This is a genomic window from Streptomyces sp. NPDC029526 (assembly GCF_040637405.1).
Classification (GTDB): Bacteria; Actinomycetota; Actinomycetes; order Streptomycetales; family Streptomycetaceae; genus Streptomyces.
Genome location: NZ_JBEZWE010000009.1, coordinates 173,015 through 229,635 on the forward strand (window position 1 = coordinate 173,015; position 56,621 = coordinate 229,635).

Sequence of the window (56,621 nt, forward strand, 5' to 3'; positions counted from 1 at the left end):
GCTGCGCGTCCTGATGGAGACCTTCTCCGACGCCGTCCACCTGCGCAACGACCTGTTCTCCTACCAGCGCGAGGTCGAGGACGAGGGCGAGAACAGCAACGGCGTGCTCGTCGTCGAGACCTTCTTCGACTGCACCACCCAGGAGGCCGCCGACATCGTCAACGACGTCCTCACCTCCCGGCTCCACCAGTTCGAGCACACCGCGTTCACCGAAGTGCCCGCGATCGCCCTGGAGAAGGGGCTCGCACCGCACGAGGTAGCGGCCGTCGCGGCGTACGCCAAGGGGCTCCAGGACTGGCAGTCCGGCGGCCACGAGTGGCACCTGCGGTCCAGCCGGTACATGAACGAGGGCGCGCGGACCACCGCCCCGTGGAGCGTCCCCGGCGTCCCCGGCGTGCCGGCCGGGCCGGGCGGCCCCGGCACCTCCGCCGCCGACGTGCGCGCGCTGCTCACCGCCGCGGGCGCCCGGCGGCTGCGCGCCCACACCCACGTGCCCTACCAGAAGGTCGGCCCGTCGGTGATCCCCGACATCCGCATGCCGTTCCCGCTGGCGCTCAGCCCCCACCTCGACGCCTCCCGCACCCACCTCACCGACTGGTGCCGGCGCATGGGCATCCTCGCCGAGGGCGTCTGGGACGAGGACAAGCTGGACGCCTACGACCTCGCGCTCTGCTCCGCAGGCATCGACCCGGACGCCACCCCCGAGGCGCTCGACCTCAGCGCCCAGTGGCTCGCCTTCGGCACCTACGGCGACGACTACTACCCGCTGGTCTACGGCCACCGCCGCGACCTGGTCACCGCCCGGGTGACGACCGCCCGCCTGTCGGACTGCATGCCGCTCGACGGCGAACCGGTGCCGCCCCCCGCCAACGCGATGGAGCGCTCGCTGGCCGACCTGTGGGCGCGCACCACGGCCGCCATGACCCCCGAGCAGCGGGTCCCGCTGAAGAACGCCGTGAACGTCATGACCGAGAGCTGGCTGTGGGAGCTGGCCAACCAGATCCACCACCGCGTGCCCGACCCGGTGGACTACCTGGAGATGCGCCGCCAGACCTTCGGTTCGGACCTCACCCTGAGCCTGTGCCGGACCGGCCACGGCCCGGCCGTCCCGCCCGAGGTCTACCGCAGCGGCCCGGTGCGCTCCCTGGAGAACGCGGCGGTCGACTTCGCCTGCCTGCTCAACGACGTCTTCTCCTACCAGAAGGAGATCGAGTACGAGGGCGAGATCCACAACGCGATCCTCGTCGTGCAGAACTTCTTCGGCTGCGACTACCCGTCCGGCCTGCGGGTGGTCCACGACCTGATGAGCCGCCGCCTGACGCAGTTCGAGCACGTGGCGGAGCACGAACTGCCCGTGGTGTACGACGACTTCGAGCTGTCCGGACAGGCCCGGGACATCATGCGGGACTACGTGGAGGACCTGCGCAACTGGATGGCGGGCATCCTGCACTGGCACCGCAGCGTCGACCGCTACAAGGACGAGTGGCTCTCCGGCCGGGCCCACGGCTTCCTGCCGGACCGCCCGCCCGTCCTGTCCCTCCCGACGGCTCCGTCGGGCCCGTCCGCCGTGCCGGGCCGGTCCCGCACGGCGGTGCCGTCCCTCCCCTCCACGGGCATGTCCTGGGGGGCCGGGGCACCCGGCCGGGCCGCTTCCCCCGTCTGACCGCCCGTCAGTCTCACTCGTTCGTGGCTCGTCGGCCGGCCGCCCGCCGGGTAGCTGTCCCGACGGAGGCGATCGATGGAACAGACAGCGTTGCGGCCCCGGCCGATGCCCGGCCGGGAACCCGGCGGCGAACGGACGGGCGGGACCGGCGGCCGGCCGGAGCCGGACCACGGACGGCGGACGACGGAAGAGGAACGGAGGGACGGCCCCGGCCCCGCGGGGACCCGGCCGCACGCCGCCCGCCGTCGCGGCCGGCGGCTGGTGTCCGCCCTGGTCACCGTGTTCGTCGGCACGGTGCTGGTCCTCGCCGGGGTCGCGCTGGGGGCGACGGGCGCCGCCCTCATCGGGGCGGACGGCCTCGCGGAGCTGCGGCGGCAGGCGGGCCTGCCGGGCGCCGCGCCGACCCCGGCCTCCCGCCCCGCCCCGGACAGCGTTCCGGAGGACGCCCTGGAGACGGTTCCGGAGGGCACCCGGGCGTCCGGGGCGCGCTCCGCCCCGCCGGCCACCGCCCCGGTCGTCGCCGGGCTCGGCCTGGAGGTGGCGGACGACCGCAGGCCGGGCGCCCTGGTCGTCGGCGTGCACGTCCCGGGGCCCGGGTACGCCGCCGGCCTCGTCCGGGGCGACGTCCTGCTCGCCCTCGGCACCACCCGCATCGACACCGCCGCGGACCTGGCCCGCGCCGTCGCCCGGGCCCGCCCCGGACGGGAGGTGACCCTGACCGTGCGCCACCGCGACGGCGCCTACCAGCAGCTGACGGCCGTGCCGGGCATCGTCACATGACGCGCGCCCGGCCCGGCCACCCGTCCGCCGGACCCCGCGAACCGGCTCGCGCCGCCGCCCCCGGACGGGCAGGATGCTGCCGTAGCCCTCACGCCCACCCCGGGAGGCCCGGATGAACGGCACCGCCCCCGCGCCCTTCACCGCCGACGACCACCGGGCCCGCATGGAGCGTGCGGTGCGCCAGGCCGCCGACGCGGGGCTGGCCGGCCTGCTGGTGGCCCCCGGCCCGGACCTGACGTGGCTCACCGGCTACACCCCGCCCGCCGACACCGAACGGCTCACCCTGCTGGTCCTGACACCGGACCGGGACCCCGTCCTCGTCGTCCCCGCCCTCGAGGCCCCCGACGCCGAGCGGGCCCCCGGCGCCCCGGCCCTGACCCTGCGCGACTGGACCGACGGCACGGACCCCTACACCGCCACCGCGCCCCTCCTGGACCCCACGGGCCGCTACGGCGTCAGCGACAACACCTGGGCGCTGCACCTGCTGGCGCTCCAGCGGGCGCTGCCCGACACCACCCACGCCTCCCTCACCGAGGCCCTGCCGATGCTCCGCGCCGTGAAGGACCCGGCCGAACTGGAGCTGCTGGCCGCCGCCGGAACCGCCGCGGACGCCGCGTTCGAGGAGATCCGCACCGTGCCCTTCGCCGGGCGCCGGGAACGGGACGTGGCCGCCGACCTCGCCGCCCTCCTGCTGCGCTTCGGACACCAGCGGGTCGACTTCACCATCGTCGCCTCCGGCCCGAACGGCGCCCACCCGCACCACGAGGCCGGCGACCGCGTCATCGGGCACGGCGACATGGTCGTCCTCGACTTCGGCGGGCTGAAGGACGGCTACGGATCCGACACCTCCCGCACCGTCCACGTCGGCGAGCCCACCGCCGAGGAGCGCCGGGTGCACGACCTGGTGCGCGAGGCCCAGGAGGCCGGGTTCCGCGCGGTGCGCCCCGGCGCCGCCTGCCAGGACGTCGACCGGGCCGCCCGCGCCGTCATCGCCGACGCCGGACACGGGGAGCACTTCGTCCACCGCACCGGGCACGGCATCGGCGTCACCACCCACGAGCCGCCCTACCTGACCGAGGGCGAGGAGCAGCCGCTCGTGCCCGGCATGTGCTTCTCCGTCGAACCCGGCGTCTACCTGGCCGGCCGGTTCGGCGTCCGCATCGAGGACATCGTCACCGTCACCGCGGACGGCGGACGGCGGCTGAACGACACCGCCCGGGAGCTGGTGACCGTGGACTGAGGCCGCCGACGCCCCCGCCCCGCCCTCTCCGAACGACAACGGCGCGACCATGACCCAGGCACCGACACCCACCGCGGACAGCGTCCGCGAACTGCTGCGCACCCTGCTGAAGGACGACGGCGGCGGACGCGACCGCCCCGCCGCACCCGACCGGGTCCGGCCCGTCGCCGAGGGCGACCGGTCCGGCACCTGGTGGGTGGGCGACCGCCACGTGCTGCGGCTCGCCCCCGACCGCGACGCGAGCCTCCGGCAGCGCCGCGAACTCAGGGTGCGCGACCTGGTTCGCCCGCACGTCCCGGTCGCCGTCCCGGTCAGCGTGGCGCGCGGCGAGTGGGCGCCCGGCCTGAGCTGCACCCTCGACACCCGCGTGCCCGGCGGATCCGCCGAGGACCACCGGGTGTCCGCCGTGGGGGAGACGGACCTCGCCGGACTGCTGACCGGGCTGCGCGACGTGCCCGCCCGGCAGGCGGAGACGTTCGGGGTGCCGCGCGTCGCCCCCCGCTCCCTGGAGTCACTGCGCGAGGCCGCGCGCGCCGCCGCTGAACGGCTCGCCCCGGCCGACGAGTTCGACCCGGTCCGGCTGGGTCAGCTCACCCAGCCCGCCGCGGTCCAGCTCGCCGCCCAGTCCGGCCCGGCCGTGCTCACCCACCATGCCCTCACCGGCGACCACCTCGTGGTCAGCGCCGAGGGCCGGGTGCGCGGCGTCCTCGGCTGGGGCGGTACGGCGGTCGGCGACCCGGCCGAGGACATCGCGGGCCTCGCCGTCGCCGTGGGCGCCCCGGCCGCCGTCCGGGCCGCCACCCTCGCCGGGTACGGCGCCCGCCCCTGCCTGCGCGGCTTGTGGCTGGCCCGCTGCGACGCCGTCCTGCACCTCGCCGGGGCGCTCGACGGCCGCCCGGCCGCCCCGCTGCCGCTGCTGCGCGTCCGGCTGCGCCGCGCCTGGGAGGCGATCCTCCTGGAGCGCGTCACCGACCTCCGGGGCCCGGACGAGCCCGTCTGACCCGGCCCCGGGCCCCGCACCCCGGGCCGGCCGTGACCTTCCCGGGGGCGCGCCCGCGCCGGCCACCCGGGGCCACCCGGCCCTCCGGGGGCGCTCGGCCGCGCGGGGCCACATGGCCGGCAGGCCGTCCGGGGTCGCCCAGTCACCCGGGGCCGCCGGTCACCCGGGGCCGCCGGTCGCCCGGGGTCGCCCGGCTGCCCGGCTACACGGGGGCGCCCGGCTTCCCACGGGGGGCCGCCCGGGCCGCCCGGCCGCCCGGACCGCTCAGCCGCCCGGCCTGCCCGGACCGCTCAGCCGGCCGCACCCCCGGCGGCGCCCTCAGCCCTGGAGCAGCACGACCGCTCAATCCTGGAGCAGCACGACCGCCGACTCGGCGGGCACGTGCAGCACACCGTCCGGACCCGGGGCGTCGACCGGCTCCCACGCGGCCAGCACCCGCGCGTGCGGGGCGCCCAGGGCGATCGCGGCGGGCTCGTCGGCGAGGTTCACGGCGACCAGCACGTCACCGCGCCGGAACGCCAGCCAGCGGCGTTCCTCGTCGAAGGCCACCTTGGTGTCGGCCAGGTCGGGGTCGGTGAGGTCCGGCTGCTCCCCGCGCACGGCGATCAGCCGCCGGTACCAGTCCAGCACCCGCGCGTGCGGCTCGCGTTCCGGTTCGGACCAGTCCAGGCACGAGCGGTCGCGGGTCGCCGGGTCCTGCGGGTCGGGCACCTCCCGCGCCGTCCAGCCGTGCGCCGCGAACTCCCGCCGCCGGCCCTCGCTCACCGCCTTGGCGAGCGCGGCGTCGGTGTGGTCGGTGAAGAACTGCCAGGGCGTGCCCGCCGCCCACTCCTCGCCCATGAACAGCATGGGCGTGAAGGGCGCCGTCAGCGTGAGCGCCGCCGCGACGGCCAGCCGCCCCGGGGACACCAGCGCGGCCAGCCGGTCGCCCTGGGCGCGGTTGCCGACCTGGTCGTGGGTCTGGCTGTAGCCGAGCAGCCGGTGCCCGGCGATCCGGGTGCGGTCCAGGGGCCGGCCGTGGTGGCGGCCCCGGAAGCTGGAGTAGCTGCCGTCGTGGAAGAAGCCCCCGGTGAGGGTCTTGGCGAGGGCGGCGAACGGGGCGCGCGCGAAGTCGGCGTAGTAGCCCTGCGACTCACCGGTCAGCGCGGTGTGCAGCGCGTGGTGGAAGTCGTCGTTCCACTGCGCGTGCACCCCGAGGCCGCCGTCCGCGCGGGGCGTGATCACCCGTGGGTCGTTCAGGTCCGACTCGGCGACCAGGAACAGCGGACGGCCCGTATCCGCGGCGAGCGTGTCCACGGCCTGGGACAGCTCCTCCAGGAAGTGGTACGCACGGGTGTCCACCAGGGCGTGCACCGCGTCCAGGCGCAGCCCGTCGATCCGGTAGTCCCGCAGCCACGCCAGCGCGCTGTCGGTCAGGTACGTGCGCACCTCGTCCGAGCCGGGGGCGTCCAGGTTGACCGCCGAGCCCCAGGGGGTGTGGTGGGTGTCCGTGAAGTACGGCCCGAACTCGGGCAGGTAGTTGCCCGACGGCCCGAGGTGGTTGTGCACCACGTCCAGGACCACGCCCAGGCCCAGCGCGTGCGCCCGGTCGACGAAGCGTTTCAGCCCTTCCGGGCCGCCGTACGGCTCGTGCACGGCCCACAGCGATACGCCCTCGTACCCCCAGCCGTGCCGTCCCGGGAAGGGGCACACCGGCATCAGTTCCACGTGCGTGACCCCCAGCTCCGCGAGGTGGCCGAGCCGGTCCGCGGCGGCGTCGAACGTCCCCTCGCGGGTGTACGTGCCCACGTGCAGCTCGTACAGCACGGCTCCCGGCAGCGGGCGCCCGCCCCACGGCGTCCGCCAGTCGTACCGGTCGTGGTCGACGACCGCGCTGAGCCCGTCCGGGCCGTCCGGCTGGCGGCGCGAGCGCGGATCGGGCCGCACCGGGCCGCCGTCCAGCGAGAAGCCGTACCGCGAGCCGTCCCGCGCGTCGGCCTCCCCCTGCCACCACCCCTCCCGCCGCGCGTCACGCTCCAGTGCGTGGGTGACGCCGTCGCACTCGAGCGTCACACGGCCGGCCTGTGGTGCCCACACCTCGAACTGCACGGACGGTTCCCCTTCGTCTGCTCACCGTGACGTAGCCCGTCCATCGTGCGGTATCCGCGATCAATCCGCCGGTGGATTCGCCCTTTTGCGGCCGGTGTCGCCGGGCGGCGGGCCCCGGCCCGGCGGCCGTTCCCCGCTTTCTGGACAGGCGGGGCCGGGCTGACCGACAATTCGGTGCGTGACGTCGTCCTTCGAGTTCAACACGCACCCCGCGCGGCTGTCCGACGCGGAACGCGACAAGGCGCTGAAGGTGCTCCGGGACGGCGCCGCCACCGGCCGGCTGTCCCACGACACCTTCGTGAGGCGCATGGAACTCGCCCTCGCCGCCCGCCGTCCCGAGGAACTCGCCGTGCTCACCGCCGACCTGCGGACCGAGGGCCGGGTGTCCCGGATGGTGTTCGGCACCGTGGAGGCGGTCTCCGGGTTCGGGGTGCGGCTGCGCCGGGCCTGGCAGGCGGAGCGGCTGCCCAAGCTGCTGCTGCCGCACCCGAGGACGGGCCACCCGCTGCGCATCGGCCGCGACCCCGCCAACGGGCTGCGGCTCAACCACGAGACGGTCTCCCGCGTGCACGCCGAACTGCGCCACCAGGGCGGCCTGTGGGTGCTGCGGGACCTGGGGTCGACCAACGGCACCACGGTCAACGGGCGGCGGGTCGTCGGCGCGGCCGTCGTCCGCGAGGGCGACCAGGTCGGCTTCGGGCGGATGACGTACCGGCTCTCGGCGGACTGACCGCGCCGTCCGCCCTCCCGGGCCGGCCGGCGCCGCGCCGGACCGGAGCCTCCCGTTCGGGTGACCAGGGTGCGGTACGGGTCCCGTCGTGCCGATGCATCGGGCATGACGCACACCTCAGCCCACGCGCGACGCGCCACCGGAACGGCACAGGACATCGGGGCGACCGGGGCGGGCCGCGGCCCGCGGCCCGCGAGGGGCGCGCGAGCGCTGCGGGGCGCCCTGCTCGCGGCAGCCGCCCTCCTCACCTGTGCCGCACCCGTCCAGGCGGCCCCCGCCGCCGTCCCCGACAACTGGCTCTACCTCACCGTCGAACCGGGCGAGGCCCCCACCGCCACCGCCCCGGGCACCCTGCTGCTCTGCGACCCGCCCCGGGGCCACCGGCGGGCCGCCGACGCCTGCGCCGAACTGGACGCCGCGGACGGCCGCATCGCCGGCATCCCGCCCAAGGACGTGATGTGCACGATGGTCCACGCCCCGGTGACCGTCCAGGCGCGCGGCATGTGGCGGGGCCGCCCGGTCGCCTACACCGAGACCTTCCCCAACGCCTGTGTGATGGCCGCCCGGACGGGCTCGGTCTTCACCGCGGACGGACCGTAGGCGACCAGCGGTGCATGCGAGCGGGCGCGTTCAGAGCGCCCGCTCGCGCGCGTGGAGGGCCGCCGCCACCACGGCGCGCGACTGGTGCTCGACCTGGTGCTCCACGGGCACCCAACGGGCCCGGAAACGCACCGCGAAGGCATCGCTCCAGGACGCCACGAGACGCTCCAGCCGGGCCGCCGCCCGCGCGTCGCTGCCGCGCAGCGCCCGCAGCAGCATGGCCGCCGCCCGCAGCGGCACCCGCCGGGCGAACGCGTCCACGCTGCCGACGTAGGCCCGGGTGCCGTCGGCGGGCGGGGTGCGCACCAGGTCGGCGGCCAGCCCCGGCACCAGCTCCAGGCCCCATGTCGCCGCCCGCAGCAGCGGGCCGCCACCGGACTCCGGGCGGGGCCGCGCCTGTTCCAGGACCCGCCGCACCGCGTCCGCGTCCCGCAGCAGGCGGTGCGACAGGTACCGCATCGCCGCCGCCGGCGCCGGGTGCGGCGCGGGGTCGTCCACCAGGTCGCTCGCCCACATCGGCACCTCCACCACGGCGGTCAGACCGCCGTACCGGTGCGCGTGGTACCAGGTGCTGTGCCGGGCGTCGTCCGGCAGGCTCGGATACGCCGGACCGGCCTCCACCGCCGGCATCACGTGCACGCCCGGTCCGGACGCCGGCCAGCCCGCGGCGTCCGAGGCACCGGTCTCCACCGGGATGTGCAGCTGGGCCGCCGACTTGCCGAACGGCTCCGACAACCCGGGCAGGTCCCGCGTCAACTGCACCCAGCTGCCGCCGAGTTCGGTGCCGTGCAGGGACACCTGGAGGTAGGGCCGCAGCTCGTCGATGACACCGGTCAGCGCCCGGGTCTCTGGCGGCAGCCGGTCCGGCGGCAGCAACGAGGGCGCCCACTCCGGCTGTTCGGGGCCCGCCGGGCGGAAGAAGCCGAGGTGGTAGTCGTACAGGCTGCGCGGCGACGAGGTGACGTGGAGGCTCGCCCCGTCCGGGTCGGCGCACAGCAGGAAGTGCCAGGACGTGCCGTCCCGCAGCCCCGCCTCGGACAGGACCCGCCGGGCCAGGGCGAGCAGCGTGCCGCCCCCGGCCGGTTCGTTGGCGTGGGCGCCGGCCACCACCAGGACGGCGGGCCCGGCACGGCCCACGGACAGCAGGTACAGCGGCCGTCCCCCGCGGGAGACCCCCACCTGCCGCAGGTCGCACAGACCGGGCCGTCGGCCGGCCAGCACGCGGGCGGCCGACTCCAGTTCGGCCACCGTCGGGTAGCGCAGCTCCGACAGCAGACCCACCCCCCGTCGCATCCGCCCGACCTCGCAATCCGCAGTACCGCACGGTCACGGACCGCTGTCAAGGGTGGGCCCGGCGGCGTGCTCCGGGGCGCTCGGAGCACTCCACCGGCCCGTTCCGCGACCACGCGCGGACGTCACGCCCCGCTGTCGGCGTCCCCTCCGTCCGGCGCGCCGTCGGCACGCTCCAGGAGCGCCACCGGCCACCGCTCGAACAGGTCGGCCGCGCGCACCTCGCCCGTGAACTCCCGCCCCGGCGTGAGCACGTCCGCCCACCGGCCCGGCGGCAGCGGCAGCCGGGTCTCCCGCCAGCCGCCCGCCTGAGCCAGCCGCAGCGACAGCCGGGTCACGGCGGTGAGCGCCCGCCCGGAGCGCACGAACGCCACGCAGTGCGCGGCGGCCGGCCCCTCCGCGGCCAGCGGTTCGTACGACGCCCGGTCGCCGAACACCTCCGGCCGCCGCGCCCGCAGCCCCAGCGCCGCCCGCGTCACCGTCTCCTTCGCCCCGCCCGGGGGCACCGGGCCTGCGGGGAAGTCCACCGTGCGGCGGTTGTCGGGGTCGACCAGGGCCCGGTACGCGGCCTCGGTCCCCTGGTAGACGTCCGGCACGCCCGGCATCGTCAGGTGGACCAGGGCCGTGCCCAGCACGTTGGCCGCCACGTGCGGTTCCAGCTCCTCCCGGAAGGCCGCCACGCGCTCGCCGGGCACCCCGCAGGGCCCCTCCGTGACGAACCGCCGCACCGCCTCCTCGTAGGGCGGCTCCTGCTCGGTCCAGCTGGTGTACATCCCGGCCTCGCGGATGTGCTTCAGCAGGGCCCCCCGCACCCGCTCCGGATCCGCCGGGCCCAGCCCGAAGACCGTCTGCCAGGCCGCCCACGCCAGCTGCGCGTCCGGCACGCCGGAGCCCGTACGGGTGACCTCCGCCAGCACGTCCGCCCAGCGCTCCGGGCACTCGGTCAGCACGTTCAGCGCGGCCCGCACGTCGGCGCTGCGCTTGGTGTCGTGGGTGGAGACGACGGTGCCGGTGGCGGGCCAGTCGCGCTGCGTCCGCGCGCAGTACGCGTGGAACTCCTCCGGGGACACCGCCGGACGCCCCGGTTCGCCGCCCACCTCGGTCGCCGAGAGCAGCGGCACATAGCGGTAGAAGGCCGTGTCCTCCACGGACTTGGCCCGCAGCGCCGACGCGGTCTGCGCGAAGCGCGTACGGAACTCCACGTGGGCGGGCCCGTCCCCGTACCGTCCGAGCACCAGGTCCCGTACGACGTCCACCGCCCCGGCCTCCTCGGGGACCGTGAAGGCGAGCCGGGCCTCGGCCGCGGCCTCCTCGGTGACGACCCGGGCCGCGTCCACGGAGCCGTACGGCCGGTACACCTCCAGCCGGACCAGCAGCTCCCGCAGGGCGGTGCGCAGCGCCCAGGGCGCGCGGTCGCGCAGGGCGGGCTCGGGGGAGGTGCCGCACAGCCGGACCGCCACCCGGGTGAGCCGGTCCACCTCGGCGGCCAGCTCGTGGGCGAGCATCTTGTACGCGGCGCGCCGCACCGTCGCGGGCCAATCGCCTCCCCGGTCCGTCTGCGGGGCCGCGAACCGGCGGTACCGGCCGAGCAGTTCGCCGGCTCCGGCCGGGTCGGTGAACAGCCCGTCGATCCGGCGCAGGGCGTCGTAGCCGGTGGTGCCGGCGACCGGCCAGGAGGCGGGCAGCGGCTCGCCGTCGGCGAGGATCTTCTCCACCACCGTCCACCGCCCCCCGGACGCCTCGTGCAGCCGCCGCAGGTACCCGTCCGGGTCGGCGAGTCCGTCGGGGTGGTCCACGCGCAGCCCGTCGATCACCCCCTCGTGCAGCAGTGCGAGGATCTTCGCGTGCGTGGCCTCGAACACCTCCGGGTCCTCCACCCGCACCCCGATCAGCTCGGAGATGCTGAAGAACCGCCGGTAGTTCAGCTCCGTGCGGGCCAGCCGCCACCAGGCGAGCCGGTACCACTGGGCGTCCAGCAGCTCCGGCAGCGGCAGGTCCCCGGTGCCCTCGCGCAGCGGGAAGGCGTGGTCGTGGTAGCGGAGCACGTCGCCGTCGGCCGTGAGGCCGTCCAGCTCCTCGCCGAGCGGGCCGCCCAGCACCGGCAGCAGCACCCGGCCGTCCTGGGCCTGCCAGTCGATGTCGAACCACCGGGCGTACCGGGAGGTGGGGCCCTCGCGCAGCACGTCCCACAGGGCGCCGTTGTGCCGCGGCGCCATCGCCATGTGGTTGGGGACGATGTCCACCACCAGGCCGAGGCCGTGCTCGCGCGCGGTGCGGGACAGGGCCCGCAGCCCCTCCTCGCCGCCCAGTTCCCCGCGCACCCGCGCGTGGTCCACGACGTCGTAGCCGTGCGCCGAGCCCGGCACGGCCTCCAGGACGGGGGACAGGTGCAGGTGGGACACGCCGAGCGAGGCCACGTACGGCACGGCGGCCGCCGCGGCTCCGAAGGGGAAGTCCGGCTGCAGCTGCAGCCGGTAGGTCGCCGTGGGCTGCACCGGATCAGGTCGCTCAGGGGTCATGCAGAGCTACGTACCCGGCCCGGCGGCTTTCCTGTCATCCCCGCCGCCGCTCGGGCCACCCGTCGCCCCGTACGGGTGGCCCGGGGCGCGGCTACGCGGGCCGTTGCAGCACGGTCAGGCTCCGTTCGGGCAGGGTCAGCCGGTCACCGGCGTCGGCCTTCGGGCCGGTGCCCGGGGGGACGCCGTCCGCGCGGGCGGTGTCGACCACGACCTGCCACTGCCGCCCGTGGTCGACCGGCACCACGAAGTCGAGCGGCTTGGGGGAGGCGTTGAACATCAGCAGGAACGAGTCGTCCGTGATGCGCTCCCCCCGCTGACCGGGCTCGGAGATCGCGTTGCCGTTGAGGAACACGGTCAGCGCCGACGCCCGCGCCGAGTCCCAGTCCCGCTGGGTCATCTCCGCGCCCTCCGGGGTGAACCAGGCGATGTCGGACAGGTCGTCGTGGGTGCCCTCCACGGGGCGGCCGTGGAAGAAGCGGCGCCGCCGGAAGACCGGGTGGTCCTTGCGCAGCCACACCATGGCCCGGGTGAACTCCAGCATCTGCCGCCGCAGGTCGTCGGTGGCGTCGGCGGCGTCGGTGGTGGCGTCGGCGGAGTCCGTGGCGCCGGCGGTGTCCGCGGCGTTCCCGGGGTCCCCGGCCGCCCCGCCCTCCCGGGAGTCCTCGTCCTCCCGGGGGCCACGGGAGCCGTCCGGCCCCCGGCGCCCGCCCCGGTCCCGGCCGCCCCCGGCGTCCGGTGTGTCCCGGGTGCCCCCGGAGCCGTCCGTGTCCTGTCCGGGCCAGTCCAGCCAGGCGATCTCGTTGTCCTGGCAGTAGGCGTTGTTGTTGCCGCGCTGGGTGCGGGCCAGCTCGTCGCCGTGACTGAGCATGGGCACGCCCTGGGACAGCATCAGGGTGGCGATGAAGTTGCGCATCTGCCGGGCCCGCAGCGTCAGCACGTCCGGGTCGTCGGTGTCGCCCTCGGCACCGCAGTTCCAGGACCGGTTGTGGCTCTCGCCGTCCCGGTTGTCCTCGCCGTTGGCCTCGTTGTGCTTGTCGTTGTACGACACCAGGTCGTGCAGCGTGAAGCCGTCGTGGCAGGTCACGAAGTTGATCGAGGCCAGCGGCCGGCGTCCGTCGTCCTGGTACAGGTCGGAGGAGCCGGTGAGCCGGGAGGCGAACTCCGCGAGCGCCCGCGGCTCGCCCCGCCACAGGTCCCGGACGGTGTCGCGGTACTTGCCGTTCCACTCGGTCCACAGCGGCGGGAAGTTGCCCACCTGGTAGCCGCCCTCGCCGAGGTCCCACGGTTCGGCGATGAGCTTCACCTGGGAGACCACCGGATCCTGCTGCACCAGGTCGAAGAACGACGACAGCCGGTCCACCTCGTGGAACTGCCGGGCCAGCGTCGCCGCCAGGTCGAACCGGAAGCCGTCCACGTGCATCTCGGTGACCCAGTAGCGCAGCGAGTCCATGATCAGCTGCAGTACGTGCGGGGACCGCATGAGCAGAGAGTTCCCGGTGCCCGTGGTGTCCATGTAGTACCGCGGGTCGTCGGTCAGCCGGTAGTAGCGGGGGTTGTCGATGCCCTTGAAGGACAGGGTCGGGCCCAGGTGGTTGCCCTCGGCCGTGTGGTTGTAGACCACGTCGAGGATCACCTCGATGCCGGCCTCGTGCAGCGCCTTCACCGCCGACTTGAACTCCAGCACCTGCTGGCCCCGGTCGCCCCAGGACGCGTAGGCGTTGTGCGGGGCGAAGAAGCCGATGGTGTTGTAGCCCCAGTAATTGTTCAGACCCATGTCGACCAGCCGGTGGTCGTTGACGAACTGGTGCACCGGCATCAGCTCCAGCGCCGTCACCCCCAGCTCGGTCAGGTGCTCGATCACCGCCGGGTGCGCCAGGGCCGCGTAGGTGCCGCGCAGCTCCTCCGGCAGCCCCGGGTGGCGCATGGTGAGGCCCTTGACGTGGGCCTCGTAGATCACCGTGTGGTGGTACTCCGTCCGGGGGCGCCGGTCGTCGCCCCAGTCGAAGTACGGGTTGACCACGACCGACGTCATGGTGTGCGGCGCGGAGTCGAGATCGTTGCGCCGGCCGGGGTCGTCGAAGTGGTAGCCGTAGACCTCCTCACCCCATCGGACCGCACCGCTGATCGCACGCGCGTACGGGTCGAGCAGCAGCTTCGCCGAGTTGCAGCGCAGCCCCCGCTCGGGTGCGTACGGCCCGTGCACCCGGAAGCCGTAGCGCTGCCCGGGCATGACCCCGGGCAGGTACGCGTGCCGCACGAACGCGTCGCTCTCCCGCAGCTCGATCGCCGTCTCGGAGCCGTCGTCGTGCAGCAGACACAGCTCTACTCGGTCCGCGGCCTCCGTGAAGACCGCGAAATTGGTGCCGGCGCCGTCGTACGTGGCACCGAGTGGATACGCTTCGCCAGGCCAGACCTGCATGGATACGACTCTTTCAGGTGTACGGCGCCGAGGGCGGCGCCTGGCTCCGAGTCTCCCCGAGTCTCCTTCGAAAATGAGGGAACCTCCGGACCTGTCGGACAGGCCCCCAGACATATGCCCACTCCGGGCCCGCCCGTGCATCCTCCGATCGGCGCGTCCCGGACGGCCCCGCACCGCACACGCGTGCGTCCGTGGCCCGGGTGACGCCTGGGACAGCCCGGATCCCGGCGCGCGTGCCACTATGAGCCGGATCACTCACGGTCGGTCCGCAGGTCCGGAACGATCGTGCGGAGTGCGGAAGTTGGGAAACGACCCGGCCCATCGGGCTGCACCGCGCGCCGCTTGCGGAGTAGTCTCCTTGATCGTCGGGACGGGGAGTCCCGGGGGAGCGGAAGGCGGTGCACGGGTGGGCTCGGGAGGGCTGGAGCTGCCCCCTGGTGACGAGGGTCACGAGGGGACCTCCACGGACGCCCCGCCGGGCGCGGTGTCCCTGGCACGGCCGATGGACGCGGGGTCGATCGGACCGGAGCTGGACTGGGACGGGGACGCCTGGCGCGAGGTCCGCACCCGCGCCCAGCGGGCGGGCCGCGCCTACATCTGGCTGAACCTCGTCGAGCAGCGGCTCCGCGCGGTCGTGGCCGCCGTCCTGCGGCCCGTCTACGAGCCCGTGCACGGCGAGGAGTGGGTGGTCGCCGCCGCCGGCCCGGCCGGCCAGGAGTGGGTGCAGCGCGCGGTCGCGGTGCGCGAGGTCAGCCGACGCAAGGGCTACCTGCTCGACCCGGCGGACGACAACGTGCTCTCCTTCCTCACGCTGCCGCAGCTGCGCGAGCTGATGGTGCAGCACTGGCCGTGCTTCGAGCCGTACTTCGACGACCGGCGCGACGTCGAACTCGCCCTGGACGAGCTGGAGGTCACCCGCAACGTGGTCTCCCGCAACCGCGCCCTGTCCGAGGCCGTGCTGAGCCAGGCGGAACGGGCCTCCGCCCGGCTGCTGGAGATGCTCGGCACCGGCGGCGACGTGCCCTCGGCGCGCCGGCTGCCCGTCGACGCCGTCGAGAACCTGGTCGGTGACCGGTACGCCGACGTGGTCGCCGTGCACCCCGACCGGGTGCGGCTGCTGCGGCAGTTCCCGGCGGAGGACATCTTCGGCGGCGCCCGCCGCCTGGACGCCCTGGGCATCGGCCTGAACCTGCTGGTGCAGAACTTCTCCGGCCGCCGGCTGGTGCGGCTGGCCGAGTCCGGCTGCCGGGTGCGGCTGCTGTTCCTCAACCCCGCCTCCAGCGCGGTCAAGCGCCGGGAGCGCGAACTCGGCCTCAAACGCGGCGAACTGGCCCGTTCCGTCGAGATGAACATCCTGCACATGCGCCGGGTGCGGTCCCGGCTGCGGGACCCGGGCGCCTTCGAGATCCAGGTCTACGACGAGACCCCGCGCTGCACCGCCTACCTGGTGGACGGGGACGGCGCCGACGGCATCGCCGTGGTGCAGAACTACCTGCGCCGGGCCCGCGGGATGGAGGCACCGGTGGTCGTCCTGCGCAACGGCACCAAGGTGGTCAAACCGGGCGAGATGGAGGAGGCGGGCCTCTTCCCCACCTACCGCGAGGAGTTCGAACAGATGTGGGCGGACTCGCGGCCGGTGTCCTGAACCCCCTGTGCCGACAGGGAAGCCGGCCGGGGGCGCCGGCCGGAGGGTCCGTCGCTGGGTCCGTTCGCCGGGTCCGTCGCCGGGGCCGCCGGGGGGCGCCGTGCCGGGCCGCCGGGGGTGGCCGTGCCCGGGTGCCGGCCCGGGGTGGGTCCCGTTGCGCCGCCCGGCCGCCGTCGGTGGGAGGGGGTCGATGGCGGAGGGCGGACCTCCGGTTGTCAGTGGCGCGTGCGAAGGTGATGACCACTGGGGGAACGCACCACACAGAAGGGGGGCAGCCCATGGGCTGGCACCGGGAGCTGCTGATCGGCTTCGACCTGGAGACGACGGGGACCGACCCGCGCGAGGCACGCATCGTCACGGCCGCCGTCATCGAGGTCCGCGACGGGGAGCCGATGGGCCGCCGCGAGTGGCTGGCCGACCCCGGTGTGCCCATACCGCCGGACGCCGTCGCGGTGCACGGCATCAGTGACGCCCGCGTCGCCGCCGAGGGCCGCCCGGCCGACGCCGTCGCCGACGCCGTGGCCGACGTCCTCACGGGCTACTGGGACATGGGCGTCCCGGTCGTGGCGTACAACGCGGCCTTCGACCTCAGCCTGCTCTCCGCCGAACTGCGCCGGTACGGCCTGCCGTCACTGCGCGACCGGCTCGGCGGCAGGGACCCGGCGCCGGTCATCGACCCGTACACCATCGACCGCGCCGTCGACCGCTACCGCCGGGGCAAGCGCAACCTGGAAGCCGTCTGCGCGGAGTACGGCACGGCCCTCGACGCGGCCCACGACGCCACCGCCGACGCCCTCGCCGCCGCCCGGCTGGCCCGCGCGATAGCCGTCCGCCACCCCAAGGTGGCGGCGCTCGGTCCGGCGGATCTGCACCGCCGTCAGATCCGTTGGTACGCCGAGTGGGCGGCCGACTTCCAGGATTTCCTGCGCCGCAAGGGCGACGCGACGGCGACCGTGGACGGGACCTGGCCGCTGCGCGAGCCGGCCGGGCAACCGGTGCCGGGAGTCTGAGGCGGCGCCGTAGGGCCGGCGGCCGTGCCGGGGCGGGCGGCGGTGGGGGCCCACACAGGGGGGCGTGACGGTGGGGCGTGCCTCCGTGCCGGAGCGGACGGCTGTGCGGGGGCGCGCGTCCGTGCCGGTGCGGGGAGCGGTGCCGGGGCGTGCCTCCGTGCCGGTGCGGGTCAGAAGGGATACCAGCGGACCGTCGGGTCCCCGTCGCGCAGCGAGGCCACCCGGCGCCGGAACTCGGCCAGGGCCTTCGGGTTCTGCGGTGCGTGCTGGGCGACCCAGGCGCAGCTGGCCGTCTCCCGGGCGCCCCGCAGCACCGTGCACCCCTCCCACTCCCGTACGTCCCAGCCGTAGGTGCCGGTGAAGGACAGGTACTCCTCCTCCGGCAGCGCGTACCGGTCGTGGGAGAGGGCCATGACCACGAGGTCGTGCTCACGCAGATCGCACGAGAAGGTCTCCAGGTCCACCAGCACCGGGCCGTCGGCCGAGACGTGCACGTTGCGCGGCAGCGCGTCCCCGTGGATCGGGCCGCGCGGCAGACGGGGCGTCAGCCGGGCGGCGGCGGAGGCGAAACCGTCCCGCCGCTCGCGCAGATAGGCCGCGTCCGCCGGGTCGATCGCGTCGCCCGCCAGCCGGAGCCAGCGCTCCACCCCGCCCAGCAGGTCCCGGGGCGGCAGTGCGAAGGGCGGTGCGGGCAGGGCGTGCACCAGCCGCAGCAGCTCCGCCACGTCACGCGGGGCGGCGGGCCGCACCGGCTCGGGCAGCCGGTGCCAGACCGTCACGGGGTGGCCTTCCACGAGCCGGGCCCGGGGCTCGGCCGGTCGCACCGCCGGCACGCCCTGCTCGGCCAGCCACCGGGCGATGTCCAGCCCGCGGCGCGCCCGCTCCAGGAGCTCGGCGTCGCGGCCCACCTTGACGACCAGGTCACCGGCGCCGAACACCGCGTTCTCGCCGAGGGCCAGCAGCGTCGCGTCCCGCCCCCCACCGGGGAGCGCCTCCGACGCGGCCAGCACCTCCCGCGCCCGTGCCTCGTCCACCATCCGCCTCCGTGTCCGTTCTCGTGCGGCCCCGTGCGGCCGTCCGCACGGCGGCCAGTGTCGCATTCGCACAGGTCGCGCCGTGGACGCGGTGCCCGCTCACAAAAGAATGGACGAGACGTATCGTCTCGTGTAGTGTCGCGGTCATGACGCCACCCGCACACATCGCCATGTTCTCCATCGCCGCCCACGGGCACGTGAACCCGAGCCTCGAGGTGATCCGCGAGCTCGTGGCACGGGGCCACCGGGTGACCTACGCGATCCCGCCGCTGTTCGCCGAGAAGGTCGCCGCGGCCGGCGCCGAACCCAGGGTGTGGAACAGCACCCTGCCGGGGCCCGACGCCGACCCCGAGGCATGGGGCACCACCCTGCTCGACAACGTGGAGCCGTTCCTCGACGACGCCGTCCAGGCCCTCCCGCAGCTGACCGCCGCCTACGAGGGGGACACCCCCGACCTCGTGCTGCACGACATCGCCGCCTACCCGGCCCGCGTCCTCGCCCACCGCTGGGGCGTCCCCGCGGTCTCGCTCTCCCCGGCCATGGTCGCCTGGGAGGGATACGAACAGGAGGTCGCCGAGCCGATGTGGGCGGAACCGAGGAAGACCGAACGGGGCCGCGCCTACTACGCCCGCTTCCACGCCTGGCTGGAGGAGAACGGCATCACCGAACACCCCGACTCCTTCGTCGGCCGCCCCGAGCGTTCCCTCGTCCTCATCCCCCGGGCCCTCCAGCCGAACGCCGACCGCGTCGACGAGAAGGTGTACTCCTTCGTCGGGGCCTGCCAGGGCGACCGCAGCGGGGAGGGGGAGTGGCAGCGGCCCGCGGGTGCCGAGAAGGTGGTCCTGGTCTCCCTGGGGTCGTCCTTCACCAAGCAGCCCGCCTTCTACCGGGAGTGCGTCGAGGCGTTCGGCGGCCTCCCCGGCTGGCACCTGGTGCTCCAGATCGGCCGCCACGTCGACCCCGCCGAGCTGGGCGAGCTGCCGGACGGCGTCGAGGTGCACTCCTGGGTGCCGCAGCTCGCGGTGCTGAAGCAGGCCGACCTGTTCGTCACCCACGCGGGCGCGGGCGGCAGTCAGGAAGGGCTGGGCACCGCCACCCCGATGATCGCCGTCCCGCAGGCCGTGGACCAGTTCGGCAACGCCGACCTGCTGCAGGGGCTCGGCGTCGCCCGGCACCTGCCCACCGAGGAGGCCACCGCCTCCCGTCTGCGGGCGGCGGCCCTGGAGCTGACCGGTGACCCGGAGGTCGCCCGGCGGCTGGAGCGGATCCGCGCCGAGATGGCCGAGGAGGGCGGCACCCGCCGCGCCGCCGACCTCATCGAGGCCGAACTCCCCTCCCGCCGGTAGGCGCCGCGCGAGCCGGCGGGAGGGGCGCCGGCCCGGACCTCGGCGCGGGGGCCCCGGTGCGGGGCCCTGGCACGGATTCCGGCGCGGGTGTGGGGCCGGGGCCGGGTCTACACCCCGGTCCACATTCCGCGCGCGAGTCCGGGCCCCGGCCGACGACACGTCACCGGCGCGGGTACCGGTCGGACGGGGCCGCCGGGTTCCGGCAGGCCTTCGCGCGGCCGCCGCGCGTGGACACGGCCGTCGCGCCCACCCCCACGGGGCACGACGGCCGCCCTATCGTGGGGGACATGGCGACGACGTACGCGGCACTGCTGCGCGGGATCAACGTGGGCGGCAGCCGCAAGGTGCCGATGGCCGGACTGCGCACCCTGCTGGAGGGCCTCGGCCACACGGCTGTCCGCACCTACCTCCAGAGCGGTCAGGCGGTCTTCACCGCCGCCCGCGGCGACGAGGACTCCCTCGCCGCCGAACTGACGGAGGCAGTCGAGGAGCACTTCGGCTTCCACGTCGACATCATCGTCCGCGACCACGCCTACCTGCGCTCGGTGGTCGACGCCTGCCCCTTCCCCGCCGAGCGGCTGGAGGGCCGGCAGCTCCACGCCACCTACTTCTCCGCACCCCTCGACCCCGAACGCCTCGCCGGCCTCGACGCCGAGGCCCATCGTCCCGAGGAGTTCCGTCTGGGCGACCGCGTGCTGTACCTGTACGTGCCCGACGGGCTGGGGCGGTCGAAGCTGGCGGAGCAACTGGCCCGGCCGCGCGTCACCCGCGGCGTGATCGCCACCACCCGGAACTGGAACACCGTCGTCAAACTCGTGGAGCTCACCCGTGCCTGAGCAGGACACCGCCGTGGACGCCGCCATCGAGGGCGAACTGAGGCTGCTGGACCCCGAGGTGCGCAGCTCGCCTGAACGGGTCGACGCGCTGCTGCACCCGGAGTTCTTCGAGTTCGGGGCGTCCGGGCGGGTCTGGGACCGCGCCGCGATCATCGACGCGCTCACCGAGGAGGGCGACTCGGGGGCCCCGGCCGCCACGGTGTCCGCGATGAAGGCCGTCGAGATCGCCCCCGGCACGGTCCACCTCACCTTCGACACCGACCACAACGGCCGTCGCGCCCACCGCAGTTCGCTGTGGCGCCGCACGGACCAGGGCTGGCGGCTCTACTTCCACCAGGGCACGCTGTTCCCGCCCGACGAGGGCTGACGGCCCGTCCTCGGGGCGGGAGCGCGGCGGCGGCGCAGCAGGCCGGGGCCGGCGGCCCCCGGGGTGCCGGACCGCCCCACGCGCCCGGCAGCGCGACGACGGTGACAGCCCTTCAGGTGAGGGCGGGCGCCGGTGACGACCCTTCAGGTACAGGCAGGACCGGGACGGCCCTGCGGGACGGGTCGGACGACGAGGCACCTCAAGTGGACCGGGAAAAGGGCCCGGAAGTGGCCCGGGAACCCGCGCCGTCCGGTGCCTACCGTCGACGGCATGACGCACACGACGCCCGCCACCCGGGTCGACTGCTGGTTCGACCCGGCCTGCCCCTTCGCCTGGATCACCTCCCGCTGGCTGCTGGAGGTGGAGCGGCACCGCCGTCTCGACCTGCGGTTCCGGGTGATGAGCCTGTACCTGCACAACGAGGGCAACGAACTGCCCGACTGGTACCGGGATCTGGTCGACCGGTCCCTCGGACCGGTCCGGGTGGCGGTGGCCGCCGCCGAGCGGCACGGCGAGAAGGTGCTGCGGGACCTGTACACCGCCTTCGGCACCCGGATCCACGAGCGGGGCGCGGAGGACTTCGGCGCGGTGGTCGCCGAGTCCCTCGCCGAGCTGGGTCTGCCCGACGGCCTGGCGGCGGCCGCCCACGACCCGGCCTACGACGCCGCCGTCCGGCGCAGCCACGAGGCGGGCGCCGAACCGGACTCGGGCGGCTACGTGGGCACGCCCACCCTGCACGTCGACTCCGCGGTGTGGTTCGGCCCCGTGCTGCGGGCGGTCCCGCGGGGCGAGCGGGCGGCGGAGCTGTTCGACGCCTTCCGGGTGCTGGCCCGCGACCCGGACGTCTTCGAGCTGAAGCGGACCCGCACCGGCGGCCTGTCCTTCGCCTGACGGCCCGCTCCCGGCCCGGAGCGCTCCACCGGGTGCGCCCGCCCCCGACGGGGAGCGCGGCTCCGGGTGCGCCCGCCCTCGGCCGGGAACCCTCCTCCGGGAGCGCCCCTCCGGGCGTGCGGGGAGACGGAAACAGGCGGGCGGCCCGGACGCGGACGCCCGGCGCCGGGATACGGGTCTCAGGCCCCCAGCGCCGACGGCAGCGGCATCCGCGCCGCGTCGTACCGCTCCAGCAGCACCCGGGCCACCTCCGGGGCCGGGCCCAGCACGTCGGCCAGGACGTCCGCCCCGGCCGCGCCCCGCGCGATGCGGTCCGGGAGGAAACCGGGGGCCAGCACGTAGGGGGCGACCGCGACCCGGGCGCAGCCCAGCTCGCGCAGTTCCCGCACCACGTCCTCGGTGCGGGGCAGGGAGGCGGAGGCGAACGCAGGCCGCACGGCGCACCAACCGGTGTGCCGCCACTCCCGCGCGATGTCTGCGATCACTGCGATCGCCTCCGGGTCGGAGGACCCCGCCGACGCCAGGACGACGCCGGTCGAGGACCGGTCGGCGGGCCGGACGCCCGCCTCGTACAGCCGCCGCTCCAGGGCCCGCAGCAGCAGCGGGGACGGGCCGAGCACGTCGGCCCGGTGGACGCGCAGCCGGGACGGCGCCTGGGCCAACGCCGCCGGGAGGTCCGTCTTGGCGTGGAAGGCGCGGGTCAGCAGCAGCGGCAGGGCGACGACGTCCCGCACTCCCTCCGCCTCCAGCGACGCCAGCGCGCCCGGGACCGAGGGGACGTTGAACTCCAGGAACGCGGTCTCCACGCGCAGCCCGGGCCGCAGCGACCGCACCCGGCGCACCAGGGCGTGCACGGTCGCGGCGTGCCGGGGGTCGCGGCTGCCGTGCGCGACGACGAGCAGGACGGGTCGGTGCATGACGTGCCTCAGCCCTTCACCAGCAGACCGCGGCTGCGCAGCACCCACCGCTCCAGCGGACTGAAGATCAGCAGGTCGATGGCGATGCCCACGGTCAGGATCAGCAGGATGGCCTCGAACACCATGGCCATGTCGCTGGCGTTGCGGCCGTTCTCCAGCAACTGGCCCAGGCCCACGCCCAGGTCGGGGAACGAGGCGATGATCTCGGCGGCCATCAGCGAGCGCCAGGAGAACGCCCAGCCCTGCTTCAGGCCCGCCACGTAGCCGGGCAGCGCCGCCGGCAGCACAATGTGCCAGGTGCCCTTGAGCCCGGTCGCGCCCAGGGTGCGCCCGGCCCGCAGGAACAGCGGGGACACCTGGTCGACGCCGGAGACCAGCCCGTTGGCGATGGAGGGCACCGCGCCGAGCAGGATCACCGCGTACATCATCTGGTTGTTCAGGCCCAGCCAGATCACGGCCGGCGGCACCCAGGCCACCGACGGCAGCGACTGCAGCCCCGACAGGATGGGGCCGATGGCCGCGCGCACGAACTTCACCCGCGCCACCAGCAGCCCCAGCGGGGTGCCGATGAGCAGCGCGAGGAAGAAGCCGAGCAGACCGCGCGAGACACTGGTCCAGATGTAGCCGAGGAGTTCGCCCTCCAGCCACGCCCGCTCCAGCACCTGCCACACCGCGCCCGGCGGGGGCAGCTTGGTCGGGTCGTCCACGATCCGGAACGAGACCAGTGCCTGCCACACCGCCAGCACCAGGGCCACCGCGATCACCGGCGGGAGGATCTTCTCGGTGAAGGTCTGCCGGAACGGCTTGCGGCCGGTCTGCACCGTCTCCAGCGCGTCGAGCCCGGCCTCCAGGCCGGCGAGGTCGCTCCCGTCCTTGGCGGTGGTCGTGTCAGTGCTGGCCATGACGGCGGATCTCCCCACGGAGTTCTTCGGTGATCTCGACGGACAGTTCCGCGACGGCGGTGTCCTCGATGCGGCGCGGGTGCGGAATGTCCACCGTCCACTGGCGGGCGATCCGCCCCGGCCGGGAGGACAGCAGGACGACCCGCTGGGCGAGCCGCACGGCCTCCCGCACGTTGTGCGTGACGAACAGGACGGACAGCGGTCCGGTGGCGGAGCCGCCGGTGTTGGCGGTCCGCCAGATCCGGGTCAGCTCGTCGTGCAGCACGTCCCGGGTGATGGCGTCCAGCGCCGCGAACGGCTCGTCCATCAGCAGCAGCCGGCTCTCCTGGGCGAGTGCCCGCGCCATCGCCACCCGCTGGCGCATGCCGCCGGACAGCTCGTGCACCCGCTTGCCGTGCGCGCCCTCCAGCCGCACCAGTCCGAGCAGTTCCTCGGCCCGCTCCCGGCGCTCGGACTTCGCCACGCCCCGCAGTTTCAGGGCGAGTTCGATGTTCTTGCCCGCGGTCAGCCAGGGGAACAGCGCGTGTTCCTGGAACATCAGCGCGGGGCGGCCGTCGGTGGTGATGGTGCCCGCGCTGGGCCGGTCGAGGCCGGCGACCAGGTTGAGCAGGGTGGACTTGCCGCAGCCCGACGCCCCCAGCAGGGTGACGAACTCGCCCGGCGCGACATCGAGGCTGATGTCGTCCAGCACGAGCTGCCGCCCCGCCGGGTTCGCGAACGACTTCGATACGTGCTCGATCCGGGCGGAGTGCGTCGCCGTCTCGGTGCCGTCGGCGGCCCTGGCGAGCGTGGTCGTGGCCATGGTCGTCACCTCCTGGGAGTGGTCGGGGTCGGGGTCACGGGGCGCCGAGACCGGCGTCGTCGACGGTGGGGGCGCCCGCGTCCGCCAGGACCTTGTTGAGGGGCGCGAGGTCGTAGATGCCGTCCAGGCGGGCCGATTCCAGCAGGCCCGCGTCGACGGCGTGCCGAGCCTGGGTGGAGAGGGTGGCGGCGAGCGGGTCGTCGGTGAACCGGATCGACGACCACGCCGGGTCGATGACCTCCGCCGGCAGGGCCTTGCCGGAGTCGAGGGCCAGCTGCTCGTTCGCGGCCTTCTTCGCCTCCTGCGGGTGGGCGTTGATCCACCGGTTGGCCGCGACGGACGCCCGCAGCACCGCCTCGACGGCCGCCGGGTGTTCCCGCAGGAACTCCTGCCGCACGACGATGTTGGTGATGACGAACTTCTCGTCCGGCCACAGCGACGCCTCGTCCAGCAGGACCTTCCCGCCGTCGGCGACCAGCTGGGACGCGGTCGGTTCCGGCACCCAGGCGCCGTCGACCGAACCCGACCGGAAGGCGTCCGGGGTGACCTTGTTGTCGCTGCGGACGACCGTCACGTCGCCCCTCCCGCTCAGCGGGTCGACCTTCCAGCCGCGCCCGGCCGCCCAGTCGAGGAAGGCGACGTCCTGCGTGTTGCCGAGCTGCGGGGTCGCGATCCGCTTGCCCTCGACGTCCTCCAGGGAGCGGATCCGGTCCGGGTTCACCACCAGCTTCACCCCGCCGGACGCCGAGCCGCCGATGATCCGCAGGTTCCTGCCCTCGGCCTTGACGTAGCCGTTGACGGCGGGGGAGGGGCCGATCCAGCCGATGTCGACGGAGCCGGAGTTCAGCGCCTCGATCTGGGAGGGCCCGGCGTTGAACACCGCGTACCGCGCCCGGGTCGCGCCCAGTTCCTTCTGGAAGAAGCCCTTGCGGTTGCCCACCAGCGCGGTCCCGTGCGTGAGGTTCCCGAAGTAGCCGATCCGGACGGAGTCGAGGCCGTCGGTCTTCCTCGCCCCGGCCGCGATCTCGGCGGTGCCGCGGTCCTTGGCCTGCGAGCCGTAGCCGCAGGCGGCCAGGGCGAGCAGCGGGAGCACGGCCAGCACGGTCAGCGCGCGGCGCGGGACGGATGTGGCAGACACGGGAGGTGTTCCTCTCGTAGGGCCCGGCGGTCGCGCGACGCTCAGGTCGCGGCCGGGTGGTCGGCAGGTTTTCGCCGGTGACGGCGGGGGCGGTGGGCGCGCGGGCGGCGCGCGTACGTCATCGCGCACATCGCGCGACCCCGCCCTGCCCGCCCCCGAACTCCGTGCGGGGGGACCGCCGGCCCGGGGTTCCGCCGCCGGCCCGTCCGCCCTCCTCGGCGCACGTGGCGCGGTAGTCGGTGCCGTTCATCGTCAGAAGTCCCACCCGTCGTCCTCGGCCGGGTTCTTGACCGGCTCGGGTGCGGCGAAGGACTCGCCGACCATGCCCGCGGTCAGCGTGGTGCCGTCGGCCGGGTCGATGAGGATGAAGGAGCCGGTGCGCCGCGAGTCCGAGTAGGAGTCGGCCGGCAGCGGCTCGGCGGTGCGGATCTTCACCCGGCCGATGTCGTTGGCGGCCAGCGTCCCGGGGTGCGGGTGCAGGGACAGGTCGTCCAGGGTCAGCCGCGACGGGATGTCCTTGACGATCGCCTTGACGGTGCGGGTGCCGTGCTTGAGCAGCACCCGGTGGCCGACGGTGAGCGGCTGGTCGGCGACGTGGCACACGGTGGCGTCGAGGTCCTGCGTGGTGGCGGGCGCGTCCTGGGCGGGCACCAGCAGGTCGCCGCGCGAGATGTCGATGTCGTCGGCCAGCAGCAGGGTGACCGACTGCGGTGTCCAGGCCGCCTCGACGGGCTCCCCGAGCAGGTCGATCCCGGTGATCGTGGTCGACCGCCCGGAGGGCAGCACCGTCACCGCGTCGCCCACCCGGAACGTGCCGGCGGCGATCTGCCCGGCGTAGCCCCGGTAGTCGGGGTGCTCGGCGCTCTGCGGCCGGATCACGTACTGCACCGGCAGCCGGGCGTGGCACCGCGTCAGGTCGTGGCTGACCGGCACGGTCTCCAGGTGCTCCAGGACCGTCGGGCCGCCGTACCAGTCCATGTGCGAGGACGGCTCCACCACGTTGTCGCCCACCAGCGCCGAGATCGGCACCGCGGTCACCTCGGGCACGCCCAGCTCGGTCGCGTAGGCGGTGAACTCCTCGGCGATGGCGGCGAACACGGACTCCTGGTAGCCGACCAGGTCCATCTTGTTGACGGCGAGCACCACGTGCGGCACCCGCAGCAGGGCGGCGATCGCCGCGTGCCGCCGGGTCTGCTCGACCACGCCGTTGCGGGCGTCCACGAGGATCACCGTCAGCTCGGCGGTGGAGGCGCCGGTGACCATGTTCCGGGTGTACTGCACGTGGCCCGGGGTGTCGGCGAGGATGAACCGCCGCCGGGGCGTGGCGAAGTAGCGGTAGGCCACGTCGATGGTGATGCCCTGCTCCCGCTCGGCCCGCAGGCCGTCGGTGAGCAGCGCCAGGTCGGGGGCCTCCTGGCCGCGGCTCGCCGACGCCCGCTCCACGGCCTCCAGTTGATCGGTGAGGACCGACTTGGAGTCGTGCAGCAGCCGGCCCACCAGGGTGGACTTGCCGTCGTCGACGGACCCGGCGGTGGCGAACCGCAGCAGCGTGGTCTCCGCGAGCGCCTCGGTCGTGATCGTGCTCATCTCTAGAAGTACCCCTCGCGCTTGCGGTCTTCCATCGCGGCCTCGGAGAGCTTGTCGTCGGCGCGGGTGGCGCCGCGCTCGGTGAGCCGGGAGGCGGCGATCTCCGTGATCACCTTCTCGATGGTGTCGGCGTCGGAGTCGACGGCGCCGGTGCAGGACATGTCGCCCACCGTCCGGTACCGCACGGTCCGCTTCTCCACCGGCTCGTCGTCCCTCGGGCCGCCCCACTCGCCGGCCGTCAGCCACATCCCGGCCCGCCGGAACACCTCGCGCTCGTGCGCGAAGTAGATCCCGGGCAGTTCGATGCGCTCGCGGGCGATGTACTGCCACACGTCCAGTTCGGTCCAGTTGGACAGCGGGAACACGCGGACGTGCTCGCCGGGGGCGTGCCGGCCGTTGTACAGGTTCCACAGTTCGGGGCGCTGGCGGCGCGGGTCCCACTGGGAGAACTCGTCGCGCAGCGAGAACACCCGCTCCTTGGCCCGGGCCTTCTCCTCGTCGCGGCGCCCCCCGCCGAACACTGCGTCGAACCGCTCGGCGGCGATCTTCTCGGTGAGCGGCAGCGTCTGGAGCGGGTTGCGGGTGCCGTCGGGGCGCTCCTTGAGCACCCCGCGGTCGATGTAGTCCTGTACGGACGCGACGTGCAGCCGCAGCCCGTGCCGGGCGACGGTGCGGTCGCGGTACTCCAGGACCTCGGGGAAGTTGTGCCCGGTGTCCACGTGCAGCAGGGCGAAGGGCACCGGCGCGGGCGCGAACGCCTTGAGCGCCAGGTGCAGCATGAGGATGGAGTCCTTGCCGCCGGAGAAGAGGATCACCGGGTTCTCGAACTCCCCGGCCACCTCGCGGAAGATGTGCACCGCCTCCGACTCGAGCGCGTCGAGGTGGGAGAGGGCGTACGGGCCGGGGGACCCCTCCGTGCCACCGGTGTTCTCCGTGACCGTTGCGACGGTCGTCATGCCAGTCCCCTTTCGCTCAGCAGGGTGTGCACCGCCGCGGCGGACTCCTGGACGGTCTGGTGCTGCGACTCGATGCGCAGGTCGGGTGCCTGGGGCTCCTCGTACGGGTCGTCCACGCCGGTCAGCCCGGTGAGTTCGCCCGCGGCCTGCTTGGCGTACAGGCCCTTGACGTCCCGTACGGAGCAGACCTCGACCGGGGTCGCCACGTGGACCTCGACGTAGGGCGTGCCGTTGGCCGCGTGGCGCTTGCGGACCGCTTCCCGGCTGTCGGCGTAGGGCGCGATGACGGGGACGAGGGCGGTGACGCCGTTGCGGGCGAGCAGTTCGGCGACGAAGCCGATGCGCTGCACGTTGGTGTGCCGGTCCTCGCGGCCGAAGCCGAGGCCCGCCGAGAGGAACGCGCGGATCTCGTCGCCGTCGAGCACCTCCACGGGCCGGCCCGAAGCGCGCAGCAGGCCGGCGAGTTCGTGGGCGATGGTGGTCTTGCCGGCGCTCGGCAGACCCGTGAGCCAGACGGTGGCTCCGGTCGTCACGGTGGTCTCCTGGGGGTTCGTCATGGTCAGCCGTGCAGCCCGCACTCGGTCTTGGCCCGGCCCGCCCAGCGGCCGGCGCGGGCGTCCTCGCCCTCCAGCACGCGGCGGGTGCAGGGCGCGCAGCCCACGGAGGCGTAGCCGTCGGTGAGCAACGGGTTGGTGAGCACCCCGTGTTCGGCGACGTAGGCGTCCACGTCGTCCTGGGTCCAGCGGGCGATCGGCGAGATCTTGACCTTCTGCCGCTTCTCGTCCCAGCCGACCACCGGGGTGTGGGCCCGGGTCGGGGACTCCTCGCGGCGCAGCCCGGTCGCCCATGCCTGATAGCCCGTCAGGCCCTGTTCCAGCGGCAGCACTTTGCGCAGTCGGCAGCACAGGTCGGGGTCCCGGTCGTGCAGCTTGGGGCCGTACTCGGCGTCCTGCTCGGCCACCGTCTGCCGCGGGGTGAGCGTGATGACGTTGACGTCCATCACGGCGTCGACCGCGTCCCGGGTGCCGATGGTCTCCTCGAAGTGGTAGCCGGTGTCCAGGAACACCACGTCCACGCCGGGCATCACCCGGGAGGCGAGGTGGGCGACCACCGCGTCCTCCATCGAGGAGGTCACGCAGAAGCGGCTGCCGAACGTCTGTGCCGCCCACCGCAGGATCTCCAGCGCGGAGGCGTCCTCCAGCTCCCGGCCGGCCCGGTCGGCAAGCTCTTTCAACTCCTCGGCTGCATACGTGTCCTGACGTACCGTCATGCCGTATCCCCTCCCGTGTCCGCCTGCCGTGTCCCGCGGGCGAGCAGCCCGAGGAACTTCAGCCGGAAGGCCCGGTTGCAGGCGGCGCACTCCCACGCCCCCGGTCCGTCCTCACCGGGACGCAGGTCCTCGTCGCCGCAGTACGGGCAGTGGAACGGGGCCGCCCGCTCGCTCACGACAGGGCCTCCTCGGAGGCGCGCGCGGCCCAGGCCGCGAACCGCTCGCCGTCCTCGCGCTCCGCCTGGAAGCGCTTGAGGACCCGCTCGATGTAGTCGGGCAGTTCGTCCGAGGTCACCTTCAGGCCGCGCACCTTCCGGCCGAAGGACGGCTCCAGGCCGAGGGCGCCGCCCAGGTGCACCTGGTAGCCGCCGACCTGACGGCCCTCTGCGTCGGTGACCAGCTGGCCCTTGAGGCCGATGTCCGCGGTCTGGATGCGGGCGCAGGCGTTGGGGCAGCCGTTGAGGTTGATGGTGAGGGGTTCGTCGAAGTCCGGCAGCCGGCGCTCGAGTTCGTCGATGAGCTCGCTGCCGCGCTCCTTGGTCTCCACGATGGCCAGCTTGCAGAACTCGATGCCCGTGCAGGCCATCGTGCCGCGCCGGAACGGGGAGGGGGTGACGCGCAGGTCCAGCGCCTCCAGGCCGTCGACGAGGGAGTCGACCCGGTCCTGCGGCACGTCCAGGACGATCATCTTCTGCTCGACGGTGGTGGAGACCCGTCCGGAGCCGTGCTCCTCGGCCAGCGCGGCGACCTTGGTGAGCAGCGAGCCGTCCATGCGGCCCACGCGGGGGGCGAAGCCCACGTAGAAGCGGCCGTCCTTCTGCCGGTGCACGCCGATGTGGTCGCGCCACTGCTGGGCGGGCATCTCGGGCGCCGGGCCGTCGATCAGCTTGCGGCCCAGGTAGTCGTCCTCCAGGACCTGGCGGAACTTCTCCGCCCCCCAGTCGGCGACCAGGAACTTCAGCCGGGCGCGGTTGCGCAGCCGGCGGTAGCCGTGGTCGCGGAAGATCGTGGTGACCGCCTCCCACACGTCCGGCACGTCCTGCTCGGGCACCCACGCGCCCAGCCGCACACCGAACTTGGGGTTGGTGGACAGCCCGCCGCCGACCCACAGGTCGAAGCCGGGCCCGTGCTCGGGGTGGACCACGCCGACGAACGAGATGTCGTTGATCTCGTGCGCCACGTCCAGCAGCGGGGAGCCGGAGACGGCCGTCTTGTACTTGCGCGGCAGGTTGGAGAAGCGCGGGTCGCCGATGTAGCGGCGGACGATCTCGTCCAGCGCGGCGGTGCCGTCGATGATCTCGTCCTCGGCCACACCGGCCACCGGGGAGCCGAGCATGCCGCGCGGGCAGTCCCCGCACGCCTCGGTGGTGGACAGGCCGACCGCCTCCAGGCGTTCCCAGATCGTGGGCACGTCCTCGATGCGCACCCAGTGGAACTGGACGTTCTGCCGGTCGGTGATGTCCGCGGTGCCCCGGGCGTAGGTCTCGGAGAGTTCGCCGATCACCCGCAGCTGCTCGGTGGTGAGCCGTCCGCCGGTGATGCGGACCCGCAGCATGAAGTACTCGTCCTCCAGCTCCTCCGGCTCCAGCACCCCGGTGCGGCCGCCGTCGATGCCGGGGCGGCGCTGGGTGTACAGCCCCCACCAACGGAAGCGCCCGCGCAGGTCGTTGGGGTCGATGGAGTCGAAACCGCGCTTGGAGTAGATCGTCTCAATACGTGTCCGTACGTTGAGACCGTCGTCGTCCTTCTTGAGCTGCTCGTTGCCGTTCAGCGGGGTGTGGTGACCCGCCGCCCACTGACCCTCGCCGCGGTGACGGCTCACCTTGCGGCGGACAGACGCGGCGGCGGACTTCGGCGGGGTGGCGGCCATGGGGGGTACGTCCTTCGGACAGCGGTGGATGGTGTCGGCGCGCGGCGCCGACGGGTGCGGGGCGAGGTCGGACGGCAGGTGCACGGCCTTGACCAGCGTTTTCGCGGCGTGCGGCAGACCTGCGCGTCATTGCGCGGGCACGAGCGCGGGGGAGCGGAGGGAGGCCGGGGGCCTCAGAGGGAGGAGAACCGGTGGTGCTGGAGCCCGTGGCCGAGGGGCCACTGAGGGGCCGTCAGCGCATCGGACAGATGGCGCTGGACATGCGGCCGAGGTCGACGTGTCGCCGACTCACCAAGGCGATTCCAGTTCCAGGCATGGCGGAAGCCTGGCACGGCGCTCGGGAGCCAGTCCAGCTTTATCCAAAATGCGGACACCCTTGTCTCGTTGTGCGAGACAAGGGTGTCCTTGGTCACGTTTGGCGCGGAGCGTCTTGCCGACGCCGGTCAGGCGGGGTAGGCCCCCGGCCACGGACCGGGCGTCGCCACCTCCGGCTCCTGCTCGACCTTGGTGTCGAACAGCCGGAAACCGCGCCGCAGGTAGTTGTCCATGGCGTGCTCGCCGTCCTTGCTGCACGTGTGCAGCCACACCCGGCGGGTCGGTTTCACGCCGGGCCACCGCTCCGCCAGGTCCCACGCCCGCGCCACCCCGTACGACAGCAGGTGGCCGCCGATCCGGCGCCCCCGGAAGGCGGGGATCAGCCCGAAGTAGACGATCTCCACCACCCCGTCGTCCTGGGCCTGGAGCTCCACGTACCCGGCGGGCGTCCCGCGGTCCTGGGCGACCCACGTCTCCACACCCGGCTGCTCCAGGTGCTCCGTCCACTGCGCGTACGTCCAGCCCAGCCGGTCGGTCCAGCGGATGTCACCGCCGACGGACGCGTACAGGAAGCGGCTGAACTCCGGCGAGGGCACCTCGGCGCGGACGATCCGCACGTCCCCCTCCGGCACGGCGGCCGGCCGGAGATCGGCGGGCGCCGTCTGCTCCAGCGACCAGGTGGTCACGGTGATGGTCGTCATGTCCGAAAGAGAACCATCCCGGGCGGGCCCGTGTCGAACGCCCGGCCGACTTGCCGGGCGCCGCGCCCGGCCTCCGGTCCCGGTCACGCTCCGGGACGCCCCCGGAGGAGTCCGTCCGCCCGCGCCCCGGCCGCCCGGACCGGCATCCGGCGGCGCTCCCCGGCGGTCCCGGAGCCGCCGTCCGGCCGACCGCACCCCGGGCGCACCCCGACCGCACCCCGGGCGGCCCCGGACCGGTCGTCCGGCCGCGTCACGCAAGGCGTCCGGATCAGTCGAGGGAGCGGTCCACCGAGTCCAGCGGCAGCGCGAACAGCATCCGGCCGGACTGCGACCACACCTCGCCGGTCTCCTGCCAGTACGACAGCGAGCCCGCGTCGCCGCTCCAGCAGCGGTGCGTGTCGTCCGCCCCGCAACGGGTGGGGCGCGCTCCCTCCGTGTCCTGCCGCCACAGCGTCCCGCGCTCGTCGGGCGTCCCGGTCACCCGTCCCAGGTACCAGCCCGACCGGTGGGACAGCACGCTGCGCACGTCGGTCAGCCGGGTCTCGTAGGCCGCGACCGCGTCCACGCGCGAGGCGGGGTCGGTCGCCAGGAGGCCGGACCGCAGCGGGTCCACACTGAACGCGTACCGCCACAACCGGGTCGGCCCGTCGTCGTCGTTCTCGGGCCGCGCCTCGTGCGCCACCAGGCTGTCCGGGGTGGTGCTGCGGTCCAGCGAGATGCCGCCCGGCAGCGGGGCGTCGGCGCCCGTCGTCCGGTACGCGCCCACCGCCGGGAGCACGTACCGTGCCCCCGCCGCCGACCAGCCGTCGGCCACCCGGCCCACCGACGGGCCCGTCACGGAGGCCCGCTGGACCCGGTCGATGTCGTACACGTACAGCGCGCTGCCGTCCTGCCGGTCGGCGGTCACCAGCAGTTTGTCCTGGTACCAGACCATCCCGGACACCGACGACGCCAGCGCCCGGTAGTCCCGGCCCTCCTGGACGGGTACGGCCAGCAGCACCCAGGTGTAGCTGGGTCCGCCGGCGGCGTCCCGGTCCACGAACGCGACCCGCGCCAGGCCGTCCCGGCCGGTGGTGCCGTCGGCGCCGGCCGACGAGCCGTCCGCCGATGCGTCCCCCGGGCCGCCGCTCACGGGACCGGACCGGCTCCAGCCGGACAGGATCACCCGGTGCCGGCCCCAGCGGCCGTCGTCGTCGGCGTCGCCGGACGTGGTGACCGCGCCCGCCTCCCAGCCGCTCGTGTCGGCACCGTCCCAGCAGTACGCGCGGGTCGCCTCGGGCTCGACGGGCAGCGCCCGCCGGTCGTCCGCCGGACAGGAGTCCGCCTCCCGCAGCACGCCGTCCGCGTCGGCGAGCACGGCGTCCATCGGGACGGCCGGGCCCATCCCGTCGGACAGGCGGTCCAGCCAGTCCCGCGGCACCGGGCGCTCGGTCAGCCGCAGCGGCGCCGTCGCGTCGGCGGAGGTGAGGGACTCCAGCGCCCCGGGATCGTCGGCCACGGTGGCCTGTGAGGTGCTGATCATCGTGGCCGCGGCGGTCAGCGCCAGGGCCGTCCCGGCCAGCGCCGCCCGGAGTGCTCTGCCCCGCCGACGACGGCGGTGTCTGCCGCGATGCTTCATACCGTCCTCCCGAGGCGAGCCAACTGCGTCCCGCGATCCTGGCGTTGCACGGGGCAGGGTGGGGTGGCCCGGAAGCCGATGCTACGACAGCCGCACCCGGCCGGGGGCGCGGACCCGGCAAGTGCGCGGAAACCGTGACCATCGCGGTGCCCCGCGGACCACCGGCCCCGGCGGCGGGCGGCGGGACGGGGCATCCGGCGCGTCCTGCGCGTCATGCGAAGACGGCCAGCCCGTACAGGACGAACACCATCAGGTGCGCCGGTCCGTGCAGGGCGGTGACCCGCCGCCCGGTGAAGGTGACGGCCGTCAGCAGCAGGCTCGTCCCCAGCAGGACGAGGTGGGCCGTGCTCTCGGCGAGCACCACCCGTTGCCCGGTGACCAGTCCGATCGTCAGCACGGCGGGGACGGTGAGCCCGACCGTGGACACCAGGGCTCCGTGGCACAGGTTGCTCACCCGCTGCATCTCCCCGCCCAGGGCGGCCCGGAGCGTGGTGATGGTCTCGGGCAGGAAGACGATCATCGCGATGACGACGCCGGACAGCGCCACCGGCGCGCCCACGCGGGCCAGGCCGTCGTCGAGCAGGGCCGCCATGTCGTGGGACAGCAGCACGATCGGCACCACCGTCGCCACCAGCAGCAGCGTCCGGGTGACGACCTCCGCACGGTGACCGGCCGACGGCCCGGCCGCCTCCCGCCGCGACGCGGGGTCCTGACCCGGGGTTTCGTCCGGGGCGAGGTGGCGGTTCCGGTGCGTGTCCCGGTCGTGGTCGTGGTCCCGGTCTCGGTTGATGTCCCGGTCGTGGTCCCGGTCCCGGTCTCGGTTCATGTCCAGGTCGTGGCCCCGGTTCATGTCCCGGTCCGGCGTGCGGTCCTCTCCCGGCCGGTGGGCGGAGGCCGTGGCGGGGCGCGTGGCCGGGGCGGGGTCCGTGGCGGGGGCGGGGTCCGTTGCCGTGCGCGGGAGGGGGACGACCTCCTGGAAGTCGGCGCGCTGGGCCCCCGTCTGCCGGAGGAGGAAGAACCCGTAGAGGACGACGGTGAGCGCGCTCAGGGCGACCGCCTGCCCCGGCCGGTAGGCGCCGTCGGTGCCGATGAGCCCGGGGAACGCGAACGCCACGGCCAGCAGCACCACCAGGAGCGCCAGGTAGGCGGAGACGCCGGTGCGGTTGGGCCGGAGGTCGTCGTGCCGGAGACCTCCGACCAGCAGGGCCGCGCCGACGACCAGGTTCAGGATGATCATCGACACGGCCATCACGGAGTCCCGGGCGATGGTCGCGTGTTCGCCCGGGCCCAGCATCACGGCGGCGATCAGCACGACTTCGATCAGGACGATGGAGAGGGTCAGCACCAGCGTGCCGTAAGGGTCGCCGAGCCGGCGGGCCAGGTGTTCGGCCTGGGCGACGACGCCGAAGGCGCAGACGACGATCACCGCGACGATCGCCGCGAGCACCGTCCACAGTGCGGGGGCCGACAGCTGTCCGGAGAGGAAGGGGCGGGCGGCCACCGTGGCGAGGAAGGCGCCCCAGCCGAGGGCGAGCCGGGCGAGCGCGGAGGGGGTGAGGACCGTTCGCAGGAGGGAGGGTGTGGGCACGGATGTCTACACGTTCTGCCGGGTCGTCCCTGCTCGTACCGCACCGGCGGGTCGTCCCGACGGCGTCCTTCCATCTCACTGTACCCGGCACCCCGTACCCGCCGACGAACCGGGCGCACCGCCCGCGACCTGGGACGACGTGACCCGTGGCACCCGTCGCCCGGGTCCTCGTCACCGCCGGCGCGGCCACGGGCTCGGCGGGCCGTCACCCCGGCCCGTGCGGGGCCGCGTGGGCGGGTGAACCCCGCCCGGCGGGTGACGGGGGCGCGGGCCGAGCCGGGCCGGGCCGGGCCCGGTCGGTCGGTCTGTCGGCGAAGCGAGCGGTCCGGGGGCCGTGGCCTCAAGGCTCCGTGGACGAACCCGGGTGGCGGGTCGCGCCCGGGCCGTCCGCACGAGGCTCCGGAACCGGGGCCGTCGTGTGGGGTCCCGCCGCCACTCCCATCGCCGGAGCCCCAGCCGGCGCCGCAGCCACCGGAGCCCCAGCCGCTGTGCGCGGATCCGTCCCGGCCGTCGCCGTCGCCGTCGCCGTCGTCGCCGCTGCCGTGCGCGGACGCGCCTCGGCCGCCGCCCGGCGCCGGGTCACCTCGGCCGCGGCCCGCGCGAACAAACCCCGCGGGTCGTCCGGCAGCAGCACCTCCACCTCGACGTCCTCCGCGAACCGGTACGGGCGGTGCTCCAGCAGCCCGCCGAGGTACCTCCGCACCCGGGACAGCTCCGCCCGCACCGTCACCGTGCGGCCGGGGTCGCCGAACATCTCCTCGGCCAGTTCCGCCGCGCTGCGACCGGACCGGCGCACCGCCAGCAGGTACAGCAACTCCGCGTGCCGGGGGCTCAGTTCCCGCGACCAGGTGCCCGCGCCGCCGGACACCGCGACCGACCAGCGGCGCGGCTCCCGCAGGTCCAGCTCGACCCGTCGTCCCGGGCAGGGCGCCGGCTCGTCCGCCGCCCGCACCAGCCAGCCCCCCGCCAGCGGCTCCAGCGTCGACCGGCCCAGCACGGGCAGCCACCGCACCCCGGCCGACAGCGTCTTCGGCAACGCCAGCCGCCGTACGTACGGCATGCCGGTGACCGCCGCCGTCCATCCGTACCGGTCCACCACCACGGCGCGCCCGTCGATACGGGCCAGGACCGGCGCGGCCACCGCGCGCAGCCGTTCCAGGGACTGCTGGTGCAGGTCCCGCAGCCGGGCCTCCGCCAGCTTCGCCACCGAGTCGACCCAGGCCAGCGTCGCCGGGTGCATCGTGTCCAGAGGCCCGCTCACGTCGACCACACCGATCAGCCGGCCGTCCCGCGGGTCCGTCACCGGTGCGCCGGTGCACGTCCAGGTCGCGTGGGAGCGGACGAAGTGCTCCGAGGCGAACACCTGCACCGGCCGCCGGGTGACGGCGGGCGTGCCCACCCCGTTGGTGCCGACGACGCTCTCCCGCCAGTCCGCGCCCACCTCCAGGCCCAGCACGTCGGCCCGGCGCAGCACCGGCGCGCTGCCCTCCCGCCACAGCACCCGGCCGTCGGCGTCGGCGACCACCATGATGTGCCGGGCGACGTCCGCCACCGTCAGCAGTCCGTCCCGCAACACCGGCAGGACATGCCGCAGCGGCGACGCCTCGCGGCGCCGCCGCACCTCCTCCGGGGACAGCAGGCGTGCCCGCACGTCGCGTTCGGGGTCGACGCCGCTGCGCAGCATCCGCGCCCACGACTCGCCGATCACCGGGCGCGGTGCCAGCGGCGCCCGCTGCCCGGCGAGGGTGGCCGAGCGGACCTCGTCCAGCACCCGTGCCGCGCGCGTCGCGTCGACGGCGGCCAGATGCGTCATGTCCATCGGCGAGAGTGCCACTGGTCCTCCTGGGGGGAGAACTCGGGGAGTGGCCCGAGCGGCCGGTCGGCCGCGCCCCCGAGATCCGTTCTGACAGTCTGTCTCATAGTGCCGTCCGCGCCGGGCGGACGTCGCACTCCCGTCACACACAGCAGCATGTTGCAACCCCCTGCAACCCTGGTGAACACCCGCCCCACCGAGGGAAACTCGGGTGACGCCGTCCCGAGCGGCGTCCGCGGTTCCCTGACCGGACCCGTGTGGCGGGGGTGGTGCCGTGTCGGCGCAGCACCACCCCCGCGTGGGAGAGCTCCGGGAGCCTCCCCCGCCACCGGGCAACCGGTCCCCGCACCCGCGAGTCGTCCGTGCCTCGGCGGCCGGCCGTGCGTCGTCCGCGCGTCGGCCGTAGCCCGTGTGCCGCCAGGTGCGCGTGTGTCGCCCGTCTCCCGTGACCGGCCGTGGTCCGGTCGCGGTCAGGCCGTCGGCCGTGCCCGTTCCACCAGCGACGCCAGGTCCAGGGTGTGCGGCAGCGTGCCGAAGACCGCGCCCCCGTCGCCGCCCAGCCGCCCCGCGCAGAACGCGTCCGCCACCTCCGGCGGCGCGAACCGCACCAGCAGCGAGCCCTGGAGCACCAGCGCCAGCCGCTCCACCAGACGGCGCGCCCGGCCCTCCACGCCGTCCAGGTCGGCCAGTTCGGTCAGCAGTCCCTTGACCGCCCCGTCCAGCCGGTGATCCGCCCCGCGCGCCAGTCCCACCTCGCGCAGATACGCGTCCAATGCCCCCGGCTCCCGGCGCAGCGCCCGCAGCACGTCCAGCGCCTGCACGTTCCCCGCGCCCTCCCACACCGAGTTCAACGGCGACTCCCGCACCAGCCGCGGCATCCCGGACTCCTCCACGTACCCGTTGCCGCCCAGGCACTCCGCCGCCTCCACCACCAGCGGCGCGCAGCGCTTGGTCACCCAGAACTTCGCCGTCGGCACCGCGATCCGCAGCAGTGCCCGCTCCTGCTCGCCGCCGTCGTCGTACGCGGCGGCCAGCCGCAGCGCCAGCGTCGTCGCGGCCTCCGATTCCAGGGCCAGGTCGGCCAGGACGTTGCGCATCAGCGGCTTGTCGATCAGCTTCCCGCCGAACGCCTCCCGGTGGGCGCAGTGGTGCACCGCCTGCGCCACCGCCTGCCGCATCAGGCCCGCCGAGCCCAGGACGCAGTCCAGCCGGGTCGCCGCCACCATCCCGATGATGGTGTGCACCCCCCGGCCCTCCTCGCCGACCCGGCGCGCCCACGTCCCGGCGAACTCGACCTCGGCCGAGGCGTTCGAGCGGTTGCCCAGCTTGTCCTTCAGCCGCTGGATCAGGAACGTGTTGCGGGTGCCGTCCTCCAGGACCCGCGGCACCAGGAAGCAGGTGAGCCCGCCGGGTGCCTGCGCCAGCACCAGGAAGGCGTCCGACATCGGCGCCGAGCAGAACCACTTGTGCCCGGTCAGCTCGTACGTGCCGTCCTCGGCGAGCGGGCGGGCCGCGGTGGTGTTCGCGCGGACGTCGCTCCCGCCCTGCTTCTCCGTCATGGCCATCCCGAACAGCGCCCCGGCCTTCTCTCCGGCCGGCCGCAGCCCGCGGTCGTAGACCTCCGACGTCAGGCGCGGCTCCCACACCGCGGCCAGGGCCGGATCGGTGCGCAGGGCCGGCACCGCCGCGTGCGTCATCGACAGCGGGCAGCAGTTGCCCGCCTCCACCTGCGTCCACACCACGAACGCCGCCGCCCGCCGCACATGCCCGCCGGGCCGTCCCCAGGCCGCCGTCAGGCCCGCGGACACCCCCTTGCCGAGCAGCCGGTGCCAGGACGGGTGGAACTCCACCTCGTCGATCCGGTGGCCGTAGCGGTCGTGGGTGTGCAGCCGCGGCGGATGCTCGTTCGCCAGCGCCCCCCACTCCAGCACCTGCGCCGACCCGGACGTGCGGCCCAGGCCCGTCAGCTCCGCCTCGGCCTCCTCGCGCACCTGCGGATCCAGGTGCCGTCCGACCGCCTCCACCAGGGCCCGGTCGGCGCCGAACACGTCGTACTGCACGAGGGGCGGAGCCTGGTTGGTCACGGTGTGCGTGGTGCCTGCCATGTCAGCGAACCTACCCCCAACCTCCGGCGCCTCACCCCGCACCGGCGGGCGGGCCGCCGGAACGGACCGGTGCCGGACGAATCCGCCGGTGGGTGAGTGCGACCAGGCGCGACGGATACCGTTAGCACGTGCAGCCAGCAAGAGACACCACCGACGAGCCGTCCGGTCGCCTCCACAGGGCCAGGGCCCTCTACCGGAACGTATCCAAACGCAGGACCGCGTGGCTGCTGCTCAAGGACACGGTCAACTCGTGCATGGAGTACCGCATCCTGGGCCTGGCCGCCGAGGCCGCGTTCTTCACGCTGCTGTCGGTGCCCCCGCTGCTGCTCAGCATGATCGGGCTGCTCGGTTACGTCGACACCTGGACCGGCGCCGACACCATCGCCAGCCTGCGCAGCAACCTCCTCGACGCCTCCCGCACGGTGCTGTCCGACCGCGGTGTGGAGCAGATCGCCCAGCCCATCCTGGACGACGTGATGAAAGGAGGCCGCCCCGACGTCATCTCCATAGGCTTCCTGTTCGCCCTGTGGTCCGGCTCGCGCGCGGTGAACGTCTTCATCGACACCATCACCGTCATGTACGGCCTCGACGGCGTCCGCGGCATCGTCAAAACCCGCCTGCTGGCCTTCCTGCTGTTCCTGGTCGCCCTGCTGATCGGCTCCGTCGCCCTGCCCCTCATGGTGGCCGGACCGGACGCCGTGGTGCGCATCGTGCCCTGGTCGACCACCGTGGTGCAGGTCCTGTACTGGCCCGTCGTCATCCTGCTGTCGGTCGCCTTCCTCACCACGCTCTACCACGTGTCCGTACCCGTGCGGTCGCCCTGGATCGAGGACGTGCCGGGCGCGCTGGTCGCCCTCGCCATGTGGGTCCTCGGCAGCTTCCTGCTGCGCCTCTACCTGAGCAACACCGTCGAGGGACCCACCATCTACGGCTCCCTCGCGGCGCCCGTCGCCGTGCTGCTGTGGATCGGTGTGTCCGCGTTCGCGGTCCTGGTCGGGGCCGCCGTCAACGCCGCCATCGACCGGGTCTGGCCGGCCGCCGCCACGGCCGCCGCCCGCGAGGCCAACGAGCGGATGCGCCAGGCGCAGGTCGCCGAGTACGTCGCCCGCACCACGGTCACCGCCGACGACGGCGAGGCCGACCCCGACATGCCCTCCGAGTTCCCCGAACGCTGGTCCCGCTTCCTCCCCCCGGAGGACGTCACCGCCCGGCTGCGCACCCACGCCAAGTCCGGCCACCCCCCGAAGCACGGAACCGACACGGACGACGACGACACCCGGCCCGACCGCTGAGCCGGACCCCGGCGCCGGGGCGGTCGGGCGGGGGGCACGGAGTAGGTCGCCCCTGCGATCCGGCGCGGGGTCGGGCGGAACGGGTGGCGTGGGTCGCCCGTGCGATCCGGCGCGGCCGGTCAGGGGCCGTCCTGCCGCCCCTCCGGCCCCCGGGCCCGGGGGATGCGCGGCGGCTCCGAGGTACGCGGAGAGGTACGCGGGCCGGCCGGCAGCTCCCGCGTCCGTGGGCCTGCCCGCGCGTCTACGCTGACCGCATGGACGTCCTCACCGGTCTGCTGGAAGGTCCGCGCGCCCGCGGGGCGTTCCTGATCAGGGCCTGTTTCGACCCGCCCTGGGCCGTCCGGATCGAGGACCGTGCCCCGCTCACCGTGATGCTCGTGGTGCGCGGTGACGCCTGGATCGTGCCGGACCGCGGCCCACGGCTGCGCCTCCGCCCCGGCGACCTCGCCCTCGCCCGCGGTCCCGCCCCGTACACCTGCGGCGACGACCCGGGCACCGCGCCGCAGGCGCTGATCCTGCCCGGCGGCGAGTGCCACCACCCCGACGGACGCCCCCTCAACGGCGTCATGGACCTCGGCGTCCGCACCTGGGGCGACCGGACCGACGGCGCCACCGTCATGCTCATCGGCACCTACGGGCGGCGCGGCGAACTCGGCGGCCGTCTCCTCGACGCTCTCCCGCCGCTGCTCTCCCTCACCGCCGACGCCTGGGACTGCCCGCTCACCCCGCTCCTCGCGCAGGAGATCGTGCGCGACCGCCCCGGCCAGGAGGTCGTCCTCGACCGGCTTCTCGATCTCCTGGTCATCGCCGCCCTGCGGGCCTGGTTCGACCGCCCCGGGGCGGAGCCCCCCGCCTGGTACGCGGCCCTGGGGGACCCGGTCGTCGGCCCGGCGCTGCGCCTGCTCCAGAACGATCCCGCCCGCCCCTGGACGGTCGCCGACCTGGCCGCGAAGGCCGGGGTCTCCCGCGCCTCCCTCGCCCGCCGCTTCACCGCCCGCGTCGGTGAACCCCCGATGGCCTACCTCACCGGCTTCCGCCTGGCCCTGGCCGCGGACCGGCTCCGCGACACCGACGACACCCTCGGCGCCATCGCCCGCCGGGTCGGCTACGGCAGCGCGTTCGCGCTCTCGGCCGCCTTCAAACGCGCCTACGGCGTCAGCCCCCAGGACTGGCGCACGGCGCGGGACGGACCGGAGGATGCCGGACACCCCCGGTCCGCCGGGCTTCGGTGAGGGCTGCGCGGGGCGGTACGGCTCCGGGCGGGCGGTGCAACGGAGATCCGGCACGCCGCTAGGGGGTGCCCGGGCGCGGGCGGGTACCGGAGGGCAGGGCCGGCCCACGGGGCTTCCGTGGGGCGGGCGCCCGCGCGGGTCGGTGTGGCGGGGCCCGGCGACCTCCCCGGCCCGGGCGTGCTTGATGCGTGCCCGGTGCGTGTCAGGGGCTGCCGGGGACGTTCCGGCCACCGGAACCGGCAGGTCCGGCGCCTGGTTGGCGCGTAAGGTGAACGGCGAGTGGGAGGTGGCGCACGTGTACCGCGAACGGGCGTCGCGGCTGCCGGGGGCGGTCGTGTGGCGCAACACCCTCTCCGGCGACGAGGGCAGCGGCCGGGTCCTGCCCGACGGCTGCATGGACCTGCTCTGGCACGAAGGGCGCCTGCTGGTCGCCGGCCCCGACACCCGCGCCCACCTCACCGCCGGCGGGCCCAGCACGTGGACCGGCATCCGCCTCCGGCCCGGCACCGCTCCCGCCCTGCTCGGCGTCCCCGCCCACGAGCTGCGCGACCGGCGCGTCGACCTCGCCGACCTCCGCGGCGCCGCCGAGACCCGCCGGCACACCGCCCGCCTGCGCGCCGCCCCCGACCCCGTGACCGGCCTGGAGGACCTGACCCTGCGCCTGGCGGCGGCCACCGACCCGCCCGACCCGGTACTGCGGTCCCTGGCCGCAGCCCTCGGCGCGGGTCGGCCGGTCGGCGCGGTGGCCGACGAACTCGGCGTCTCGGCCCGCCAGCTGCACCGCCGGTCGCTCGTGGCGTTCGGCTACGGCCCCAAGACCCTCGCCCGCATCCTCCGCCTGCACCGCGCCCTCGCCCTGGCCCGCGCCGGCACCCCGGCGGCCGAGACCGCCGCCCGCACCGGCTACGCCGACCAGGCCCACCTGTCGCGTGACGTACGGGCGTTGACGGGTCTGCCGCTGCGGGAACTGCTGGGCGGGGGCGGTCGATAGACGGGCGGGGGCAGCACAGGTGGCGACCCGCCGGCGTCGCCGAGCCCGCGTGCCGGGCCGTGGCACCCATGCCTGCCGGTGCGTGCGCCGAGCCCTCCGCAGCGCCCGGGGCTCCTCGAGCCTCCCGTTCCACTCGATTCGGGGTGGACACCGGCGCCCTGAGACAGCGCGATGCCCCACGGGTCGCCCCTACGCCGCCCCGCCGCCCTGGGACGGTGCGAAGAGGTCGACCCCGTTGCCGTCCGGGTCCTGCACCACGGCGTACCGCTGGCCCCAGACCGCGTCCCACGGCTTCAGTTCCCCGTGGTACCCCTCGGCGACCAGTTCCCCGTAGAGCGCGTCCACCTCGTCGGGGCTGTCGCACCGCAGCGCCAGCGAGGCCCGGCCGCCCCCGGAGGGGGCCTGCCACTCGGGGTGGAAGGAACGGACCACCTCCTCCGTGTCCAGCAACAACCGCAGGCCGCCCGGCAGTTCCGCCTCCGCGTGCCCCTGCTCCGCGGCCCCTTCGGGGAACGCGAAGCCGAGCCGGCGGTAGAAGGCGACCGAGGCCGCCATGTCCGAGACGACCAGTCCGATGGCATCGAAACGTGCACTCATGGGCCCCACGGTAGGGACGGGGCAGGGACCCGGTCTTGAAGAAATCGGACCCGCTCGCCCGGCCGCCGTGACCGCCGGGCTACTCGGGCCGCGAGGTCTGCCGGACCCGCGCCTGGTGCCGGCGGGCCTTGAGCCGGTTCCCGCAGGTCTTCATGGAGCACCAGCGCGCGGTGTTGGCGCGACTGCGGTCCAGCAGGAACAGACGGCACTCCGGGTTGCCGCAGGGCCGCAGCCGGCCGGGCAGGCGCTCCTTGACGTCCGCCCAGGTGAGGACCAGCTCCACGGCGAGCCCGCGCCCGTCCGGCACCTCCAGCTCCCACTCGACGCCCGAGGAGCCGGCCCGCGGCACCTGGCGGACCCCGGCGAGGACCCGGCGCAGACCGCCCCCGTCCGAGGTGCCCGACTCCACCGCCCGCAGCGCGTCCCGGGCGGTGCGCAGCCACCGCCGTTCCGCGTCGCCGGAGACCTCTCGGCCGTGGTCCCGGGCCCACCGGTCCACATCGTGGTCGTCGCTCCACAGGTCCTGGGGCCGGCCGTCGAGCACCGGGGTGCTGTTCAGCGCCTCCAGCAGGGCCCGCTCGTCCAGCACGCCACCCGCCACCTTTCCGGCTAACTCCATCAACGCGTTTGACAGGTTACTCCACCGGGGGTCTACTGGCAGCAAGGTAACCATCAAAACCTGCCTAAGGGGTTAGTAATGGCCGAGATCCGCCACCAGTACGCCACCGTGCGGGGGCACCGCGTCCTCTACCGCGAGGCGGGGCCCCGGGAAGCCCCCACGCTCGTGCTGCTGCACGGCTTCCCCACCAGCTCGCGCATGTTCCGCCACCTCGTCCCCGCCCTCGCCGACCGCTTCCACGTCATCGCGCCCGACCACCTCGGCTTCGGCCGCTCCGACACCCCGGCCGTGGACGAGTTCACCTACACCTTCGACGCCCTCACGGACGTCACCGAGGCCCTCCTGGCCCAGCTCGGCGTCACCCGCTACGCGATCTACGTCCAGGACTACGGCGCCCCCATCGGCTGGCGGCTCGCCCTGCGCGCCCCGCAGGCGATCACGGCGGTGATCACCCAGAACGGCAACGCCTACGAGGACGGCTTCGTACCGGACTTCTGGAAGCCGGTCTGGGCGTACGCCGAGGACCCGGGCCCCGCCACCGAGCCCGCCGTCCGGGCCGCCCTCTCGCTGGACGCCATCCGGTGGCAGTACCTGCACGGTGTGGACCGGCCCGAACGCGTCGACCCCGACACCTGGACCGCCGACCACCGGGACGTCAACCGCCCGGGCAACGACCTCGCCCAGCTGGCCCTGTTCCGCGACTACGCCTCCAACCGGCCGCTCTACCCCCGGGTGCACGCCTGGTTCCGGGAGCGCCGGGTCCCGCTCCTCGCGGTCTGGGGCGCGGGGGACGAGATCTTCGGCCCGGACGGGGCGCGCGCCTTCGCGCGGGACCTCCCGGACGCGGAGATCCGCCTGGTCCGCGGGGGCGGCCACTTCCTGCTGGAGAGCCACCTGGACACCGTGGCCGGCCACCTGCGCGGATTCCTCACGACCGCCACCGCGTCACCGGCGTGAGCGGGCCGGGGGAGGGGCGGGCCGCGCGGCGGCGCCCCTCCCCGCCGGCCCGTCCTCCGTGCGCCGGCGCCGCGCGGGCCGACCCGGGGCGCCCTCCCGGCGGACGGAATACCGCGTGCGAGGAGAGTGCTCTTGTGTTACCGGTGGGTTCAGCGGCGCGCGTGAGCGCGGCGCGGAAGGGCTGGTGGCAGATGACGGCAGACCAGGCGCATCCCGTGACCGCCACACCCCACGGTGCCGTCCGCGGCCGGTGGGAGCGCGGCGTCGCCGTGTACCGGGGCATCCCGTACGCGGCGCCCCCGTTCGGTCCGCGCCGGTTCCGCCCGCCCGTTCCGCCCGAGCCGTGGGACGGGGTGCGCGACGCCGGGGCGTTCGGGCCGACGGCCCCGAAGCCGCCGTACTCCGAGGCGTTCGCGCAGTACCTCTCCGACCCGTTCGTGGCGGGCGACGGCTGCCTCAACCTCAACGTGTGGACCCCGGACCCGTCCCCGCACGCCCGCCTCCCCGTCCTGGTCTGGCTGCACGGCGGGGCCCTCACCCGGGGCTCCTCCGCCGTCCCCGTGTACGACGGGCACGCCTTCGCCCGGGACGGCGTGGTGTGCGTATCGGTCAACTACCGCCTGGGCGTGGAGGGTTACGGCCTCTTCCCGGACGCCCCCGCCAACCCGGGGCTGCACGACCAGCTGGCGGCCCTGCGGTGGGTGCACACGGCGATCGGGGCGTTCGGCGGTGACCCCGGCCGTGTCACCCTGGCCGGGCAGTCCGCCGGGGCGATCAGCACGGGCGTCCTCCTCGCCGCACCGCAGACCCGGGGCCTGGTCCGGCGGGCGATCCTGCAGAGCGGGCCGCCCGAGACGTCCGACCGGGACAAGGTGCGGCGGATGGTGCGCCGCATGGCGGGCCGCCTGAAGGTGCCCGCCACGGCGGAGGCGTTCGCCGCGGTGGACCCGGCCCGCCTGCTCCGCGCCCAGGCCGAGGCCGGCCGCCTCAGCAGCCCGGTGCTCGGCGGCCCCGCCTTCGGCGTCGTCGTGGACGGTGACCTCGTCCCGGGCGATCCCCTCGACGCGCTCACCGACGGGGGCGCCGCCCGCGGGGTGGACCTCCTCATGGGCTGGACACGCGACGAGTACCGTCTGTGGCTGGTCCCCGGCGGCCTGGTGGACCGCGTCGACCGTCTCGGCCCGGTCGCCCTCGCGGGCGCGATGGCCCGCTGCCGCTGCGGCGGCGAGGTGCCCCGCGGCTACCGCGAGCTGCTCCCCGGTGCCGGTACCGCGGAGATCGTCGGCCAGATGGTCACCGACCGCCTGCTGCGCGTGCCGCTGCACCGTCTCGCCGACGGCCGGACGGACCCCAGCTTCGTCTACGAGTTCGCCTGGCCGTCCGGCCTGCCCGGCATGGGAGCCTGCCACGCCCTGGAACTGGGCTTCGTCTTCGACACCGGTGACCGGCCCGAGGCGCGGAAGCTCGCCGGGGACGACGCTCCCGCTGACCTCGCCGACGCGATGCACGGGGCCTGGGTCCGCTTCGTCACCGACGGCACCCCCGGCTGGCCCCGCTGGGACGCCGACCACCCCGTCCACGTCTTCGGCGACGGCCCCCCGCGCACCGTCCACGGCCCCCGCGACCGGGAACTCGCCCTGTGGGCCTCCTCCGGCGACACGCCCCCCGCTCCCGCCGAGTCGCCCGAACTGCGCCGCGTGATCGGCCGGTTGCGGCGCATCGGCGTGCCGCGGCGCACCTGACGCCCGCCCGGCCACGACGTCCCCGGCGGCAACAACCGGGAGGCCGCGCCGCCGCTGCCGCCGCCGGCCGGAGGAGCACGGACCGGACGGAGGCCCGCGACGGCCCTCAGCCCACGGGGGCGAGGGTGAGGTAGGCCAGTCCCATGACCTCGCGGTAACTCCGCAGCCAGCGGGAACGCTGCCGGTCGACGCGCTCGCGGGTCTCCTCGGCCAGCGGATGACCGGGGTGCGCGGCCAGCCACTCCTCCACGTCGGACCGGTAGGCGGACTCGAAGTCCTCCCACTCGCCGGTGCTCGCCGTCTCGATCCACACCGGCCGGAACCCCGAAGCGACGGCGAGGTCCACGAGCCCGGTGAGGTCGGGGAGTTCGCCGACGGTGGCACCCGGCCACATCGCCGACAGCTCTCCGGGAGCGGGCGGACGGTGCCAGAAGCCCTCGCCGAGGACGACCCTGCCGCCCGGGGCCACTAGGCGGCGCAGGGCCCGCAGGGCGGCGCCGATGTGCCCGGGCGGCGGGGCGTCGCTGAGGGCGTGGGAGGCGCCCAGGCAGAGGACGAGGTCGGCAGGGCCGCGGGTGGTGTCCCGCGCGGATTCCCGCAGGAAGCGGACCCGTCCGGCGAGTCCCCGGGCCTCGGCTGCCGCGCGCCCGCGGGCCAGGTCCTCCGCGTCGACATCGATGCCGACGCCGGTCGACCCGGGTGACGCCTCCAGGAGGCGAAGCATGAACTCCCCCCAGCCGCAGCCGATGTCCAGCACGGTCCCCGGGGCGACCGGGGTGTCTGGGGCGACCGGGGTCTCCGGGATGTCCGGGGCGACTCCGGCACCCGGGGCGGTTTGCGCGGTCAGGCGGCCGATCATCCGGGCTGCCCGGTCCTCGGAGAGGGGCCCGTGGAAGGTGAGCCGGGTGTGCCGGGGCGGAGCGGAGGTGTCGTCCATGGACGCGAACTGTAGGGACGCGCGGGCGCCCGGCGACACCGGTTTTCCCGGCCGCACCGCCCGCCGGGTCGTGCCGACACCAGCCGGTCCCCGGCCGTACCCCATGACCCCCCCCGGCCGCGCACCCGGCAGCCCTGGCCACCCGGGCCACCACGCCGAAGCCGGCCACCGCTCCGAACCCCTCGGCAGTCCGGACCCGGCGGCGTTCCAAGCCCGGCCGTCCGTTCCGGGCCTGGCCGTCCGTTCCCGACCCGGCCGTCCGTTCCGATCCTGGCCACCGCCCCGAGCCCGTCGGCAGCCCGGGCGGCTGCCCCGTCGGCGGCGTCGGGGTCCGGGCGGCCTGCGCTACCGCCGCACGCGGTAGCGCAGGAGCACGAACTTCGAGCCGAACGGGCGGGTCTCGACCAGGTCGAGGTCCACCCGGCGCTCGTCCCGGGCGAAGTAGGGGAGGCCCCCGCCGACCAGGACCGGGTACACCATGACCCGGTACTCGTCGATCAGTCCCGCGGCGGCGGCCTCCGCGGCGAGCGTCGCGCCGCCGATGGCGATCTCTCCCTCGCCCGGTTCGGCCCGCAGCCGTTCGATCTCCTCCGCCACGGTGCCGGTGGCCAGGCGGGCACGGCCCCGGACGTCCGACAGCGTGGTGGAGAACACCACCTTGGGGAGCGGGTTCCACAGATCGACCCACTCGCGCTGGGCGGCGTCGAGCGACGGGTCCTCGGCCGCGGTCTCCCAGTACAGCATCGTCTCGTACAGGTTCCGGCCCAGCAGGTGGACGCCGACGGTGCGGAGGTCGTCGATCCAGAAGCGGAAGACCTCCTCGTCCGGTTCCGACCAGTCGAAGCCGCCGTCCGGTCCGGCGATGTAGCCGTCCAGGGAGACGTTCATGGAGTAGGTCACGTCGCGCATGGGGAATCCTCCTCGGTTCCGGGTCCGACCCTATGACCGCGGGGCGCCCCCGAACTCATCGCCACACGACCGTCCCGCCGGGCAGGCGTCCCCCGGAGGGAGGGCGCCGATCGGGCCTGCCGCGCACGCGCCGGAGGGGCCGGCCGGCGGGTGCGACCGCCCGCGCACCGCCGAGGAGGTACCGGGAGCCCTCGTGAAGCCGCCGGACAGGGCAGGTGCATGATGAATCCGGCGACAACAGGGGGCGGTAATGGCACAGTCGACTTTGCCACGCGACAGGACGGCACCGGCGGGCGCCGAGGGGGTCGGCGGAGGGGGCTGGATCTCCGCCTGGCTGACGGGGGCCGTGGCGCTGGTGGCGGAGGGCACGCTGGCCCTGATCGTCTTCGTGATCGTGGCCCTCCAGGGGGAGGACGCCCACTTCGCCGGGGCGGGGGCGCCCCTCGGATGGATCCTCGGAGCCGTGCTCGGCGTGGTGGCCGGCGCACTGGCGGGGCTGACCGGCTCGGCGGCGGTGGTCCTGCCGGTGCTCCGGCTCTCCCGCCGGTCCGCCCGCCGGGCCGGCCGGACGGACACGGCGCTGTGGTGCCTGGCCGTGTGCGCGGTGCTCGCCGTGGTGACCGGGGCGGTCGCCGGCGCGGTGGGGGCGGTCCGTGGCGGCGACGTGGCCCGGCTGCTGCTCGTGGCCCCGGTGGTCTTCCTCGTCCTGACCCCGGCCGTGCTGTGCGCGCGGGCCGCGACCGTCGCGCGCGGCACCGGTGCCCGGGTCGCGGTGCCCGTGATCGTCGGCGCGGCGGGCGGGGCGGTGGCGGCCGTCACCCTCACGGCCGGCGTGGTGGCGTACGCGACCGGAACGCTGGAGCTGTACGAGCCGCCCGGGCTCACCGAGGAGCAACTCGTCGGCACCTGGACGGACGACCGGGGAGGCACGCTGACCCTCCGGGCGGACGGCACGGCGGTGGCCGACGGCCTTGGGGCGGAGGAACGGTGCAGTGCGTCCGGCACCTGGGACCGCACGGAGCGGGGGTCCGAACCGGAGGTCCGGCTGCACGGCGACGGCTGCCTGGAGGAGAGCTACGCGTTCAGCGGTACGGCCGAACATCCCAGCCTGTACCGCCTGTTCGGCGACGTGGAGGCGCCCGACCGGTACGTCCTGCGGCGCGACTGACCGGTGCACGGCACGGCGGTGCGGCGCTACGTCAGCCGCGGCCCACCGCCGCCGCCACGTCCGCTATGGCCTCCGGACCCACCCGGCAGCACCCCCCGATCAGGCGGGCACCGGCCTCCCGCCAGCCGGCGACCCGGCTCGCGGTGAACGTCGGGCGGCCCGTCCAGGCGCGGGCGGTGGCGTCCCAGGTCTCACCGCTGTTGGGGTAGACGACGACGGGCTTGTCCGTGACGCGGGCGGCGAGGGCGACGGCGTGATCGGCGTCCTCGGGGGTGCAGCAGTTGACGCCGACGGCGATCACCTCGTCGGCGTCCGCGGCCAGCGCGAAGGCGTCCTCCAGCGGCTGGCCGGCCCGGGTGCGGCCGCCGGCGGCGGAGTAGGACAGCCAGGCCGGCACGCCCAGACCGGGCAGGACGGCCAGGAGGGCCGCCGCCTCGTCGATGTCGGGGACGGTCTCCAGGGCGAGGACGTCGGGGCGGGACGCCGCCAGGACCTCCATCCGGGGCCGGTGGAAGCGTTCCAGCTCCGCCACGGTCAGGCCGTAGCGGCCCCGGTACTCGGAGCCGTCGGCGAGCATCGCGCCATAGGGGCCGACCGAGGCGGCGACGTACAGGGGACGGGCGGTGACGGCGCGCTGGACGGCGTCGCGGGCCGCCTCCACGCTCACGGCGAGCAGTCCGGCGGCGCGGCGGCGGTCGATGCCCTGCCGGGCGAAACCCTCGAACGTGGCCTGGTAGCTGGCGGTGATCGCCACGTCGGCGCCCGCTTCGAAGTACGCGAGGTGGGCGTCGGCGACGGCCTCGGGGGCGTCGGCCAGCAGCCGGGCCGACCACAGCGCGTCGCCCAGGTCGTGCCCGGCCGCCGCGAGCTGGTTGGACAGACCACCGTCGAGCACCAGTGTGCCGCCCGCGAGGGCGTCGGCCAGGTTCGGTGCGGGCGAGGGCTGCATACGACCGACGGTAGCCGGACCGCCGCGACCCCGGCCACCGACGACCGGGCGGGACGGGCCGGGCGGGCCGGCCGGCCCCGGGCGCGGGGAGCGCGCGGCGCGCGGTCGGCCGGCCCGTCCGGTCCGAGGCTGCGAACGGTCCGACAGCCGTGGTGGGCCCGGCAGCCCTGAGGACGCGCGGGGACGTCCGTTCCCACGGGCGGGTCCGGGACGTCCCCGCGGGTACTCGGGGCGTCGGCGCGACGGGCGACCCGTGGGGCCCCGAACGAGTGGAACGGAGACGAGGGCGGGGAGGAAGGCGGGGACGAAGGCGGCGGGGACGGCGACCCGCGGCACCCCGAACGGCGTGATGCGGACGTGAAGCGACACGAGAGGACCCTGTGCGATGTGCCGATGGCTCGCCTACTCGGGAACCCCGATCCTGCTCGACAGCATCCTGTACCGGCCCGCCCACTCGCTGATCGACCAGAGCCTGCACTCCCGGATGGGGATGGAGACCACCAACGGCGACGGCTTCGGCGTCGGCTGGTACGGGGAGGACAACGGCACCCCGGCCGTACTCCGGGAGATCGGCCCGGCCTGGAGCAACCGGAACCTGCGCGAGATCGCCGGCCACGTCCGCTCACACCTGTTCTTCGCCCACATCCGGGCCTCGACCGGTTCCGCGGTGCAGCAGACCAACTGCCACCCGTTCCGCCACGGCCCCTGGATGTGGATGCACAACGGCGCGATCGAGGGGTTCGACCGGATCCGGCGCGACCTGCTGATGGCCGTGGACCCCGCACTCTTCCCGCACATCGAGGGCTCCACGGACTCCGAGACGTTGTTCTACCTGGCGCTCACCCTGGGCCTGGAGGAGGACCCGCCGGCCGCCGTCGCCCGGATGGCCGGCCTGGTGGAACGCACGGGCAGGGCGCACGGCATCGAGGACCCCTTGCAGATGACGGTCGCCGTGACCGACGGTGAGAGCCTGTGGGCGTTCCGTTACTCGAGCATGTGGAAGTCCCGGTCCCTCTTCTACAGCACCCGTGTGGAGACCCTGCGCTCGCTCCACCCCGACCTGGAGTTCCTGCGGGGCGTGGCCGAGGGCACCCGCCTGATCGTCTCCGAGCCCCTCGGCGACATGCCGGGAGCCTGGAACGCCGTCCCCGAGAGCACCTACGGGGTGGTGCGGCCGGGCGGCGACGAGATGCACTCGTTCGCGCCCGCGTGAGGCCGCCACCCTTCGGCCGGATGCCGAGTTCGGGCGAGAGCCGGAGCCGGAGCCGGAGCCGGAGCCCGTCCCCGAGCCGCCCCGCCCCCGCCCCCGGGATCGCGTCCGAGCCCGCGTACCGCGCCTCACGCCCCCAGCAGTGCGTCCGTGAAGGCGTTGCGGAAGACCCCCGCCCCGTCCAGGTCGGCGGCCAGGGCGCGGAAGTCCGCCAGCCGGGGGTAGCGGTCGGCCAGCTCCGCGCCCGGGACGGTGAACACCTTCCCCCAGTGCGGCCGGGGCGCGAAGGGCGCCAAAGCCTCCTCCACCCGCCCCACCACCGGCAGCACCGCCCCGGCCTCGGCGATCCAGGTGAAGTGGAAGGCCACCGAGTCCCGGCCGTGGGCCGGGCTGAGCCACTGCTCGTCCGCGGCGACGGTGCGGATCTCGCAGGTCTGCAGGACGGGGGCGATCGTCGCCCGGATCGCGTCGAGCGCGTGCAGCGCCTCGACGGCGTGGCCGCGCGGCACCAGGTACTCCGACTGGAGTTCCTCCCCGCTGCTCGGGGTGAACTCCGCCCGGAAGTGCGGCAGCCGCTCGTGCCACGGCCCCGGCACCCCGAACTGCTCGGTGCAGTTCACGGCGGGCATGCCCGGCACCGGGTGCATCTTCTCCGTCGCGGGTTCCGCCCACGGGAACGGCGGCAGCGGCCGGTCGGTACGGCGCTTGAGCCACACCTGCCGGAAGCCGGGCGCCCGCCAGTCGGTGAACAGGCTCACGCTGTACGCCGACGCCATCACCCGCTCGAACGTCTCCGGGTCGAGCACGTCGAGCGGCAGCTCGGTGAAGACGTGCTGCTCCACCTCGTAGGCCGGTTCCAGGTCCAGGGTGAGCGCGGTGACGACGCCCAGGGCGCCGAGCGAGGTGACCACGGCGCCGAACCGTGCGTCCCGCCGGCCGATCCGCAGCAGGTCACCGGCCGCCGTGACCAGCTCCACCTCCCGCACCGCCGAGGCCAGCGGGCCGTTCGTCACCCCGGAACCGTGCGTGCCGGTCGCCACCGACCCGGCGACGGAGATGTGCGGCAGCGACGCCATGTTCGGCAGGGCCAGGCCGTGCGCGTGCACCTCGCGGGCCAGCTCGGCGTAGCGCACCCCGCCGCCGGCCACCACGGTGCGCGCGCCGGGGTCTACCTCGATCCGCCGGGGCATGGCGTCCAGGGACAGCAGCACCCCGCCCTCGCCCGGGTCGGCGATCCGGTTGAAGGAGTGCCCGCTGCCCAGCACCCGCACCCGCGAGCCGCCCCGCACCAGCGCCCGCAGTTCCTCCGGGCCGCGCGGGCGCCGCAGCTCCGCGCCGGTGTAGGTGATGTTGCCCGCCCAGTTGGTGACGCTCCCGGCCATGACCTGCCCTCCCTGACGTGAGGGACGCGGAAAGTCCCCCGCCGGAAGGTATCCCGGGGAGTGGGCCGCGCCACGTCGGGGGACCCGGCACCACGGTTCCCCGAGCGGGGGCATACCGTGAGGAGTCGTACGTCGAAGCCGGGAGGAGACACGGGATGGGCAGCCGGACCGCGCTGGTCGAGGATCTGATGGAGCGGTTCCCGCACGTGCCGCGGGAAGCCGTCTTCAAGGAGGACCTGCTGCGGGGCGGTGTGGCCTTCGACCCCTCCGCCCTCAGCGACAACGAGGACGGCGAGGTCAAGCCGAAGTCGTACTTCATCTTCTCCTTCGACCACGGCACCCTGCCGGAGCTGGGCGAGGCCGCCCTCCGGCGCCCGCCGGAGGAGATCATCCTCACCGGCGGCCCCTACGACCTGCGCCGCACGGTGGTGTCGGTGCGGGTGAACCCGGCCTCCCCCTACCGGGTGGCCGCCGACCAGCACGGCGTGCTGGGCCTCTACCTCGACGGCAGGCGGATCTCCGACGTCGGGGTGCCGCCCATGCCCGAGTACTACCGGCACACCCTGTCCAACGGGAAGTCGGTCATGGAGGTGGCGCCCACCATCCAGTGGGGCTACCTGATCTACCTCACGGTCTTCCGGGTCTGCCAGTACTTCGGCGCCAAGGAGGAGTGCCAGTACTGCGACATCAACCACAACTGGCGCCAGCACAAGGCCGCCGGCCGGCCCTACACCGGCGTGAAGGACGTCGAGGAGGTCCTGGAGGCGCTGGAGATCATCGACCGGTACGACACGGCGAAGGCGTCCACCGCCTACACCCTCACCGGCGGGGCGATCACCAGGACCGTCGCCGGCCGTGACGAGGCCGACTTCTACGGCCACTACGCCAAGGCCATCGAGGAGCGCTTCCCCGGCCGCTGGATCGGCAAGGTCGTCGCCCAGGCGCTGCCCAGGGACGACGTGCAGCGCTTCAAGGACTACGGCGTGCAGATCTACCACCCCAACTACGAGGTGTGGGACGAGTACCTGTTCAAGATGTACTGCCCGGGCAAGGAGCGCTACGTCGGCCGCGACGAGTGGCACCGGCGCATCCTGGACTCCGCGGACGTCTTCGGGGCGCGCAACGTCATCCCCAACTTCGTGGCGGGCGTGGAGATGTCCCAGCCGTTCGGCTTCACCACCGTCGACGAGGCCATCGCGTCCACCACCGAGGGCCTGCGCTTCTTCATGTCGCACGGCATCACGCCCCGCTTCACCACCTGGTGCCCGGAGCCGACGACCCCGCTCGGCAAGGCCAACCCGCAGGGCGCGCCGCTGGAGTACCACATCCGGCTGCTGGAGGCCTACCGCGCCACCATGGACGACTTCGGCCTCGCCTCGCCCCCCGGCTACGGTCCGCCCGGCCCCGGCCGCGCGGTCTTCTCCGTGAGCTCCTTCATGGACAGCCTGCCCGCGCAGGAGCCCGTCGAGGCCTGACAGCCCGGCCCGCGGGCCGACGGACGACAGTCGAGGCCTGACAGCCCCGCCCGCGGGCCGACGGACGACATTCGGGAAGGCCGGAACCGAGACGTTCCGGCCTTCCTTGCGTATGGTCCCGGCGAGGGGTGCGGCGACCGGCGGAAGTGAAGACGGCGCTTGTCAGTTGCGGCGAGGACGTGAAAAGGTCGTCGTCTGCCGCGAGGCATCCCTCAACTCGTCCGCCCGTGGGGCGAGTTGACCTCGTTCGTGGATGCAGGAGACCCATGCCCGACGTGCCGAGCCCCCAGGACGTCAGTGAGACGGCCCTGTTCTCCGAGTGCTGGGACGCGGTGCTCTCCTACGCCGACCTGTGCACGGCCGGCACGGACGCGGGCGCGGAACTCGCCCGGGAGGCCTTCGCGGACGGCATACGCGACCTGCGCGCCGCCGAGGCGGCGACCGTCCGCGGCGCCGTCCGCCGCGCGACCCGGCTGCCCCGGATCCCGCTGCTGCTGACCGCCGTCCGCACCGCGGTGACCCGCTGGGAGGCCGACGGCCGCCGCCACAAGCTCGACCCGGACCTGCGGCTGTGGCTCCACTCCGACCGCGCCGCCCGCTACACCGGCCCCCCGCTGGAGCGCCCCGTCGCCCTGCGCGGACTGCGCGACCTCCCCCCGGCCGACGCCGAACTGCTGTGGCTCGCCGAGGTGGAGTCCCTGCCGCTGCCGGTGGTGGCCCGCCGCCTCCGCCTCGACCCGGGCACCGCGCACGACGAACTCGACCAGGTGCGACGGCAGTTCCGGGACCGGTGCCACCGCAACCACCTCGACTCCCCGATGGACGCCCGGTGCCGCAGCTACGCCCGGCTCCTCGACGCCGTCACCCGCTCGCCCGCCGCCGACACCCCCGACGACCTCTCCCGCCACCTCGCCACCTGCGTGCGGTGCGCCGAGGCCGCCGCCTGCCTGCGGCTGGACGACGGCGGGCTGCCCGGCGCCCTGGCCGCCGGCGTGATCGGCTGGGGCGGACCGGCCTACCTGGAGCGGCGCCGCCGGGCCGCCGACGCACGTCTCGGCACCGGGCACACCGGCCCGGCCGCCGCCCCCTCGGGCGACCCCACCGAGGGCGGTCCGCGCGTCGCCCGCAACAGCCTGCTCGCCGCCGCCGTCCTGGTCTCCCTGCTGGCGCTCGCCGCCTCGCTGATGCCGTTCGGTGGCGGCGACGGCGGCGTGGCCCGCGCCGACGACGCCCGCCGCCCGGCCGCCGGCCCCGGGGTGTCCCTGCCGCCGCCGCCCGACACCCCGTCCGGCACCGCGCCGGCGGCCGGTACGGCGCCCGCCCCCTCCGCCCCGGGCCCGTCCGCGGACCGGACCACGGCGCCGGTGCCGGAGCGCGAGGACCCCGACCCCGAGCCGCAGGGCACCTCCTCCGGCACCGCGGGCCCGCCGCCGCCCGCAGCGAGCAGCGACGGGCCCGCCGCCTGCCGCGTCGCCTACGACCTGGTCAACCAGTGGCCCGACGGCTTCCAGGCCACCCTCACCGTCACCACCCGGCAGGCCCTGGACGCCTGGCGGGTCGCCTTCTCCTTCCGCGACGGCCAGCGGGTCCGCCAGATGTGGGACGCCACCCACGACCAGAAGGGCGCGCGGGTCACGGCCACCGCCGCCTCCTACAACGGCGACGTCCCCGCGAACGGCCGGATCGCCTTCGGCTTCATCGCCTCCTGGGACGGCACCAACACGCCGCCGCACGACATCACCCTCAACGGCCGCCCCTGCACGCCCGCCTGACCCGCCCGCGCGCCGGCCGCTGCGGGGACCGGGACGGGAGACGGTGACGGGAGACGGCGGCGGGAAACGGTGACGGGAAACGGCGAAGGGAAGCGGCGAGGGGGTGGTGACGGGTCGCGTTGACGGGAAACGGCGAGGGGGTGTGGTGACGGGTCGCGGGGACGGGAAGCGGTGACGGGTTCGGCGGGTGGAAACGGCGGCCGGGCGCGGTGACGGGACGGGAGCGGAAAAGGAGTTGACGTGCCGGGAGGGCCGCCGACTAGTCTGACCGGCAGATCCACGGTGGCCCCGCGCCGCCGTACCGGAGCGCCGCCCCGCGGCGCGGAACGAGCGAGGAGGTGTCGACCGA

Annotated in this window: 48 protein-coding genes (1 of these 48 cut by a window edge); 21 read left to right on the forward strand and 27 right to left on the reverse strand. The window is 74.8% G+C overall.

Annotation, left to right across the window (positions count from 1 at the left end):
• The 4 genes from cyc2 to AB0F01_RS20640 all read left to right on the forward strand — a co-directional run.
• Positions 1–1,663: the 3' portion of a germacradienol/geosmin synthase Cyc2 gene (gene cyc2, locus AB0F01_RS20625; RefSeq protein WP_362097538.1), read on the forward strand. 635 nt of this gene lie to the left of the window's left edge; the window shows 1,663 of its 2,298 coding nt (coding positions 636–2,298); its start codon lies beyond the left edge, outside the window; the stop codon is at positions 1,661–1,663.
• 75 nt (positions 1,664–1,738) lie between these two features.
• Positions 1,739–2,443 carry a PDZ domain-containing protein gene (locus AB0F01_RS20630; RefSeq protein WP_362097541.1) on the forward strand — a complete coding sequence of 235 codons (705 nt, stop codon included), beginning with the start codon at positions 1,739–1,741 and terminating at the stop codon, positions 2,441–2,443.
• Positions 2,444–2,555: 112 nt separating this feature from the next.
• Entirely contained in the window at positions 2,556–3,683 is a 1,128-nt protein-coding gene (locus AB0F01_RS20635) for a Xaa-Pro peptidase family protein (protein ID WP_362097543.1), read from the forward strand.
• A 49-nt stretch (positions 3,684–3,732) separates the two neighbouring features.
• Positions 3,733–4,683: an aminoglycoside phosphotransferase family protein gene (locus AB0F01_RS20640; RefSeq protein WP_362097546.1), complete on the forward strand. Its 951-nt coding sequence runs from the start codon at positions 3,733–3,735 to the stop codon at positions 4,681–4,683.
• Positions 4,684–5,025: 342 nt separating this feature from the next.
• On the opposite strand, the gene treZ is transcribed toward AB0F01_RS20640, so the two are convergent.
• A complete protein-coding gene (gene treZ / locus AB0F01_RS20645; protein ID WP_362097548.1) occupies positions 5,026–6,771 on the reverse strand; it encodes a malto-oligosyltrehalose trehalohydrolase in 1,746 nt (581 codons plus the stop codon).
• A 178-nt stretch (positions 6,772–6,949) separates the two neighbouring features.
• Between treZ and AB0F01_RS20650 the strand changes: the two genes are divergently transcribed.
• Together AB0F01_RS20650 and AB0F01_RS20655 are read left to right on the forward strand one after the other, a co-directional pair.
• On the forward strand, positions 6,950–7,501 hold the full coding sequence (locus AB0F01_RS20650; RefSeq protein WP_362097550.1) for a DUF1707 and FHA domain-containing protein: 552 nt from the start codon (positions 6,950–6,952) through the stop codon (positions 7,499–7,501).
• A gap of 105 nt (positions 7,502–7,606) precedes the next feature.
• The gene (locus tag AB0F01_RS20655) at positions 7,607–8,101 is read left to right on the forward strand and encodes an SSI family serine proteinase inhibitor (protein ID WP_362097553.1); all 495 of its coding nucleotides are present in this window, start codon (positions 7,607–7,609) and stop codon (positions 8,099–8,101) included.
• Between the two features lie 30 nt (positions 8,102–8,131).
• Here AB0F01_RS20655 and AB0F01_RS20660 read toward each other — a convergent pair whose 3' ends face one another.
• The 3 genes from AB0F01_RS20660 to glgX all read right to left on the reverse strand — a co-directional run bounded on the left by AB0F01_RS20660 (position 8,132) and on the right by glgX (position 14,329).
• Positions 8,132–9,394 carry a M14 family zinc carboxypeptidase gene (locus AB0F01_RS20660; RefSeq protein ID WP_362097555.1) on the reverse strand — a complete coding sequence of 421 codons (1,263 nt, stop codon included), beginning with the start codon at positions 9,392–9,394 and terminating at the stop codon, positions 8,132–8,134.
• Positions 9,395–9,516: 122 nt separating this feature from the next.
• Positions 9,517–11,910 (reverse strand): malto-oligosyltrehalose synthase, encoded by a 2,394-nt coding sequence (gene treY / locus AB0F01_RS20665; RefSeq protein ID WP_362097557.1) that lies wholly within the window; start codon positions 11,908–11,910, stop codon positions 9,517–9,519.
• Between the two features lie 91 nt (positions 11,911–12,001).
• Positions 12,002–14,329 (reverse strand): glycogen debranching protein GlgX, encoded by a 2,328-nt coding sequence (gene glgX, locus AB0F01_RS20670; protein ID WP_362097560.1) that lies wholly within the window; start codon positions 14,327–14,329, stop codon positions 12,002–12,004.
• 406 nt (positions 14,330–14,735) lie between these two features.
• On the opposite strand from glgX, the gene AB0F01_RS20675 reads away from it, so the two are divergent.
• Together AB0F01_RS20675 and AB0F01_RS20680 are read left to right on the forward strand one after the other, a co-directional pair.
• Positions 14,736–15,974 carry an SAV2148 family HEPN domain-containing protein gene (locus tag AB0F01_RS20675; RefSeq protein ID WP_362097563.1) on the forward strand — a complete coding sequence of 413 codons (1,239 nt, stop codon included), beginning with the start codon at positions 14,736–14,738 and terminating at the stop codon, positions 15,972–15,974.
• Positions 15,975–16,252: 278 nt separating this feature from the next.
• Positions 16,253–16,984: an exonuclease domain-containing protein gene (locus tag AB0F01_RS20680; protein WP_362097566.1), complete on the forward strand. Its 732-nt coding sequence runs from the start codon at positions 16,253–16,255 to the stop codon at positions 16,982–16,984.
• Between the two features lie 170 nt (positions 16,985–17,154).
• On the opposite strand, the gene AB0F01_RS20685 is transcribed toward AB0F01_RS20680, so the two are convergent.
• Complete coding sequence (locus tag AB0F01_RS20685) at positions 17,155–18,018, reverse strand: aminoglycoside phosphotransferase family protein (RefSeq protein ID WP_362097679.1); 864 nt, start codon at positions 18,016–18,018, stop codon at positions 17,155–17,157.
• 146 nt (positions 18,019–18,164) lie between these two features.
• Between AB0F01_RS20685 and mgt the strand changes: the two genes are divergently transcribed.
• The 4 genes from mgt (at position 18,165) to AB0F01_RS20705 (ending at position 21,458) form a co-directional block, all read left to right on the forward strand.
• Positions 18,165–19,364, forward strand: coding sequence for a macrolide-inactivating glycosyltransferase (gene mgt, locus AB0F01_RS20690; protein ID WP_362097569.1), 1,200 nt, complete (start codon positions 18,165–18,167; stop codon positions 19,362–19,364).
• 287 nt (positions 19,365–19,651) lie between these two features.
• Positions 19,652–20,200 (forward strand): DUF1697 domain-containing protein, encoded by a 549-nt coding sequence (locus AB0F01_RS20695; protein WP_362097571.1) that lies wholly within the window; start codon positions 19,652–19,654, stop codon positions 20,198–20,200.
• Positions 20,193–20,567 (forward strand): nuclear transport factor 2 family protein, encoded by a 375-nt coding sequence (locus tag AB0F01_RS20700; RefSeq protein WP_362097574.1) that lies wholly within the window; start codon positions 20,193–20,195, stop codon positions 20,565–20,567. Before AB0F01_RS20695 ends, AB0F01_RS20700 begins: the two co-directional genes overlap by 8 nt.
• Positions 20,568–20,837: 270 nt before the next feature.
• On the forward strand, positions 20,838–21,458 hold the full coding sequence (locus tag AB0F01_RS20705) for a DsbA family protein (RefSeq protein WP_362097577.1): 621 nt from the start codon (positions 20,838–20,840) through the stop codon (positions 21,456–21,458).
• Between the two features lie 179 nt (positions 21,459–21,637).
• On the opposite strand, the gene AB0F01_RS20710 is transcribed toward AB0F01_RS20705, so the two are convergent.
• From AB0F01_RS20710 to AB0F01_RS20785, 16 genes are all read right to left on the reverse strand, one after another.
• Positions 21,638–22,375 (reverse strand): sirohydrochlorin chelatase, encoded by a 738-nt coding sequence (locus AB0F01_RS20710; protein WP_362097580.1) that lies wholly within the window; start codon positions 22,373–22,375, stop codon positions 21,638–21,640.
• 8 nt (positions 22,376–22,383) lie between these two features.
• A complete protein-coding gene (locus AB0F01_RS20715; protein WP_362097583.1) occupies positions 22,384–23,277 on the reverse strand; it encodes an ABC transporter permease in 894 nt (297 codons plus the stop codon).
• The gene (locus AB0F01_RS20720) at positions 23,264–24,079 is read right to left on the reverse strand and encodes an ABC transporter ATP-binding protein (protein WP_362097586.1); all 816 of its coding nucleotides are present in this window, start codon (positions 24,077–24,079) and stop codon (positions 23,264–23,266) included. The genes AB0F01_RS20715 and AB0F01_RS20720 overlap by 14 nt, the downstream gene beginning before the upstream one ends.
• A 34-nt stretch (positions 24,080–24,113) precedes the next feature.
• Positions 24,114–25,217, reverse strand: coding sequence for an aliphatic sulfonate ABC transporter substrate-binding protein (locus AB0F01_RS20725; RefSeq protein ID WP_362097588.1), 1,104 nt, complete (start codon positions 25,215–25,217; stop codon positions 24,114–24,116).
• 252 nt (positions 25,218–25,469) lie between these two features.
• Positions 25,470–26,804: a GTP-binding protein gene (locus AB0F01_RS20730; RefSeq protein WP_362097590.1), complete on the reverse strand. Its 1,335-nt coding sequence runs from the start codon at positions 26,802–26,804 to the stop codon at positions 25,470–25,472.
• Positions 26,805–26,806: 2 nt separating this feature from the next.
• Entirely contained in the window at positions 26,807–27,760 is a 954-nt protein-coding gene (gene cysD / locus AB0F01_RS20735; protein WP_362097593.1) for a sulfate adenylyltransferase subunit CysD, read from the reverse strand.
• Positions 27,757–28,293, reverse strand: a complete 537-nt coding sequence (cysC, locus tag AB0F01_RS20740) for an adenylyl-sulfate kinase (RefSeq protein ID WP_362097682.1) — start codon at positions 28,291–28,293, stop codon at positions 27,757–27,759. Before cysC ends, cysD begins: the two co-directional genes overlap by 4 nt.
• Before the next feature lie 26 nt (positions 28,294–28,319).
• Positions 28,320–29,030, reverse strand: a complete 711-nt coding sequence (locus AB0F01_RS20745) for a phosphoadenylyl-sulfate reductase (protein WP_362097596.1) — start codon at positions 29,028–29,030, stop codon at positions 28,320–28,322.
• Positions 29,027–29,206, reverse strand: a complete 180-nt coding sequence (locus tag AB0F01_RS20750; protein ID WP_362097598.1) for a hypothetical protein — start codon at positions 29,204–29,206, stop codon at positions 29,027–29,029. Before AB0F01_RS20750 ends, AB0F01_RS20745 begins: the two co-directional genes overlap by 4 nt.
• Complete coding sequence (locus tag AB0F01_RS20755; RefSeq protein WP_362097601.1) at positions 29,203–30,900, reverse strand: nitrite/sulfite reductase; 1,698 nt, start codon at positions 30,898–30,900, stop codon at positions 29,203–29,205. Before AB0F01_RS20755 ends, AB0F01_RS20750 begins: the two co-directional genes overlap by 4 nt.
• Positions 30,901–31,132: 232 nt before the next feature.
• Positions 31,133–31,216, reverse strand: a complete 84-nt coding sequence (locus tag AB0F01_RS20760; RefSeq protein WP_360594463.1) for a putative leader peptide — start codon at positions 31,214–31,216, stop codon at positions 31,133–31,135.
• A gap of 127 nt (positions 31,217–31,343) precedes the next feature.
• Positions 31,344–31,916 (reverse strand): GNAT family N-acetyltransferase, encoded by a 573-nt coding sequence (locus AB0F01_RS20765; protein ID WP_362097604.1) that lies wholly within the window; start codon positions 31,914–31,916, stop codon positions 31,344–31,346.
• 268 nt (positions 31,917–32,184) lie between these two features.
• Complete coding sequence (locus tag AB0F01_RS20770) at positions 32,185–33,534, reverse strand: hypothetical protein (protein WP_362097606.1); 1,350 nt, start codon at positions 33,532–33,534, stop codon at positions 32,185–32,187.
• A gap of 211 nt (positions 33,535–33,745) precedes the next feature.
• Positions 33,746–35,122, reverse strand: a complete 1,377-nt coding sequence (locus AB0F01_RS20775; protein ID WP_362097608.1) for a hypothetical protein — start codon at positions 35,120–35,122, stop codon at positions 33,746–33,748.
• 340 nt (positions 35,123–35,462) lie between these two features.
• Positions 35,463–36,941, reverse strand: coding sequence for a GAF domain-containing protein (locus AB0F01_RS20780; RefSeq protein WP_362097684.1), 1,479 nt, complete (start codon positions 36,939–36,941; stop codon positions 35,463–35,465).
• Between the two features lie 464 nt (positions 36,942–37,405).
• Complete coding sequence (locus AB0F01_RS20785) at positions 37,406–39,040, reverse strand: acyl-CoA dehydrogenase family protein (protein WP_362097610.1); 1,635 nt, start codon at positions 39,038–39,040, stop codon at positions 37,406–37,408.
• A gap of 128 nt (positions 39,041–39,168) precedes the next feature.
• On the opposite strand from AB0F01_RS20785, the gene AB0F01_RS20790 reads away from it, so the two are divergent.
• The 3 genes from AB0F01_RS20790 (at position 39,169) to AB0F01_RS20800 (ending at position 42,555) form a co-directional block, all read left to right on the forward strand.
• Positions 39,169–40,332 (forward strand): YihY/virulence factor BrkB family protein, encoded by a 1,164-nt coding sequence (locus tag AB0F01_RS20790; RefSeq protein WP_362097612.1) that lies wholly within the window; start codon positions 39,169–39,171, stop codon positions 40,330–40,332.
• A gap of 254 nt (positions 40,333–40,586) precedes the next feature.
• Positions 40,587–41,564 (forward strand): AraC family transcriptional regulator, encoded by a 978-nt coding sequence (locus tag AB0F01_RS20795; RefSeq protein WP_362097615.1) that lies wholly within the window; start codon positions 40,587–40,589, stop codon positions 41,562–41,564.
• A gap of 295 nt (positions 41,565–41,859) precedes the next feature.
• Positions 41,860–42,555: a helix-turn-helix domain-containing protein gene (locus AB0F01_RS20800; protein WP_362097685.1), complete on the forward strand. Its 696-nt coding sequence runs from the start codon at positions 41,860–41,862 to the stop codon at positions 42,553–42,555.
• A gap of 189 nt (positions 42,556–42,744) precedes the next feature.
• Here AB0F01_RS20800 and AB0F01_RS20805 read toward each other — a convergent pair whose 3' ends face one another.
• Both AB0F01_RS20805 and AB0F01_RS20810 read right to left on the reverse strand, forming a co-directional pair.
• A complete protein-coding gene (locus AB0F01_RS20805; protein ID WP_362097618.1) occupies positions 42,745–43,152 on the reverse strand; it encodes a VOC family protein in 408 nt (135 codons plus the stop codon).
• Between the two features lie 79 nt (positions 43,153–43,231).
• Positions 43,232–43,771: a CGNR zinc finger domain-containing protein gene (locus tag AB0F01_RS20810; protein WP_362097620.1), complete on the reverse strand. Its 540-nt coding sequence runs from the start codon at positions 43,769–43,771 to the stop codon at positions 43,232–43,234.
• Between the two features lie 78 nt (positions 43,772–43,849).
• Here AB0F01_RS20810 and AB0F01_RS20815 point away from each other — a divergent pair, with 78 nt between their 5' ends.
• Complete coding sequence (locus AB0F01_RS20815; RefSeq protein ID WP_362097623.1) at positions 43,850–44,728, forward strand: alpha/beta hydrolase; 879 nt, start codon at positions 43,850–43,852, stop codon at positions 44,726–44,728.
• A 191-nt stretch (positions 44,729–44,919) separates the two neighbouring features.
• On the forward strand, positions 44,920–46,470 hold the full coding sequence (locus tag AB0F01_RS20820) for a carboxylesterase family protein (protein WP_362097688.1): 1,551 nt from the start codon (positions 44,920–44,922) through the stop codon (positions 46,468–46,470).
• 106 nt (positions 46,471–46,576) lie between these two features.
• On the opposite strand, the gene AB0F01_RS20825 is transcribed toward AB0F01_RS20820, so the two are convergent.
• Together AB0F01_RS20825 and AB0F01_RS20830 are read right to left on the reverse strand one after the other, a co-directional pair.
• Positions 46,577–47,407, reverse strand: coding sequence for a class I SAM-dependent methyltransferase (locus AB0F01_RS20825; RefSeq protein WP_362097626.1), 831 nt, complete (start codon positions 47,405–47,407; stop codon positions 46,577–46,579).
• 345 nt (positions 47,408–47,752) lie between these two features.
• A complete protein-coding gene (locus AB0F01_RS20830) occupies positions 47,753–48,316 on the reverse strand; it encodes a dihydrofolate reductase family protein (RefSeq protein ID WP_362097629.1) in 564 nt (187 codons plus the stop codon).
• A 250-nt stretch (positions 48,317–48,566) separates the two neighbouring features.
• Here AB0F01_RS20830 and AB0F01_RS20835 point away from each other — a divergent pair, with 250 nt between their 5' ends.
• Complete coding sequence (locus AB0F01_RS20835; RefSeq protein WP_362097632.1) at positions 48,567–49,484, forward strand: hypothetical protein; 918 nt, start codon at positions 48,567–48,569, stop codon at positions 49,482–49,484.
• A 31-nt stretch (positions 49,485–49,515) separates the two neighbouring features.
• Here AB0F01_RS20835 and mmuM read toward each other — a convergent pair whose 3' ends face one another.
• Positions 49,516–50,433, reverse strand: coding sequence for a homocysteine S-methyltransferase (mmuM, locus tag AB0F01_RS20840; RefSeq protein WP_362097635.1), 918 nt, complete (start codon positions 50,431–50,433; stop codon positions 49,516–49,518).
• Between the two features lie 385 nt (positions 50,434–50,818).
• On the opposite strand from mmuM, the gene AB0F01_RS20845 reads away from it, so the two are divergent.
• Positions 50,819–51,646 carry a class II glutamine amidotransferase gene (locus AB0F01_RS20845; protein WP_362097638.1) on the forward strand — a complete coding sequence of 276 codons (828 nt, stop codon included), beginning with the start codon at positions 50,819–50,821 and terminating at the stop codon, positions 51,644–51,646.
• A 125-nt stretch (positions 51,647–51,771) separates the two neighbouring features.
• On the opposite strand, the gene AB0F01_RS20850 is transcribed toward AB0F01_RS20845, so the two are convergent.
• Positions 51,772–53,025 (reverse strand): FAD-binding protein, encoded by a 1,254-nt coding sequence (locus AB0F01_RS20850; RefSeq protein WP_362097641.1) that lies wholly within the window; start codon positions 53,023–53,025, stop codon positions 51,772–51,774.
• A gap of 155 nt (positions 53,026–53,180) precedes the next feature.
• Here AB0F01_RS20850 and AB0F01_RS20855 point away from each other — a divergent pair, with 155 nt between their 5' ends.
• Positions 53,181–54,500, forward strand: a complete 1,320-nt coding sequence (locus AB0F01_RS20855) for a radical SAM protein (protein ID WP_362097644.1) — start codon at positions 53,181–53,183, stop codon at positions 54,498–54,500.
• Between the two features lie 266 nt (positions 54,501–54,766).
• Positions 54,767–56,272, forward strand: a complete 1,506-nt coding sequence (locus AB0F01_RS20860) for a cellulose binding domain-containing protein (protein ID WP_362097647.1) — start codon at positions 54,767–54,769, stop codon at positions 56,270–56,272.
• The last annotated feature ends 349 nt before the right edge of the window (positions 56,273–56,621 follow it).

Bases quoted from the DNA above. Each gene is read 5' to 3' on its own strand.
- AB0F01_RS20680 (WP_362097566.1), top strand. From the start codon at position 16,253: ATGGGCTGGCACCGGGAGCTGCTGATCGGCTTCGACCTGGAGACGACG.
- AB0F01_RS20860 (WP_362097647.1), top strand. From the start codon at position 54,767: ATGCCCGACGTGCCGAGCCCCCAGGACGTCAGTGAGACGGCCCTGTTC.
- AB0F01_RS20660 (WP_362097555.1), bottom strand. From the start codon at position 9,394: ATGCGACGGGGGGTGGGTCTGCTGTCGGAGCTGCGCTACCCGACGGTG.
- AB0F01_RS20810 (WP_362097620.1), bottom strand. From the start codon at position 43,771: ATGGAGTTAGCCGGAAAGGTGGCGGGTGGCGTGCTGGACGAGCGGGCC.
- AB0F01_RS20720 (WP_362097586.1), bottom strand. From the start codon at position 24,079: ATGGCCACGACCACGCTCGCCAGGGCCGCCGACGGCACCGAGACGGCG.
- AB0F01_RS20850 (WP_362097641.1), bottom strand. From the start codon at position 53,025: ATGGCCGGGAGCGTCACCAACTGGGCGGGCAACATCACCTACACCGGC.
- AB0F01_RS20745 (WP_362097596.1), bottom strand. From the start codon at position 29,030: ATGACGGTACGTCAGGACACGTATGCAGCCGAGGAGTTGAAAGAGCTT.
- AB0F01_RS20835 (WP_362097632.1), top strand. From the start codon at position 48,567: ATGGCACAGTCGACTTTGCCACGCGACAGGACGGCACCGGCGGGCGCC.
- treY (WP_362097557.1), bottom strand. From the start codon at position 11,910: ATGACCCCTGAGCGACCTGATCCGGTGCAGCCCACGGCGACCTACCGG.
- cysD (WP_362097593.1), bottom strand. From the start codon at position 27,760: ATGACGACCGTCGCAACGGTCACGGAGAACACCGGTGGCACGGAGGGG.
- AB0F01_RS20780 (WP_362097684.1), bottom strand. From the start codon at position 36,941: ATGGACATGACGCATCTGGCCGCCGTCGACGCGACGCGCGCGGCACGG.
- AB0F01_RS20755 (WP_362097601.1), bottom strand. From the start codon at position 30,900: ATGGCCGCCACCCCGCCGAAGTCCGCCGCCGCGTCTGTCCGCCGCAAG.
- glgX (WP_362097560.1), bottom strand. From the start codon at position 14,329: ATGCAGGTCTGGCCTGGCGAAGCGTATCCACTCGGTGCCACGTACGAC.
- AB0F01_RS20830 (WP_362097629.1), bottom strand. From the start codon at position 48,316: ATGCGCGACGTGACCTACTCCATGAACGTCTCCCTGGACGGCTACATC.
- AB0F01_RS20730 (WP_362097590.1), bottom strand. From the start codon at position 26,804: ATGAGCACGATCACGACCGAGGCGCTCGCGGAGACCACGCTGCTGCGG.
- AB0F01_RS20820 (WP_362097688.1), top strand. From the start codon at position 44,920: ATGACGGCAGACCAGGCGCATCCCGTGACCGCCACACCCCACGGTGCC.
- AB0F01_RS20855 (WP_362097644.1), top strand. From the start codon at position 53,181: ATGGGCAGCCGGACCGCGCTGGTCGAGGATCTGATGGAGCGGTTCCCG.
- AB0F01_RS20785 (WP_362097610.1), bottom strand. From the start codon at position 39,040: ATGGCAGGCACCACGCACACCGTGACCAACCAGGCTCCGCCCCTCGTG.
- AB0F01_RS20630 (WP_362097541.1), top strand. From the start codon at position 1,739: ATGGAACAGACAGCGTTGCGGCCCCGGCCGATGCCCGGCCGGGAACCC.
- AB0F01_RS20805 (WP_362097618.1), bottom strand. From the start codon at position 43,152: ATGAGTGCACGTTTCGATGCCATCGGACTGGTCGTCTCGGACATGGCG.
- mmuM (WP_362097635.1), bottom strand. From the start codon at position 50,433: ATGCAGCCCTCGCCCGCACCGAACCTGGCCGACGCCCTCGCGGGCGGC.
- AB0F01_RS20760 (WP_360594463.1), bottom strand. From the start codon at position 31,216: ATGCCTGGAACTGGAATCGCCTTGGTGAGTCGGCGACACGTCGACCTC.
- AB0F01_RS20695 (WP_362097571.1), top strand. From the start codon at position 19,652: ATGGCGACGACGTACGCGGCACTGCTGCGCGGGATCAACGTGGGCGGC.
- AB0F01_RS20825 (WP_362097626.1), bottom strand. From the start codon at position 47,407: ATGGACGACACCTCCGCTCCGCCCCGGCACACCCGGCTCACCTTCCAC.
- AB0F01_RS20715 (WP_362097583.1), bottom strand. From the start codon at position 23,277: ATGGCCAGCACTGACACGACCACCGCCAAGGACGGGAGCGACCTCGCC.
- AB0F01_RS20770 (WP_362097606.1), bottom strand. From the start codon at position 33,534: ATGAAGCATCGCGGCAGACACCGCCGTCGTCGGCGGGGCAGAGCACTC.
- AB0F01_RS20655 (WP_362097553.1), top strand. From the start codon at position 7,607: ATGACGCACACCTCAGCCCACGCGCGACGCGCCACCGGAACGGCACAG.
- AB0F01_RS20705 (WP_362097577.1), top strand. From the start codon at position 20,838: ATGACGCACACGACGCCCGCCACCCGGGTCGACTGCTGGTTCGACCCG.
- AB0F01_RS20765 (WP_362097604.1), bottom strand. From the start codon at position 31,916: ATGACGACCATCACCGTGACCACCTGGTCGCTGGAGCAGACGGCGCCC.
- AB0F01_RS20845 (WP_362097638.1), top strand. From the start codon at position 50,819: ATGTGCCGATGGCTCGCCTACTCGGGAACCCCGATCCTGCTCGACAGC.
- mgt (WP_362097569.1), top strand. From the start codon at position 18,165: ATGACGCCACCCGCACACATCGCCATGTTCTCCATCGCCGCCCACGGG.
- AB0F01_RS20635 (WP_362097543.1), top strand. From the start codon at position 2,556: ATGAACGGCACCGCCCCCGCGCCCTTCACCGCCGACGACCACCGGGCC.
- AB0F01_RS20815 (WP_362097623.1), top strand. From the start codon at position 43,850: ATGGCCGAGATCCGCCACCAGTACGCCACCGTGCGGGGGCACCGCGTC.
- AB0F01_RS20640 (WP_362097546.1), top strand. From the start codon at position 3,733: ATGACCCAGGCACCGACACCCACCGCGGACAGCGTCCGCGAACTGCTG.
- AB0F01_RS20795 (WP_362097615.1), top strand. From the start codon at position 40,587: ATGGACGTCCTCACCGGTCTGCTGGAAGGTCCGCGCGCCCGCGGGGCG.
- AB0F01_RS20710 (WP_362097580.1), bottom strand. From the start codon at position 22,375: ATGCACCGACCCGTCCTGCTCGTCGTCGCGCACGGCAGCCGCGACCCC.